General features: G+C 57.6%; 58 protein-coding genes, 1 tRNA gene and 1 pseudogene (1 of these 60 running past the window's edge). 44 read left to right on the top strand and 16 right to left on the bottom strand.

Features of this window, described 5'->3' with window-relative positions; translation table 11 throughout:
• The 14 genes from AB7M25_RS19885 to AB7M25_RS19820 form a co-directional block, all read left to right on the top strand.
• Positions 1 to 408: the 3' portion of a phage tail assembly chaperone family protein, TAC gene (locus tag AB7M25_RS19885; protein ID WP_454237890.1), read on the top strand. 33 nt of this gene lie to the left of the window's left edge; only the last 408 of its 441 coding nucleotides appear in the window; its start codon lies beyond the left edge, outside the window; the stop codon is at positions 406 to 408.
• On the top strand, positions 324 to 635 hold the full coding sequence (locus AB7M25_RS19880; RefSeq protein ID WP_454238371.1) for a phage tail assembly protein T: 312 nt from the start codon (positions 324 to 326) through the stop codon (positions 633 to 635). The genes AB7M25_RS19885 and AB7M25_RS19880 overlap by 85 nt, the downstream gene beginning before the upstream one ends.
• A 3-nt stretch (positions 636 to 638) precedes the next feature.
• Positions 639 to 3,524, top strand: a complete 2,886-nt coding sequence (locus tag AB7M25_RS19875) for a phage tail tape measure protein (protein ID WP_454237889.1) — start codon at positions 639 to 641, stop codon at positions 3,522 to 3,524.
• Positions 3,514 to 3,852 (top strand): phage tail protein, encoded by a 339-nt coding sequence (locus tag AB7M25_RS19870; RefSeq protein WP_454237888.1) that lies wholly within the window; start codon positions 3,514 to 3,516, stop codon positions 3,850 to 3,852. The genes AB7M25_RS19875 and AB7M25_RS19870 overlap by 11 nt, the downstream gene beginning before the upstream one ends.
• 9 nt (positions 3,853 to 3,861) lie before the next feature.
• Positions 3,862 to 4,611, top strand: coding sequence for a phage minor tail protein L (locus tag AB7M25_RS19865; protein WP_454237887.1), 750 nt, complete (start codon positions 3,862 to 3,864; stop codon positions 4,609 to 4,611).
• 2 nt (positions 4,612 to 4,613) lie between these two features.
• Positions 4,614 to 5,369, top strand: coding sequence for a C40 family peptidase (locus tag AB7M25_RS19860; protein ID WP_454237886.1), 756 nt, complete (start codon positions 4,614 to 4,616; stop codon positions 5,367 to 5,369).
• A 34-nt stretch (positions 5,370 to 5,403) separates the two neighbouring features.
• Positions 5,404 to 5,826 carry a hypothetical protein gene (locus AB7M25_RS19855; RefSeq protein WP_454237885.1) on the top strand — a complete coding sequence of 141 codons (423 nt, stop codon included), beginning with the start codon at positions 5,404 to 5,406 and terminating at the stop codon, positions 5,824 to 5,826.
• Positions 5,827 to 5,868: 42 nt separating this feature from the next.
• Positions 5,869 to 6,477 (top strand): tail assembly protein, encoded by a 609-nt coding sequence (locus AB7M25_RS19850; protein WP_454237884.1) that lies wholly within the window; start codon positions 5,869 to 5,871, stop codon positions 6,475 to 6,477.
• A gap of 57 nt (positions 6,478 to 6,534) precedes the next feature.
• Positions 6,535 to 10,488 carry a phage tail protein gene (locus AB7M25_RS19845; protein WP_454237883.1) on the top strand — a complete coding sequence of 1,318 codons (3,954 nt, stop codon included), beginning with the start codon at positions 6,535 to 6,537 and terminating at the stop codon, positions 10,486 to 10,488.
• A gap of 1,176 nt (positions 10,489 to 11,664) precedes the next feature.
• Positions 11,665 to 12,444, top strand: coding sequence for a phage tail protein (locus AB7M25_RS19840; RefSeq protein ID WP_454237882.1), 780 nt, complete (start codon positions 11,665 to 11,667; stop codon positions 12,442 to 12,444).
• Positions 12,444 to 12,734: a hypothetical protein gene (locus AB7M25_RS19835; protein WP_454237881.1), complete on the top strand. Its 291-nt coding sequence runs from the start codon at positions 12,444 to 12,446 to the stop codon at positions 12,732 to 12,734. The genes AB7M25_RS19840 and AB7M25_RS19835 overlap by 1 nt, the downstream gene beginning before the upstream one ends.
• On the top strand, positions 12,731 to 12,991 hold the full coding sequence (locus AB7M25_RS19830) for a hypothetical protein (protein WP_454237880.1): 261 nt from the start codon (positions 12,731 to 12,733) through the stop codon (positions 12,989 to 12,991). The genes AB7M25_RS19835 and AB7M25_RS19830 overlap by 4 nt, the downstream gene beginning before the upstream one ends.
• A gap of 60 nt (positions 12,992 to 13,051) precedes the next feature.
• Complete coding sequence (locus AB7M25_RS19825) at positions 13,052 to 13,477, top strand: cell wall hydrolase (RefSeq protein ID WP_454237879.1); 426 nt, start codon at positions 13,052 to 13,054, stop codon at positions 13,475 to 13,477.
• Positions 13,474 to 13,989 (top strand): lysis protein, encoded by a 516-nt coding sequence (locus tag AB7M25_RS19820; protein WP_454237878.1) that lies wholly within the window; start codon positions 13,474 to 13,476, stop codon positions 13,987 to 13,989. The genes AB7M25_RS19825 and AB7M25_RS19820 overlap by 4 nt, the downstream gene beginning before the upstream one ends.
• A gap of 70 nt (positions 13,990 to 14,059) precedes the next feature.
• On the opposite strand, the gene AB7M25_RS19815 is transcribed toward AB7M25_RS19820, so the two are convergent.
• The 3 genes from AB7M25_RS19815 to AB7M25_RS19805 form a co-directional block, all read right to left on the bottom strand.
• Positions 14,060 to 14,593 carry a hypothetical protein gene (locus AB7M25_RS19815; protein WP_454237877.1) on the bottom strand — a complete coding sequence of 178 codons (534 nt, stop codon included), beginning with the start codon at positions 14,591 to 14,593 and terminating at the stop codon, positions 14,060 to 14,062.
• A 216-nt stretch (positions 14,594 to 14,809) separates the two neighbouring features.
• Complete coding sequence (locus AB7M25_RS19810) at positions 14,810 to 15,019, bottom strand: hypothetical protein (RefSeq protein ID WP_454237876.1); 210 nt, start codon at positions 15,017 to 15,019, stop codon at positions 14,810 to 14,812.
• A gap of 575 nt (positions 15,020 to 15,594) precedes the next feature.
• On the bottom strand, positions 15,595 to 17,622 hold the full coding sequence (locus AB7M25_RS19805; RefSeq protein WP_429381698.1) for an acyltransferase family protein: 2,028 nt from the start codon (positions 17,620 to 17,622) through the stop codon (positions 15,595 to 15,597).
• Positions 17,623 to 17,730: 108 nt separating this feature from the next.
• Here AB7M25_RS19805 and AB7M25_RS19800 point away from each other — a divergent pair.
• Positions 17,731 to 17,995, top strand: a pseudogene (locus tag AB7M25_RS19800) (glycoside hydrolase family 19 protein); the annotation flags it as partial.
• 49 nt (positions 17,996 to 18,044) lie between these two features.
• Here the strand turns inward: AB7M25_RS19800 and AB7M25_RS19795 are convergent.
• Positions 18,045 to 18,251 (bottom strand): hypothetical protein, encoded by a 207-nt coding sequence (locus AB7M25_RS19795; RefSeq protein ID WP_429517952.1) that lies wholly within the window; start codon positions 18,249 to 18,251, stop codon positions 18,045 to 18,047.
• A 250-nt stretch (positions 18,252 to 18,501) separates the two neighbouring features.
• Here AB7M25_RS19795 and AB7M25_RS19790 point away from each other — a divergent pair, with 250 nt between their 5' ends.
• Positions 18,502 to 18,696 (top strand): hypothetical protein, encoded by a 195-nt coding sequence (locus tag AB7M25_RS19790; RefSeq protein WP_104449621.1) that lies wholly within the window; start codon positions 18,502 to 18,504, stop codon positions 18,694 to 18,696.
• A gap of 91 nt (positions 18,697 to 18,787) precedes the next feature.
• Here AB7M25_RS19790 and AB7M25_RS19785 read toward each other — a convergent pair whose 3' ends face one another.
• The gene (locus AB7M25_RS19785; protein WP_429381700.1) at positions 18,788 to 19,540 is read right to left on the bottom strand and encodes a carbonic anhydrase; all 753 of its coding nucleotides are present in this window, start codon (positions 19,538 to 19,540) and stop codon (positions 18,788 to 18,790) included.
• A 203-nt stretch (positions 19,541 to 19,743) separates the two neighbouring features.
• Between AB7M25_RS19785 and AB7M25_RS19780 the strand changes: the two genes are divergently transcribed.
• Entirely contained in the window at positions 19,744 to 20,199 is a 456-nt protein-coding gene (locus AB7M25_RS19780) for a DUF2214 family protein (protein WP_429381702.1), read from the top strand.
• Between the two features lie 170 nt (positions 20,200 to 20,369).
• Here AB7M25_RS19780 and csrA read toward each other — a convergent pair whose 3' ends face one another.
• The gene (gene csrA / locus AB7M25_RS19775; protein WP_007975691.1) at positions 20,370 to 20,561 is read right to left on the bottom strand and encodes a carbon storage regulator CsrA; all 192 of its coding nucleotides are present in this window, start codon (positions 20,559 to 20,561) and stop codon (positions 20,370 to 20,372) included.
• Between the two features lie 250 nt (positions 20,562 to 20,811).
• Here csrA and AB7M25_RS19770 point away from each other — a divergent pair, with 250 nt between their 5' ends.
• On the top strand, positions 20,812 to 21,177 hold the full coding sequence (locus AB7M25_RS19770; protein WP_104449618.1) for a penicillin-binding protein activator LpoB: 366 nt from the start codon (positions 20,812 to 20,814) through the stop codon (positions 21,175 to 21,177).
• Positions 21,178 to 21,262: 85 nt separating this feature from the next.
• Here AB7M25_RS19770 and AB7M25_RS19765 read toward each other — a convergent pair whose 3' ends face one another.
• From AB7M25_RS19765 to AB7M25_RS19755, 3 genes are all read right to left on the bottom strand, one after another.
• Positions 21,263 to 21,952 carry an endonuclease gene (locus AB7M25_RS19765; RefSeq protein ID WP_454237875.1) on the bottom strand — a complete coding sequence of 230 codons (690 nt, stop codon included), beginning with the start codon at positions 21,950 to 21,952 and terminating at the stop codon, positions 21,263 to 21,265.
• A gap of 4 nt (positions 21,953 to 21,956) precedes the next feature.
• Entirely contained in the window at positions 21,957 to 22,226 is a 270-nt protein-coding gene (locus tag AB7M25_RS19760) for a DUF1654 domain-containing protein (RefSeq protein ID WP_033047987.1), read from the bottom strand.
• A 180-nt stretch (positions 22,227 to 22,406) separates the two neighbouring features.
• Complete coding sequence (locus AB7M25_RS19755; protein ID WP_007975695.1) at positions 22,407 to 23,495, bottom strand: asparaginase; 1,089 nt, start codon at positions 23,493 to 23,495, stop codon at positions 22,407 to 22,409.
• Between the two features lie 365 nt (positions 23,496 to 23,860).
• Here AB7M25_RS19755 and AB7M25_RS19750 point away from each other — a divergent pair, with 365 nt between their 5' ends.
• The 8 genes from AB7M25_RS19750 (at position 23,861) to AB7M25_RS19715 (ending at position 31,552) form a co-directional block, all read left to right on the top strand.
• A complete protein-coding gene (locus tag AB7M25_RS19750; protein WP_429381710.1) occupies positions 23,861 to 24,322 on the top strand; it encodes a hypothetical protein in 462 nt (153 codons plus the stop codon).
• Between the two features lie 192 nt (positions 24,323 to 24,514).
• On the top strand, positions 24,515 to 25,471 hold the full coding sequence (locus tag AB7M25_RS19745) for a substrate-binding domain-containing protein (RefSeq protein WP_454237874.1): 957 nt from the start codon (positions 24,515 to 24,517) through the stop codon (positions 25,469 to 25,471).
• A 55-nt stretch (positions 25,472 to 25,526) separates the two neighbouring features.
• The gene (locus AB7M25_RS19740) at positions 25,527 to 27,080 is read left to right on the top strand and encodes a sugar ABC transporter ATP-binding protein (RefSeq protein ID WP_454237873.1); all 1,554 of its coding nucleotides are present in this window, start codon (positions 25,527 to 25,529) and stop codon (positions 27,078 to 27,080) included.
• Positions 27,077 to 28,054, top strand: a complete 978-nt coding sequence (locus AB7M25_RS19735; RefSeq protein WP_223547757.1) for an ABC transporter permease — start codon at positions 27,077 to 27,079, stop codon at positions 28,052 to 28,054. The genes AB7M25_RS19740 and AB7M25_RS19735 overlap by 4 nt, the downstream gene beginning before the upstream one ends.
• Positions 28,055 to 28,057: 3 nt before the next feature.
• Positions 28,058 to 29,077, top strand: a complete 1,020-nt coding sequence (locus tag AB7M25_RS19730; protein WP_104449611.1) for a LacI family DNA-binding transcriptional regulator — start codon at positions 28,058 to 28,060, stop codon at positions 29,075 to 29,077.
• A gap of 84 nt (positions 29,078 to 29,161) precedes the next feature.
• Positions 29,162 to 30,079 (top strand): ribokinase, encoded by a 918-nt coding sequence (rbsK, locus tag AB7M25_RS19725; RefSeq protein WP_454237872.1) that lies wholly within the window; start codon positions 29,162 to 29,164, stop codon positions 30,077 to 30,079.
• Entirely contained in the window at positions 30,076 to 30,480 is a 405-nt protein-coding gene (gene rbsD / locus AB7M25_RS19720; protein ID WP_454237871.1) for a D-ribose pyranase, read from the top strand. Before rbsK ends, rbsD begins: the two co-directional genes overlap by 4 nt.
• Positions 30,481 to 30,574: 94 nt before the next feature.
• Complete coding sequence (locus AB7M25_RS19715) at positions 30,575 to 31,552, top strand: nucleoside hydrolase (protein ID WP_454237870.1); 978 nt, start codon at positions 30,575 to 30,577, stop codon at positions 31,550 to 31,552.
• Positions 31,553 to 31,581: 29 nt separating this feature from the next.
• Here the strand turns inward: AB7M25_RS19715 and AB7M25_RS19710 are convergent, their stop codons facing one another.
• Positions 31,582 to 31,794, bottom strand: coding sequence for a hypothetical protein (locus AB7M25_RS19710; RefSeq protein WP_429381724.1), 213 nt, complete (start codon positions 31,792 to 31,794; stop codon positions 31,582 to 31,584).
• A gap of 134 nt (positions 31,795 to 31,928) precedes the next feature.
• Here AB7M25_RS19710 and AB7M25_RS19705 point away from each other — a divergent pair, with 134 nt between their 5' ends.
• Together AB7M25_RS19705 and AB7M25_RS19700 are read left to right on the top strand one after the other, a co-directional pair.
• The gene (locus AB7M25_RS19705) at positions 31,929 to 32,234 is read left to right on the top strand and encodes a hypothetical protein (protein WP_007975706.1); all 306 of its coding nucleotides are present in this window, start codon (positions 31,929 to 31,931) and stop codon (positions 32,232 to 32,234) included.
• Between the two features lie 169 nt (positions 32,235 to 32,403).
• On the top strand, positions 32,404 to 32,724 hold the full coding sequence (locus AB7M25_RS19700) for an I78 family peptidase inhibitor (RefSeq protein ID WP_104449607.1): 321 nt from the start codon (positions 32,404 to 32,406) through the stop codon (positions 32,722 to 32,724).
• 70 nt (positions 32,725 to 32,794) lie between these two features.
• Here the strand turns inward: AB7M25_RS19700 and AB7M25_RS19695 are convergent, their stop codons facing one another.
• Together AB7M25_RS19695 and AB7M25_RS19690 are read right to left on the bottom strand one after the other, a co-directional pair.
• The gene (locus tag AB7M25_RS19695) at positions 32,795 to 33,007 is read right to left on the bottom strand and encodes a cold-shock protein (RefSeq protein WP_003179963.1); all 213 of its coding nucleotides are present in this window, start codon (positions 33,005 to 33,007) and stop codon (positions 32,795 to 32,797) included.
• Positions 33,008 to 33,299: 292 nt separating this feature from the next.
• Entirely contained in the window at positions 33,300 to 33,599 is a 300-nt protein-coding gene (locus tag AB7M25_RS19690) for a hypothetical protein (protein ID WP_007975709.1), read from the bottom strand.
• Positions 33,600 to 33,982: 383 nt separating this feature from the next.
• Here AB7M25_RS19690 and thrS point away from each other — a divergent pair, with 383 nt between their 5' ends.
• From thrS to AB7M25_RS19640, 10 genes are all read left to right on the top strand, one after another.
• On the top strand, positions 33,983 to 35,905 hold the full coding sequence (thrS, locus tag AB7M25_RS19685) for a threonine--tRNA ligase (RefSeq protein ID WP_104449606.1): 1,923 nt from the start codon (positions 33,983 to 33,985) through the stop codon (positions 35,903 to 35,905).
• Positions 35,905 to 36,456, top strand: coding sequence for a translation initiation factor IF-3 (gene infC, locus AB7M25_RS19680; protein WP_172435703.1), 552 nt, complete (start codon positions 35,905 to 35,907; stop codon positions 36,454 to 36,456). The genes thrS and infC overlap by 1 nt, the downstream gene beginning before the upstream one ends.
• Before the next feature lie 60 nt (positions 36,457 to 36,516).
• The gene (gene rpmI, locus AB7M25_RS19675; RefSeq protein WP_002553160.1) at positions 36,517 to 36,711 is read left to right on the top strand and encodes a 50S ribosomal protein L35; all 195 of its coding nucleotides are present in this window, start codon (positions 36,517 to 36,519) and stop codon (positions 36,709 to 36,711) included.
• A gap of 28 nt (positions 36,712 to 36,739) precedes the next feature.
• Positions 36,740 to 37,096 carry a 50S ribosomal protein L20 gene (gene rplT / locus AB7M25_RS19670; protein ID WP_007905879.1) on the top strand — a complete coding sequence of 119 codons (357 nt, stop codon included), beginning with the start codon at positions 36,740 to 36,742 and terminating at the stop codon, positions 37,094 to 37,096.
• A 109-nt stretch (positions 37,097 to 37,205) separates the two neighbouring features.
• The gene (pheS, locus tag AB7M25_RS19665; protein ID WP_007975711.1) at positions 37,206 to 38,222 is read left to right on the top strand and encodes a phenylalanine--tRNA ligase subunit alpha; all 1,017 of its coding nucleotides are present in this window, start codon (positions 37,206 to 37,208) and stop codon (positions 38,220 to 38,222) included.
• 26 nt (positions 38,223 to 38,248) lie between these two features.
• Positions 38,249 to 40,627, top strand: a complete 2,379-nt coding sequence (pheT, locus tag AB7M25_RS19660; protein WP_454237869.1) for a phenylalanine--tRNA ligase subunit beta — start codon at positions 38,249 to 38,251, stop codon at positions 40,625 to 40,627.
• A gap of 3 nt (positions 40,628 to 40,630) precedes the next feature.
• Positions 40,631 to 40,933 carry an integration host factor subunit alpha gene (gene ihfA / locus AB7M25_RS19655; RefSeq protein ID WP_002553164.1) on the top strand — a complete coding sequence of 101 codons (303 nt, stop codon included), beginning with the start codon at positions 40,631 to 40,633 and terminating at the stop codon, positions 40,931 to 40,933.
• On the top strand, positions 40,914 to 41,270 hold the full coding sequence (locus tag AB7M25_RS19650) for a MerR family transcriptional regulator (protein WP_003179985.1): 357 nt from the start codon (positions 40,914 to 40,916) through the stop codon (positions 41,268 to 41,270). Before ihfA ends, AB7M25_RS19650 begins: the two co-directional genes overlap by 20 nt.
• A gap of 89 nt (positions 41,271 to 41,359) precedes the next feature.
• A tRNA-Pro gene (locus AB7M25_RS19645) sits at positions 41,360 to 41,436 on the top strand.
• A 673-nt stretch (positions 41,437 to 42,109) separates the two neighbouring features.
• On the top strand, positions 42,110 to 42,289 hold the full coding sequence (locus AB7M25_RS19640; RefSeq protein WP_218474664.1) for a hypothetical protein: 180 nt from the start codon (positions 42,110 to 42,112) through the stop codon (positions 42,287 to 42,289).
• 45 nt (positions 42,290 to 42,334) lie between these two features.
• Here the strand turns inward: AB7M25_RS19640 and AB7M25_RS19635 are convergent, their stop codons facing one another.
• The 3 genes from AB7M25_RS19635 to AB7M25_RS19625 all read right to left on the bottom strand — a co-directional run bounded on the left by AB7M25_RS19635 (position 42,335) and on the right by AB7M25_RS19625 (position 45,525).
• Positions 42,335 to 43,813, bottom strand: a complete 1,479-nt coding sequence (locus AB7M25_RS19635) for a DUF1254 domain-containing protein (protein WP_454237868.1) — start codon at positions 43,811 to 43,813, stop codon at positions 42,335 to 42,337.
• A 197-nt stretch (positions 43,814 to 44,010) separates the two neighbouring features.
• Positions 44,011 to 44,469, bottom strand: coding sequence for a DUF6130 family protein (locus tag AB7M25_RS19630; protein ID WP_454238370.1), 459 nt, complete (start codon positions 44,467 to 44,469; stop codon positions 44,011 to 44,013).
• 162 nt (positions 44,470 to 44,631) lie between these two features.
• Positions 44,632 to 45,525 (bottom strand): LysR family transcriptional regulator, encoded by an 894-nt coding sequence (locus tag AB7M25_RS19625; protein ID WP_454237867.1) that lies wholly within the window; start codon positions 45,523 to 45,525, stop codon positions 44,632 to 44,634.
• Between the two features lie 96 nt (positions 45,526 to 45,621).
• On the opposite strand from AB7M25_RS19625, the gene AB7M25_RS19620 reads away from it, so the two are divergent.
• From AB7M25_RS19620 to AB7M25_RS19605, 4 genes are all read left to right on the top strand, one after another.
• Positions 45,622 to 46,767 (top strand): alpha/beta hydrolase, encoded by a 1,146-nt coding sequence (locus AB7M25_RS19620; protein WP_429517915.1) that lies wholly within the window; start codon positions 45,622 to 45,624, stop codon positions 46,765 to 46,767.
• A gap of 44 nt (positions 46,768 to 46,811) precedes the next feature.
• Positions 46,812 to 48,023, top strand: coding sequence for an MFS transporter (locus AB7M25_RS19615; protein ID WP_429517913.1), 1,212 nt, complete (start codon positions 46,812 to 46,814; stop codon positions 48,021 to 48,023).
• Positions 48,024 to 48,686: 663 nt separating this feature from the next.
• The gene (locus tag AB7M25_RS19610; protein ID WP_454238369.1) at positions 48,687 to 49,208 is read left to right on the top strand and encodes a DUF3016 domain-containing protein; all 522 of its coding nucleotides are present in this window, start codon (positions 48,687 to 48,689) and stop codon (positions 49,206 to 49,208) included.
• A 349-nt stretch (positions 49,209 to 49,557) separates the two neighbouring features.
• Positions 49,558 to 49,746 (top strand): hypothetical protein, encoded by a 189-nt coding sequence (locus tag AB7M25_RS19605; RefSeq protein ID WP_429517908.1) that lies wholly within the window; start codon positions 49,558 to 49,560, stop codon positions 49,744 to 49,746.
• Between the two features lie 50 nt (positions 49,747 to 49,796).
• On the opposite strand, the gene AB7M25_RS19600 is transcribed toward AB7M25_RS19605, so the two are convergent.
• The gene (locus tag AB7M25_RS19600; RefSeq protein ID WP_429517907.1) at positions 49,797 to 51,188 is read right to left on the bottom strand and encodes an aldehyde dehydrogenase family protein; all 1,392 of its coding nucleotides are present in this window, start codon (positions 51,186 to 51,188) and stop codon (positions 49,797 to 49,799) included.
• Positions 51,189 to 51,288: 100 nt separating this feature from the next.
• On the opposite strand from AB7M25_RS19600, the gene ptrR reads away from it, so the two are divergent.
• Together ptrR and AB7M25_RS19590 are read left to right on the top strand one after the other, a co-directional pair.
• The gene (gene ptrR / locus AB7M25_RS19595) at positions 51,289 to 52,167 is read left to right on the top strand and encodes a putrescine utilization regulator PtrR (protein ID WP_007980886.1); all 879 of its coding nucleotides are present in this window, start codon (positions 51,289 to 51,291) and stop codon (positions 52,165 to 52,167) included.
• Between the two features lie 77 nt (positions 52,168 to 52,244).
• Complete coding sequence (locus AB7M25_RS19590) at positions 52,245 to 54,449, top strand: OsmC domain/YcaO domain-containing protein (protein WP_429389916.1); 2,205 nt, start codon at positions 52,245 to 52,247, stop codon at positions 54,447 to 54,449.
• Positions 54,450 to 54,559 lie beyond the last annotated feature (110 nt).

Below are 54,559 nucleotides of genomic sequence, written 5' to 3'. Positions count from 1 at the left end.
GGCGCGTTCGCCGCTCCGTCGGTGAAGAAGGAAATTCAATGGCACGCGGGCGGTGTCCTTCAGAAAGCCACGGTCTTCGTGGCTCATGAGTCGTACATCTCTGTAACCCAGCGCTGGGACGCGCAGAACCAAGGTGTGGATATTACCGCGCAGCGCATTGCGTCGTGCATCGTCGACAAGGATGGCAAGCCAGTGTTCACGGTGTCTGACGTTCTTGGCGGGCCTGAAACCGGGCATGGCCCGCTGTGTGCTGAGCTGGCAATCGTGCTGCTTTCGGCGATTGGCGAAGTCAACCAGATGTCGGAGGGCGCCCTGGAAAAAAAATCGACCCCGAGGAAGAGTTCTGGCACGAGCTCGTCCTCGCGGGGATCGGCGGCCGCACGATCGCGGAAGCCAAGCAAAACCTGAGCTATGTCGAAGCGATGGACTGGATGCGGTATGCCCGGAAAGCCGGTTCGCTGAATCTGGGAATTCGCCTCGAGCATGGTTTCGCAATGCTGGCGACGTTGCTCAACAACGTGCACGGCGGGAAAGCAACCTTTGATGATTTCCTTCCCGATTGGGGTCAAAAGCCCGAGCCAAAAGAAGCCACGCCGCAGGATCTGTTAGCGCTGCTGCAGTCGGTCAAGAGGTGATTTATGGCGGTTGATTCACTTGGCCAACTGACGGTCGATCTGGTGGCCAACACCGGCGGCTTCGAAAAGGGCATGGACCGCGCCCAGCGCGCGCTCAAAGCGGCGACCAAGGAAGCGGCCTATCAGGCTGGCCAGCTCGATAAGTTGGTGGGCCAGATCGACCCGGTGATTGGGGCTTACGGTCGCCTCGACAAAATGGAAGAGCAACTGCGCAAGCACCGCGCGGCCGGTCGGCTGGATAATGCCGACTTCACCATGTACCTCAACAAGCTGAAGGAGCAGCGGGACGCGGTCGAAAAAGTCGATCGGGTCATGGCCAAGAATGGCCAGACCGCTAAGCAGTACGCAGCCAACCTGCGCGGCGTTCCGGCACAGTTCACCGATATCGCCGTGTCCTTGCAGGCCGGCCAAAACCCGATGACGGTCTTCCTGCAGCAGGGCGGCCAGCTCAAGGACATGTTCGGCGGCGTCGGACCTGCGGCCAAGGCGTTGGGCGGTTACGTGCTGGGCCTGGTGAATCCGTTCACGGTAGCGGCAGCCGCCGCTGGTGTTCTGGCGCTTGCTTACAAACAGGGTTCAGACGAGGGAACTGCGTTCACCACCTCGCTGGCCATGACCGGTAATACCGCCGGCACCACGGCCAGCAGCTTGGCAACCATGGCCCGCCAGGTGTCGAGCGCTGGCGGTACCATCGGCAAAGCATCCGAAGTGCTGGCGCAATTGGCGGCTTCTACCAAGATCCCCGTGGCGGCGTTTGAGTCGATATCTGAGGCGGCGATCAAATACGAATCGGCGACCGGTATTGCGGCCAGCAAAACGGTCGAGAATTTCGAGAAAATTGCCAAGGATCCTGTCGGCGAAATTCTGAAACTCAACGAGTCGATGAACTTCCTCACGGCGACCACCTACGAAAACATCAAATCGTTGCAGGAACAGGGGAAAACGCAGGAGGCGGCGGCAGCGGCAACGGCGGCGTATGAGGATGGTCTGAACCGCACCTCCACGTCCATCAAGCAGAACCTTGGCTATCTTGAGGCGAGCTGGGGCGCGGTCAAGAGCGCTGCCAAGGGCGCATGGGACGCTGCACTCAACGTTGGGCGCGAGGAAACGCTCGACCAGCAGATCGCCAAGCTCGACGAGCAGCTCAACACGATCGCCGACAGTGCGACCTTGCGCAGCAAGCGCAACCCGAGAGGCAAGCCCGCAGACCCATTCAGCAACCTGGCGCCCGACGACAGCTTCCGCAAGGACGCGCTCGAGCGGGAGAAAACCGACAAGCTTTTGCTCAAGTCCGAGCAGGATCGCCGGGCGGCGGCAAAGGGTTTTGCACAGCAACAACAGCAGCAGGCGCTGGAAGACCAGGTACGTCTGGACAAGCTGCGCAAGGAAACCGAGGGCAACTCGGCCAAGCGTGAGCGCGAGCTGGCGGATTACCGGTTGCTCGTTGAACGGCGCGTCACTCAGTCGAAAGCCTCTGGCGATAAGTCACTGCTGATTTCCGCCGAGCAGCAGGCGAAAGACATCGCCGCGATCAACGACAAGTACAAGGATCCCAAAGCCGCCAAGACGCCGCAGTACCACGAGGACGCGGGTATCAAGGCGCTCGATCAGGCGAAACAGCAGTACGCCGTTCTGCAGCAGCAGGCGGCGCTCATCGGTGACCAGAACGCGGCCAGCCAGAACCTTGGCACGAATGCGAAAAAGCTGGTCGAGTGGGAGCAGCAACTCGCCGACATCAAGCGCAAGAAAACCCTCACCGCCGAACAGCAATCACTGCTGGCGAACCAGGAACTGATCACCGCTCAGCTCAAGCGCAACGCGGCGCTCGAAACCGAGAACACACTGCGCGAGAAAGGGCTGGAAACCCGCCGCAAGTTGGCGGCATTCGATGAGAACCTGAAAAGCCAGCTCGCCAGTGCACAGCAGGGCCTGGACAACAACCTGGCTGGGATTGGCCTTGGCGACGAGCAGCGCAAACGCTTGCAGGAGCAGCGCAGTATTCAGCAGTCGTATCAGTCGCAAATGGACAAGCTGACCTCCGACTACAACAAGAGCAACAAGGATCAGTTCAGTACCGAGCTCTACGACAAGGAAACCGCAGCACTGCGGGCCGCACTCGACAAGCGTCTGGCCATGCAAACCAAGTTCTATGAGGACGAGGATCAGGCCAGGAGCGACTGGACGCTGGGGGCATCCTCAGCTTTCCAAAACTACGTCGACCAGGCGAAGGATGTTGCCGGACAGGCCAAATCGGCCTTTACCTCGTTGTATGACGGACTGACCGACGCCGCAGTGGATTGGGCATTTGGTGCTGATAAGACATTCGGTGATGTGGCCAAGAGCTTTGCCCGTATGGTCGCCAAGATGGCCCTGCAGTCGGCGGCGTCGAATGTGTTCTCCAGCATCGCCGGCAGCGCCCTGGGCGCGGCGTTAGGTGGTGGGGCGCCGACGTCGGCTGGTAGCACTGCCGCGGGATACTCGGCCGACGTCCTGTCGAAATGGCCGGGCCTGTCTGATGGTGGTTACACCGGCGACGGCGGTAAGTACGAACCCAAGGGCATCGTGCACGGCGGCGAGGTAGTGATCCGCAAGGAAGTGGTTCAGCAGCCGGGTATGCGTGGGTACCTGGAACGCCTGAACAAGCACGGGTACGCGGACGGTGGTTATGTCGGGCTGTCCGGCGGTTCATCGGCCGCACCGGCAGCCACTGGGCAAGTCGTCATCAACCAGTCGTTCCAGGTACAGAACGCCGGGGCCGGCACCTCGCAACAAGACTCGCAGGCCCTTGGCCAAGCCTATGCGGATGTCGCAAGGCGCGGCGCCCAGCAGGAAATCGCCAAGGAAACTCAACCGGGCGGACAGATCTGGAGGCTTGTGAATGGCCGTTGAAATCTTTGACTGGTGCCCGATGATCGAAGCCACCAGCACGCCGGAATACCGGAATCGATCTTCGAAGTTCGGAAATGGCTACGAACAGGTGGTCGGGGACGGCCCGAACAATCGGGTCGATTCCTGGCCGCTGACGTTCGTTGTGAGGGAGGCGGTAGCGCTGGAAATCAAGGCGTTTCTGGATCGTCACGGCGGACATAAATCGTTCTTCTGGACGCCGCCGCTGGGCGAGCTCTCGTTCTACCGCGGCACTGCACCAGCGATCACTCCGAAGGGTGCTGGCTGGTACACCCTGACAACGACATTTACCCAATCGTTTCTTCCATAAGGGGCAATCATGCCGCTGATCAGTGACATCCAGGTTCTTGAGCCTGGCAGCGAAGTGCTGCTCTTTGAGTTGGACGGCACGGACTATGGGGCAGACGTTTTGCGTTTCCATGGGCACGCGATCCCGCACACGCCGGCCGAGCTGATCGCCGCGGGCGCCGATGCCGATCAACTGCCTGCGAAAGCTATCTGGTGGCAGGGGAACGAGTACGGTGCCTGGCCAATGCAGATCGACGGCATCGAGGCGAATGGCCACGGCACAGCCGTGCGGCCGACGTTGTCCGTCGGCAACGTCAACGGGCGCATCACCGCGCTTTGCCTGGCGTTCCAAGACCTTGCGGATTTTAAGCTGACGATGCGCCACACGCTGGGCACGTATCTGGATGCGCAGAACTTCCCGGCCGGTAACCCCACGGCAGACCCGACTCAGGAGACGATCGAAGTCTGGTACATCGACCAGAAGACCAACGAGGACGGCGAGACAGTCAGTTGGGAGTTGGCCAGCCCGGGCGATGTTGGAGGCGAGTCAGTTGGCAGGCCGGCGACAACCTTATGCCACTGGGCGCTGACGGGCGGCTATAGAGGTCCGAATTGCCAATACACCGGCCCTTATTTCGACATGGACGGAAATCCTACGGGTGACCCCGAAAAGGATCAGTGCAATGGGCTCCTTACGACTGGGTGCGAATGCCGGTTCGGGAAGGGGAACCCTCTCAGCCATGGTGGCTTCCCTGCTGTATCCCTGATTGCCCGGAGCTGACCATGCGAAAGTACATCTTGAGCGCGATCCAGGCGCATGCAGCTGCCGAGTACCCGAAAGAGTGCTGCGGCCTGCTGCTGGGCATCGGTCGCAAGCAGCAGTACTACCCGTGCCGCAACGTCTCCACCGAGCCGAACGAAGAGTTTCGGATCGATCCGGAGGAGTACGCCGCGGCCGAGGATATCGGCGAGGTGATCGGTGTGGTTCATTCGCACCCGGACGCCACCAGCCGCCCGTCAGCGCGCGACCTGGCCATGTGCGAGGCTACGGCGCTGCCTTGGCACATCCTGAGCTGGCCCGAGGGCGACCTGCGAACGGTGATGCCATCCGGAGAGGTACCGCTGCTCAAGCGTCCGTTCGTGCACGGGGCTTGGGATTGCTGGCAGGTCTGCGCTGACTGGTACAAGCGGGAGTGGGGGCTGGAGTTTGAAGCTTTCAAGCGTGCCGATGGCTGGTGGGAGAGCAAAGAAAACATCAGCCTGTATGAAGCCAATTACGAGGCTGCCGGCTTCTATCGGGTCGACCAGCCACAGCGCGGCGACATGATCGTGATGGAGGTGGGGCGGACTGTTTTCCCCAATCACGCCGGGATTTTCCTCGGGAGCGATCCGGCACTACCCGACGAAGATGCGGCGACCTTCGGCCCTGGTCCTTTTTTGTTGCACCACCTCTACGGCAGGCCGTCGGAGGTCATTGTGTTCGGCGGCCCTTGGCTCGACCGGACGCGCTTGGTGCTGCGTCATCGCGATGCTCAGTGATAAGGTTATGGCCTTTTCCACAGGAGTGACCTGCATGAAATTGATCGTAGGAGCGTTGGCGGTAGTGCTGTTGGCGGGATGTGCAACTTCACCGACGCCGTCCAGCGAGGCCCGTCCAGCGCCGGCAAGTCAGCTGTCGGCCTATCAGACAAAACCATCTGGAGCCTACGGCACTCTTCAAGTGATCCGCGACACTGGCCACACCGGCAGCCTTTGCTCGATGGCAGTTTTCATTGACGGCAAGCAGGCGGCCAAACTCGATCCAGGTCAAAAGGCATCTTTCTATCTGCCGCCTGACTCTGTGTCAGTTGGAGCTTCTTATACCGGCTCTGGCATCTGTTCGATGGGTGCCGAGCGCATAGAGCGCGAAGCGATCGTGAAGGACGGTGCGGTTAAAAAATATCGAGTATTTACCGGCGGCGATGGGCAGATAGACATACTTCCCACGACGCTTTGAATTGACCGCCTCCGGGCGGTTTTTTATTAGCCGGAGGCAAACATGGCTTCAACTGCGCACTACACGCCCGCTACGAAAGTGATGTTGTCCGGATCGCTAGCCAAGAAGTTTTTCCGAAGCAAGCCATTTTTACTTGATGGTGGATCGGGTGCTGAGGTCATTCGCGCGTTGAATGCCACAGTTGAAGGTTTTGCTGATGAGATAAAGAGGCTTGAGCGGCTCGGGATGACCTTCGCGATTTTTCGAAACCGTAAAAATATTGGCACGAATGGTCTGGACCTTGGCGGGACTCGAGAGGTCCGAATTGTTCCCGTGGTTTCAGGCAGCAAGCGCGCAGGCGGCCTGCAAACGATCATCGGATCAGTTCTTATCGCAACAGCTTTCGTGCTTTCCTTCACGCCATTCGCGGCAGCTTCGCCCTACCTTTATCAGGTCGGGGCGGCGATGGTGATAGGCGGCGTTATTCAAATGCTCAGCCCACAGGCTTCCGGCCTGAAGCAGAGCTCATCCCCAGAAAATGCCCCGTCCTATGCCTTCGGCAGCGCCAAGAACACTACGGCCAGCGGCAACCCGGTGCCGATCTGCATCGGCGAACGCCGGTGGGGCGGCATGATCATTTCTGCCTCGATCAACGCTGAAGACAAGACGTAATTAGCACGCAGCACACAGACCGCCCAAGAGGCGGTTTTTTTATGCCTGGAGGAACGCATGGGCGCAGCAGCACAGATCGAGATCCACGGCGAGAAGGGCGGCAGCAGCAAGCCAAAGTCGCCGACCGAAGCCAGCGACAGCCTGCGTTCGACCAACCTGGCCAAGCTGCTGATCGCCGTAGGCGAGGGTGAGTTCGACGGTACTCCGACCGATTACGACATCTACCTGGACAACACGCCAATCCGCGATGCCAGCGGCAACTACAACTTCCCCAACGTGAAGTGGGACTGGCGGCCGGGCTCGGTGGATCAGACCTATATCCCGGGCATTCCGTCCGTGGAGAACGAAACCTCGCTGAACGTTGAGCTGCGCAGCGATGCGCCGTGGGTGCGTTCGATTACCAACATTCAACTGTCGGCAGTGCGCTTGCGTTTTGCGTGGCCGGCCCTGCAGCGCCAGGATGACCAAGGCAACGTGGGCGGGTACCGCATCGAGTACGCCATCGACGTGGCCACCGACGGCGGCGCCTACCAGCAGGTGCTGGTGGATGCCGTGGACGGTAAGACCACCACCCGTTACGAACGCTCGCGCCGGATCGATCTGCCGCACGCCACCACCGGCTGGCAGATCCGCGTGCGCCGCCTGACTCCAAACCAGAACACCAACAAGATAGCCGACACCATGCTGGTGGCTGGTTACACCGAGGTGATCGACGCCAAGCTGCGCTACCCGAACACCGCGCTGCTCTACATCGAGTTCGATGCCGAGCAGTTCACCAACATTCCGGCCGTGACCGTGAAGTGCAAGGCGCGGCGCTGGATGGTGCCGAGCAACTACGACCCGGTCGCCCGCACCTACGCCGGCACTTGGGACGGCAGCATGAAGTCGGCCTGGACCAACAACCCGGCATGGATCACTTACGGCGTTTGCACCGAGGACCGCTTCAGCCTGGGCAAGCGCATCAAGCCGTTCATGGTCGATAAATGGGAGCTGTACCGGATCGCCCAGTACTGCGACCAGCTGGTGCCGAACGGCTTGGGTGGTACCGAGCCGCGTTTTCTGTGCGACATGAACCTGCAGGGTAAGGCCGATGCCTGGTCACTGCTGCGCGACATCGCCGGCATTTACCGGGGCATGACCTACTGGGCGCAGGGGCAACTGGTGATGCAGGCCGATATGCCGCGCGCGCAGGACTTCGACTACGTCTTCACCCGGGCCAACGTCATTGACGGCAAGTTTTCCTATGGTAGCGCGTCGGCGAAGACCCGCTACACCCGGGCGCTGGTCAGCTACGACAACCCGGCGAACAACTACGACACCGACGTAATTCCGTTCGCTGACCTGGATTTGCAACGGCGTTACGGCGACAGGCCAACCGAACTGAGTGCCATCGGTTGCACGCGTGCGTCTGAAGCCCAGCGCCGCGGCAAGTGGGCCATCCTCAGCAACAACCAGGACCGCACCGTGTCGTTCAAGACCGGCATGGAGGGCGTGCTCCCGTTGCCTGGCCACATCATCCCGGTGGCTGACTCGCTGTTGGCGGGGCGCGAAGTGGGCGGTCGCATCTCGGCCGTGGCCGGCCGCGTGGTGACGCTCGACCGCGACACCCAAGCCAAGGCCGGTGACCGACTGATCATCAACCTGCCCGGTGGCCGTGCCGAAGGCCGTACCGTACAAAGCGTTTCCGGCCGCGCGGTGACCGTGACCACCAGCTACAGCGAGCCACCGTTGCCGCAACTGCAATGGGCGCTGGACGCCGATGACCTGGCGATCCCGTTGTACCGTGTGCTACGGACAAAGCGAACGGCCGAGGGCGACTTCGAAATCAGCGCGCTGCAATACGACCCGAGCAAGTTCGCGCACATCGATACCGGCGCGCGCCTGGAAGAGCGGCCGATCAGTGTCATCCCGATCACCGTGGTACCGGCGCCGGCGAGCGTCACCCTGGCTGCAATTTCAGTAATCTCCCAGGGCATTGCCGTCGCCACCATGACGATCACCTGGCCGGCGGTGCCCGGCGCGGTCGGCTATGACGTGGAGTGGCGCAAGGACAGCGGCAACTGGATCAAAGTGCAACGCACCGGGCTGACCAGCGTCGACGTTTCCGGTATCTATGCTGGCGCGTATGTGGCGCGCGTTCGTGCTGTGAGCGCTTTCGACATCTCGTCGATCTGGCGCAACTCGATCCTGACCAACCTCAAGGGCAAAGCAGGTTTGCCACCGGCGGTGTCATCCTTGACCGCGACAGCGCTGCTATTTGGCATTCGCCTAAAGTGGGGCTTCCCGGCTGGCGCCGAAGACACCCAGCGCACGGAGCTCTGGTATGGGCCTGCCAATAACCTGGGAGCTGCAACCAAGCTGGCAGACTTGGCGTACCCGCAAAGCGATTACTCGATGCAGAGCTTGCTGGCGGGTTCCACATTCTTCTTCTGGGCGCGCCTGGTAGACCGGATCGGCAATATCGGCCCGTTCTATCCAGTGGTAAACGGCGTGATGGGGCAGGCCAGCGCTGAGGCCGGTCCGATCCTGGACATGCTCTCCGGCCAGATCACCGATTCCGAGCTTGGCGAGCATCTGCTGGGCGAAATCGACAAGATCTCCGGCGACGGACCCGAGTCTGTCAATGGTCGAATTGAAGCAGCCAAGGATGCGCTTAACGACCGGATCGACCAAATCACAGACGCCCTAGAGTACGTTCCGGCGAAAAGCTACCTGAAGAACGACAACGTGCGCAAAGGGCAGCGCCTGTACACCGCCATTCAGGCCGTGCCCGCTAACGCCGGCGGGGCCAATGCGCCGCCTAATCCGACCTACTGGCTCGACATCGGTGGCATCGTATCGACGGTCAACGCCCAGGCGGTGCAGATCAGCCAAAACACAACCGACATCACCACGGTAGACGGCAAGGTCACGGCTGCGTCGACTTCCCTGCAATCACTGCAGGCGTCGTACCGCGCTGATGATGGGGAAGGGGACTTGGCCGGAGCCCTGAATGAGTGGGATAGCGCCGCGAAGTTTGCGGAGGAAGTGCGAACCCGCGCTACGGAAAGCGAGGCATCGGCCATCCGCCTGACCACACTCGATGCGCAGGTTGCGGGCAACCAAGCCGGAATCCGCACCCTGGAGACGGTGCTGGCCACCGACCGCTCTGCAACAGCGAGCCGCCTGGATTTGTTGAGCGCATCTGTCGGCAAGAATACCGCAGACATCGGCACTGAATCCGAGGCCCGCGTTGGAGCGGATGACGCGCTGGGGCGAAGGATCAACACGATTGAATTAGAGGTCGATGACAGCACGGCGAAGATTCAGGACGTACAGGACGCTCAGGTGAATACCGATGCGGCGGTGGCTTCGATGCGGACAACCGTCGAGGCCGTATACACGGCCGGGCGGGATGACGACGCGGAGGGCGATCTGGCTGGAGCATTGGAGGCGTGGGGATCTACGGCGAAGTTTGCTGAGGAAACCCGCGTCAGGGCTGACGGTGACACAGCCCAGGCACGGCGCTCGGAACAGTTGGAAGTGTCTATCGGCAGCACGAACGCAGCCGTGCAGACAGTCAGTCAAGCGGTGGTAGCGCTCGACGGCAAGGCCAGCACGATGTGGTCGGTCAAAATGCAGCTGAACAGCCAGGGTCAATACGTTGCAGCGGGCATCGGCCTGGGCATTGAGAACGGCCCGGCGGGATTGCAGAGCAAGTTCCTGGTGAACGCTGATCTTTTTGCCGTGGTTAACGGCATCGACGGCACGTTGTCCTCTCCGTTTGCTGTTACCGGCGGGCAAGTGTTCATGCGGTCGGCATTCCTTCAGGACGGCTCCATCACCAACGCCAAGATTGGTTCTTACATTCAATCTGATGACTACCAGATTGGTGTGAAGGGTTGGGCGATCAACAAGAGTGGTGGCTTTGAAATGAACGGTGCAAACGCTAACGGCAGGATGCAACTTATACCAACTGCCTTGAAGTTCTACCACTCAAATGGTGTTCTCGGTATTGACTTGAGTTTATGAAATGACAGGACTTGTAGTAAGAAATGCAGCAGGTCAAGTAACTGTTGATATGACTATGAATATCAGCCAGACAATGGGGTATGTGGATACGGGGTCTGTGAATGGCGGAATAACCATTCCATCCCCGCCGGCTGGTAAAACTATGTATTACATTATTGTCCCGCTTGTTACTACAAACGTTACGGGGAAGCTGCCGGGGGTAACTCTCTCCGGTAACACTCTCACGTGGGCATATTCCTATCCAACGAATGGGTGGGGATATTTTTCAGCCAATTCACGAATCTACTATGGGTATTACTGATGCCGCAACTAGTTGTCAGGAAGCCAGATGGTAGTCTCTTGTTTGACACCAACAACATTACTTACGGGTTGGTCAAAAGTGGATACCTAGCGTACACCTCATCTTGGACACGTCGAACGTTAAAGTCTCTAGGTCTTGACCCTAATGATGGAGCTAACTGGACCCCATCAGTTCAAGTTAATGATCCGAACAGATACGACCAGATGTGGAGTTTCACTGTCACCAACGCTAAGTCACCCATTGTGTTTTTGGTTGGTTCTGGTGTTTTGAATGGGACGACTACTTCTGGAACAAGTATCACTTACCACTACTCTAATGCTAGCGCTAGTACAAAGTTCTACTGCTTTGATCTGATGGCAGATAATCTCGTCGGATCACCATTTCTGAAGACTTTCAACTCTTCAGGTGTTCTTACATTCAACTCTCTACAAGTACCATTGAATGTTATAGGTACAGCTACGCCACCCGGACCAACAGCACCGTCTGGTTCATATGGTGTTCAAAATGCATACAACGGTGGTGTATCTGTACCGAGGTATTCAGGAGATGACCCTTACACGCAGAAGACCGATTGTGTATTCAATATTGCTTTGACAGCAGGTGTTGAATATGCGGCGCATCTTCCTTGGAACCGAGGATGTGGCTTGTGTGACGGTAATAGTATAGGTGGAGCACCCTTGTACTCAGTTGCTGAAGGTGTATACGGGCGTACGGGTGGCATCAGCTTCATGTTTGGTGCTTTTGGCGGTACAACACTCGTTACAGCAACTGCACCTCGCCCATATGGGTACTACCAAGTGCCTACTGACAGAATACCTACGGCACTAATTATCACTACTGCCAACTTGCCATTCCCATTCGGATAAGGAACAACTATGCCCTGGTACAGATCAGGAACAGTCGCCGTCACCAGCGGCGGCACTACAGTGACCGGCACCGGTACAGCCTTTGCCGCCAACGCTCGCGTGGGCGATGCCTTTCAAGGCCCGGATGGGCGCTGGTACGAAGTCTCGAACATTGCCAGCACGACGGTGCTTTCGATTCTTCCCGCGTATCAAGGGGCTACCGCCTCTGGCGGGGCGTATGCCCTGGTGCCGGTTCAGGGTTACGTGAAAGAGTCCGCCGACCGCCTGCGGCAATTGGTCGACCAATGGGGCGCCACATTGGCCGGGCTCGGATCGGTCTCTGTCGAAAACGTGGTGCCCGTTTCAAAAGGCGGGACGGGTGGCAACACCCCGGCTTTGGCCCGTGCCGGCTTAGGCCTTGGCGCCGCTGCTGTCGCGGCCATTCTCGGAACCGTCTCGCAAGGCGGCGGTGTGCCTTCCGGCGCCATTTTTGAAAAGGTGGTGAACGCGAACGGTGAGGCCACGAAATTTGCAGACGGCCGGCTTATTTGCATTGGGCCGATTGCGGACTTCTCGGTTGCGGCCGGCGCCATTGCAACTGTTTCGCCGCTGGGCGTGTTCCCGGTGCTGTTTATCGACACTGCGTACACCTTTCAGGCCTTTGGCACACCTCAAGCAAGTCTAGATGTGTATGGCTACACCACAGATAACTCAAAGGCCAACTGGTCTGCCAAGGCGGTTTACCGCAATGGTCCGACCGCTCAAACAATCGCCAATGGCCGGTATTTAGCAATCGGGAGGTGGTTCTGATGATCATCAAGCTTTCACCGCAGGGCGGCCGGCTGCCGCTTTCAGTTCAAAAATCCGGCGATGTGCTGATCATCAACGGCGAGTCGTTCGACTTTCGGCAGCTGCCGGAGGGGGCGGTTCTGCCCTGGTCGGCGGTTCACTGTCAGCATGTGGTGGGTGATGTGACCCGGCGCAATGGTGACCTCATTATCGCCCTGGGGATTCCCTGCGACGCGGATTCCAGTGTCGCGGTTCGCTTCCCCAGCGACATTGTTAATCCACCCGATGGTGATGTGAGGCTTCCAGAATGAACATCGACTTTAGCCAAATGATCACTGCCGAGCAGCAGCTGGAGGAGCGCAAGAATGCAGAGCTGGAAGCTGCGCTCAATGCGCGCCGGACCGCCTACCTTTCCGAGTCAGATCCCCTGCGGTTGGAGGCTGACTATGACGCCCTTTCTCAAGGCCTGGAGCCTGACTACACCGAGTGGCTTGCCTCAGTGGCTGCCATCAAAGCCCGCTACCCGTTGCCGGTGAATGCCGAAGCGTCTGAGATCAACGACGCCTAAGCGCTTAGCGAAGACCAAGGCCCGCCATCGAGCGGGATTTTTTTTGCCCGGAGAAAAGTGATGACCGTATCCGAGAAAGACCGCGACATCTTCGCCCGTACGTTGTGGGGCGAGGCCCGCGGCGAATCCCTGGCCGGCCAGATCGCCGTGGCCTGGACCATCCGCAACCGAGTGCACGACGGCAAGGACAAGTCCTGGTGGGGGGAGGGCTATGCCGGTGTGTGCCAGAAGCCCTACCAGTTCAGCTGCTGGAACCGGACCGACCCGAACTTCGCCTACCTGAGTGGCGCGAAGCCAATTCCTTTCCGTGAGCTGGCGCAAGCACGGATCGCCGCTGACCGGGTGATCGATGGAAAGGTGTCGGATCCCACCGGCGGTGCCACGCACTATTACGCGATCGCCATGAAGACGCCACCGGCCTGGGCGGCGAAGGCAAAGCAGACCCTCAAGCTTGGCGGGCACGTCTTCTTCAAGGATGTGCCATGAACCCGGCCTCGCTGAAACTGGCGCTGGCAGGTGCCTTGCTGCTGGTGCTGGCCACTGCGGGTGGCACCTGGAAGGTTCAGGACTGGCGCTACGGCAAGCAATTGGCCGAGCAGGCCGGGCTGCATCAGGACGACCTCACCTCTATCAGCAACGCGGCGGCTGCCCGGGTTCGCGCCGATCAGGACAGGCGTCTGGCGCTCGAGCAGCGACTGTCGGCCAGTGAACAAACCCATTACAAGGAATTGAGCGATGCTCAAACCAACCAAGCTCGCCTGCGCGATCGCCTTGCCACTGCTGATCTGCGGCTGTCAGTCCTCCTCGACGCCACGGATTCAGCCAGTTCCTGTTCAGTGTCAGCCGGTACCGGCGCCGGCAGCGTGGTTCATGCAGCCGTACGCGGCCGACTTGACCCAGCGCATGCTCAACGAATTGTCGCCATCACCGATGAAGGTGACCGGGGATTGATTGCGTTGCAGGCTTGCCAGGCTTACGTCAGAGAACTGGTGCGATGACCCTACATTCTTTGCCGCGAAAATTAGCATGCAGGGCGTGATTGCTTGATTCAAGATAGCCAAAATATGCTTAAACGACCTTAACTTCGATTCTCTGAAGTTTCCGCATTTTTTCTCGAATGAATTCAAGCACAGGCTTTTCAGGTTTGAATTTTAGACTCTGCCCATTAGAGCAGTGGATTGTTAACCGAATAGTAGAAATGTCTAGATCTGTTCGACAGTCTCTAGCCATTGCGGAAACCCAATTGTGTTCATCTTCTAGTGGAAAACCAAAATGGGCTTGGTCACCATCATTCAGAAGTCTGAACAAGCTTTCACAATGCTGGGTTGCTGCACCTATCTTAATAAAACCATGTTGTTTTTTAAATACCCCATGTTGAACTGTGATACTTGAGATTTTGAAAGGCCTCTCACCGGCGTTTGTGACAATCATCGAAACAAGATTTTCAGGAGGGATACCGCCACCGACGATAGTTCTTATTCCGCACATTACGGACAGCTTCACTCTTTGTGATGACCGTGCCAGATACAGCGCAACGATCGCAGCAGATACTGATCCGAATGCTGACGCCCAATCAGCTACTGAACCCCAATTAATTACCATTTATTTGAAAGCTCCAAAAATGTGGAGCTTGAAGATAACTCGGAGTTGGTGTTCGCGAAATAGTTTGTGGAGGTTGCCCATAAATTCTGTACCACTTTTTGTACCATTCCTCCGTTTTTTGGGGGGATTTAGGGGGATGAATACCCCCCTGAAGCCCTTAAACCCCCCTGACCAAAAACGCCAGCAAGTCCGCACAACGCCCAAGGATGTCCATGGTCACTCTGGCGTCATGAGCACCGCGAGCGTCATCTTGATGAATTCCTCATTTTTGTCGATGGCCTCCAGGGCGCCGCGCACGTTGTCGGCAACGTCGGCTGACCCGCGCAGCTCAACCCAATTCGAAAGCTCCATGATGGCGGCTTCCAGGGCAAGCTGGTTTTCGTTGAGCTTGAACAGCAGGGAAGGGAGCAGATCAGAGTTTGGCATCGCGAATCCTCCGTGGAGTTTCCAGCGTAGCAGGGGCGAGCTATTGGCTTGGGGTTCAGGTCGGCAGAACGCCGGGGAGGGATGACACTACTGTAGGAATATACAACGCTAAGTTATTGATTTTTATAGGGTGAAATGCTGATTTTGTACGTCGTCAAAACCACCTATTTTTCCTTTTTGATCAATAGCTTGCACTGGTTTCGGGGTCACCTTGACATGGTGGGGGTCGTTGGTTCGAGTCCAATCGCGCCTACCAAACAAAATCCGCTCTGCTGGGCGGTCTAAAGGGGTCACCGGAAACGGTGACCCCTTTTTGCTTTCTGCGATTTGCAAAACTCCCACCTCAGAACGCCAATTCGGCACCCACCTCCAGGTACTCGATCTTCTTTTCGACGTGCCCTTTCTGGTAGTGCTGCATGACTCATCAGCGCCTGGATGTATTCCTGTGGGAAGTTTTGCTGCTCGTACAGCTATGCCCCTAAAGCGCGAATCCGGCCGTTATAAACTGGCCGGAAAGTCCGTGAATTATTTTATTGTGCGCTGGAAGATTCGTAAAAGCAGTCGCTGCTAGAGCTCTAGTTTTGATCGGTATTTGAATGCTCGTTCGTTACAAGGTCTACAAGCAATTTTTTTGCCAGGTATTCAGACGCCATTGGCGTAAGGTGTCCATAATCCCAGCTTGTGATGCCTGCTTTAATGTCATTTCCCAAGTAGGTCATGCAGCCATCTTTGTTGCAGAATGCGCTTATTATATCGGCATAAATTGCTCCCGAGTTGGCCAGGCTTTTTTTCAACTCGGTGTTTTGATCCATGACTAACTTGTTTAGCCCTAAAAAAGTGCGCCTTGGCGTGTTAATCCACAGGGTTTTCATGATCGTTTTAGGAAGATCAACTGACCAGTGTGGTGTGGGTCCTGTAAAAATAACGCGCTTAACGCCAGCGTCTTTCAATACCAGGAAAATACGGCGAAGAGCCGCCGGGTCGTGGTTTTCATTTTGGCCAACAATTACTACGTCTGGAATTACCTGCTTTATTTGCTTGAGAGCAAACCAGTTCGACTGCGTACAGAAATCTGTGGTTGAAGGCTCCTTGACGTCGGGAGACGCCACGCATCCTGAACTGGCGACTTGTAGGATATCCCAGTTTTCAGGCATTTCTTTTCTTAACCCTGAGAAAAGTTGTTGGGCGTGAGAGTCTCCCCAAATAAATAGTGTCTTGCCTTCTGGGAATTGCTTTGTGTAACAACTGCTGTCTATTTCGGCGACCGGTACATTTGTGGAGTTCCCTTTGACGTACTGGGCTGTATTTTGAAAATTGCACTCGCCACGATAATTCTTAAATAGTTCAAGTTTTGCAAAATATTTTCGCTCTGGTAAAGAGTTTTCAAAATACTCCGCGAATTCCTCTCTGTCTTTTAAACGAGATTTGAAGCCGCCATTCGCGTATGTAGCGTATCCAGTTATCCCGAAAAATAACATAAGAACGATCAGTGCTGTTGTTTTTGTGTTGTTGTAACCGCTAAGGCGCAATGGTCGCTCGACAAATTTATATGTCAGCCAAGACAGTAGTACGGAGGTCGCAACAGCCAGGATCAATGTTGTTGGTGAAGCTGTGCTCCCTTCCAGGATATGAGCGAATGATAGAAGAGGCCAATGCCAAAGATACAATGGGAAACTGATAAGTCCGAACCAAACGAATATTCGATTGGATAGTATTGTTTTATTGAACCATGCATATGGACCTCCCGCGATAATGAGAGATGCGCCCACAGTTGGCAATAGTGCCCACCAGCCGGGAAACTGGTTGTTCTTGGTGGTTAGAGAAAACGCCAATGCAAGGCATGTAAGCCCAACAAAGGATTGAGTGTTTCGAATAACTGGGCCGCCGACCCCTCTCCATTTCGGAAATGTCCGGCTTTTATACAGGGTCACATAGGCCAGATATGATCCAATTAGGAGCTCCCAAAATCTGGTTTGCGGTGAGTAGAAAGTGCCAACTGGATCTGACTGCACGCTCATCAAGTTTAAGGCGAACGATGTGCCGCCAATCAAGGTGAGTAGTATCAGAGCGTTCAGTCTTATTTTAAATGCGGCCCAGAGTATCAATGGCCAAGCCAGATAAAATTGCTCTTCAATACCCAAGGACCATAGATGTAGGAGCGGTTTTGTATCTGCGCTATTTTCGAAGTAACCGGATTCTGCACGTAGCACGAAATTTGATATGAAAGCAGAGCCTCCGGCAATGTGTTTTCCAAGTTGCATATATTCATCAGCAAGGAGAACGAACCAGCCGAATGCCCAAGTGGCGGCAAGCATGAGCAAGAGCGCGGGGAAAATCCGACTTACCCGACGGCTGTAGAATTCCACGAAACTAAAACTGTTTTTCTCGAGGCTTCCGAAAATGATGCTGGAAATCAGGAAGCCGGAAATAACGAAAAAGACATCGACACCAACGAACCCACCCGGAATCAGGGATGGAAAGGCATGGAACGCGACGACAGACAGGACTGCGATCGCGCGCAGCCCATCAATATCTGGCCGATATTTAGGGTGACTCAGGTGCTTATCGACCGCTGATTGCGGCGATTCAGATAAGGAGGTCATTGTTTTCGTAGATCCGATTTAATTGAACGCCATACTTGGGCGCCGAGCAGCATACCAGCACCACAAACCTTTCCCGCCATTGAGCGGTTTTTTCGCCTGGAGAAAGCCATGGGCATCACCGCGCAGCAGCTGCTGCAGATCCCCGAGCGCCCGCCGCCAAGCGGGCGTTTTTGCACCTGCGCTCAACGCGGCCATGGACCGCTACCCAATCATCGGCGCAAAACGTGTTGCCGCGTTCGTTGCGCAGATCGGCCATGAGTCTGGACAACTGAACTACGTGCGGGAAATTTGAGGGCCAACTTCGGCCCAGATCAAATACGAGGATAGGGCAGACCTGGGCAACACCGTAGCAGGCGACGGCTCCAGGTATCGCAGCCTGTTACTGGGTAAATCAATCAGTGTGTCGCTTGCCTCATAAAAGCTCAGAGCGCGAAACCCGTCGCATGAACCAGATGCGCCTCCTGCGCTCCAGCGATCAGGTGCATTGGGACGTTCTGTTGTACGTCAATGGACAGGACCTCGAAGCTCCCTACAATCTGGAGGTGTCGCTCGCTCAGTTCGGTCGACTCTGCTGCCTTTTCCTTAGCCATTCTCGCGTGGTTCATTGCGATTTCGTTGAGCGTTGACACGTTACATCTCCCGGTGACTGACCAAGCGTATCGCTGGAGTCCTTAAGCATTGTTGAATGGCTGCTGCGTCAGAATCATGTCGTTCCCGCGCTGCTACGCGCGATCTCTGCAATCCTCAAGCCACGGATGCGGTTGAACTCATCGTCGTGTTTTCGCAGGCGACGAATGGCGGACAACGGTGGATGATGATCCGGATTCTTCGCCATTCAGGCGTAAACTAGTGGGGCTGCCTCATTCAAAGGAGCCGCCTATGAACGTCGATCAAATCAGCAAACAGGCACCCGTAGACAAAGCCGTTTGGGATCAATACTTCTGCGCTGCATTGATTGCCGAAAGCAATCTGACAGCCCCGGTTGTGGGCGGGGCTACGCACGAAGACAGGCAGAACCTGTTGATCGAGAGGGCCAGAACCCTGGCCGACAAAATGATGGAAAACAGGAAGTAACCAGAGCCCAGCCATCGCGCTGGGCTCTTTGCATGCGGCGCTCTTTGCATCCGGGGCTATGCGCCGATACTGGCGATGTGCGCGTTGTGGCTCAGGCGATCAACTCTACCTTGCCGCTCGCCAGGCGATAGACACCTCCCACGATCTTCAGCATGCCTTTGCTCTGCGCATCGGTCAGTAACGGCGAGGCCTGTTTCAGGCTGTTGACCGAATTTTTGACGTTCTGCGCGGTGGCGTTTTCCATCAGGCTCCCGGGTTGCTTGAGCACGGTCTCGATGGCCGACTTGAGTGCGTCGGTCAGTTTCGGGATATGGCCGGGGAAAACCGTCTGGTCCTTGACGGCCTTGATACCGGCCTCGATGGCGCCGCAGCTCTCATGGCCGAGTACCAGAATCAGCGGGGCGCCCAGTACGGCGACCCCGTATTCAAGACTGGCCAGGCCTTCCGGGGTGACAAAGTTGCCCGCGACACGGATGGAGAAAAGATCGCCGCGCGCAGTGTCAAACGCATACTCCGGGGCGATGCGCGAGTCAGAGCAGCTCAGCACGGCCACGAACGGATTTTGACCCGACACCAGGGCCTCTCGCTCAGCCTTGAAATCATGAGTCTTGGATGTACCGCTTACATATCGGTCATTGCCCTCCATCAGTCTTTTCAGTGCCATGTCGGGACTGATCACGTTTTGTGGTTTGGGTGGGGCTGACGCTTTTTCGGCTGCCTGGATGATCCTGCCGGGCAGTGTGCCGGTCAGCAGCAGGGCACCTGCGCTCAATCCGGCAAATTGAAGAAAACGACGACGGCCTGTTGTGTTTGAAGCAGAGCTTGAATCACATGATTCACACATGATTGTGTTTACTCAGTTCAATGCGGTGAGAGTGAGTTGCTGTTGGGGCTGGGACTGCCACGGTAGCTCAATGCCAGCGCAGTGGAGTCTAGTTGGTCCGTCATATTGTGTTCCGCGCATTGTCCAGGGATGCCGTGCACGCAGCCATTTCATGGGCTACTACTGACAGGCTCATACAACTTCGACCTGGCAGGAGTTTCTCGATGCTGACTCATTGGTTACTGGCGGCGGTTCATCTTTTGGCGGTTGCCTTGGGATTCTGGGCAGTGCTGACTCGAGGCACGGCTTTTCGGCGTCTGGCCGATGGGACTGCAGAAGCTCGCAGTGTCCTGATGGCGGACAATATCTGGGGTATTTCAGCTGTCGTGTTACTGGTCAGCGGGGGGATGCGAGCCTTTGGCGGGTACGAGAAAGGCACGGACTATTATCTGCATCAGCCGCTGTTTCATCTGAAGATGACGCTGTTCGTGCTGATCTTGCTGCTGGAGATTGCGCCCATGGTGACGTTGATCAAATGGCGGATAGCGCTGAGCCGTAAAGTCGCCTTCGATACCGGCCGTGCGAAGCTGTTTGCACGGATCAGTCATGTCGAGGCGCTGCTGGTGCTGTTGATGGTGGTGGCGGCGACTGGCATGGCGCGCGGGGTGATGTTCGGTTAGCTACGGTGCGAATGCGTCCTTCCCCAGGATAAACAAGAAACGTCCGACAGCCAGGGCCTTGAGCTTGTCGCTAGTATCGACCCCTGGAAGCTTGCGTGGCGATGCGATGCTGAATCTTTAGCCAGCCGTGGTTGCGCACTGAACGGGCTGGCTACTGACTGCAACAGAATTCAGGACTGCGGCTTTTCCGGGGCGGTCAGGCCGGCCTGAATGCGCTGATAAATTTCTTCACGGTGCACTGCAACGTCCTTCGGGGCGTTGATGCCGATCCTGACTTGCTGGCCGCTTACGCCCAGGATGGTGATCGTAATGTCATCACCGATATTAATGCTTTCACCGACTTTGCGGGTGAGTATCAGCATGGTCTTCTCCTTGATTGCTTTGTGGGGCACCTGATTCGGACAGTGCAGAGGTCGGTGGTATGTATAGATTAGTGCGAAGTCTCACAGTTTGGGTGCCTCTTTCTGACGCGCAGATGTGGCATTAATTCCCAAGGCGTAACTATACAGAGGCCGTCACCATGATTCTCGTTGTTTTGAGCCCATTTTACGGCACTCGTGAAGTATTCATGGATGTTAAAATCCCCGCTTTAAGCATTTAGAGGGAAACGCCGTGCGCAAAATGGTCTTGGTACTCGCGATGTTGGCACTGGCGGGATGTGGAGAGGGCGGCAGTGTGGAGGCGCCGAAGCCAAAACCGGCGATGGCTGCCGTACCCGCGGCAGTGTCCGGCCCGCAATGGGATCTTGAAGTGCGAGGTGAAACCCCTCAGGCGGTCAGTGATTTGAGTGGCTGGCTGATCGAGCACAGTTTCATGTCCAGCATCGTCAAGGAAAATGGCAATACGCGAATCCTGATGGGGCCGTTCAATTCGAAAGCCGAGGCCGAAGCCAAGCAGGATGAAGTCCGTGCGGCGCTCACTCGCTCGAAGAAGCAAAACATCGAATTGCTGGTGCTTGAGCGTCCGGCCGCTCAATAACATTCGGCAGCGAAGATGTTGGGCAAACAAAAAAGGCCTCGGGGTTTAGCCTCGAGGCCTTTTTGGTTTCAGGTGTCGCCTGGATTCAGCCGCAGGCCTTCATGTCCACCGGGCCGACGAACTCGTTGCCGCGTCCCATGACGCATCCCACGCTCTGGTTGCGTTGACGCTCCCAGGCCTGTACGGGATAGGTTTTGTCCCAGGCTTCGTACAGTTGCCGGTCCTGTTTCGACAGGCGCAAGCCGTACTGCTTGCTCATGTAGAAGTAGGTCCGGGCGATCATGCCGCGGATGGAAGGGCGGGGCATGACTTTCTTGGCCTTGAAGTCGATCTGGGTCAGGCACGAACCATACTGTCCCGACTGTTCGGGCAGCCAACCGAAACTGAAGTTGCTGCGATCGCCATTGACCTCGCCAATGCTGGGCACCAGGTTGTGCAAATCAGCTTCAGCCTTCTGGTAAACCGGATCGTAGCGGGTGCAGTTCTTGCGACCGCCTTCTTGCCAGCACTGGCGTTGATGGCCGATCTGCCAGGCCGGAACGATATGCTCCCACTCGATGCGGGATGCGCGCTTGGCATTTTTGCGCGGCACATAACCGCAGCCGGCAAGGTTCACCCGGTTGCCGGTGTACTTGCAGCCACAGTAAAACTCGGTGGATTGGGGGGCGTAGAGCTTCCACGCGACCTTTTTCGCTTCGGTGAAGGTGCGCGGCGCGTCGGCTTGCGCCGTCATGGCAAAAAACACAAACAACAAAACAAACCAGCGGCCACTCATCGACTCAATCTTCCTTCGGCACAACCCAGAAAATCTGCACGCCGCCATCGTCGCGATAGGCGAGGGTGACGTTGTCGTTCTCGTCGATTTCTTCCAGCAAGCGTTCCCATTCATCCACCGGCTCGTCAGGCAGGCGGAAGATCAGTGCTGCCCTGGCCTTTTGTGCGGTGGGGGAGTTGATGATTTTCTGAACGCGCAGGCCCATGCGTACATAGGTGTCAGGAGAGGCAGAGGTAGTGTCCACGGGATTATCCTTATTAAGCTGTACGTGCATACAGTATTTAACTGTAGGCAATTTCGCAACTGCTTAAAAATCAAGAAAATCCTCTGACAGCGGTTTGTTCTATTTGGTGTAAGGCGCAGGGAGTTTTTTTGTCAGATCGAGCGGCGCCAATCGCCAGGGCTGGAGAATGGCGCACAGGGTGCCCGACCGGATTGGTCGGGCGAGGGCGAATCAGTATTCCCAGAACATCCGCTGCAGCTCTTTGCTGTCATTGGTCTTGGTCAGCGCGACCATCGCCAGGATCCGGGCCTTTTGCGGGTTCAGGTCGTGGGCCACGACCCAGTCGTATTTGTCGTCAGGCTGTTCGGCGTTGCGCAATACGAAGCCGCCGGCGTTGACATGGGAGGAGCGAATGATCTGCACGCCATCCTTGCGCAGGGCTTGCAGGGCAGGGACGACCCGCGACGATACCGAGCCATTGCCGGTGCCGGCGTGGATGATGGCTTTGGCGCCTGATTGGGCGAGGGCCTTGTAGGCGGTGTCGCTGACATTGCCGTAGGAATAGGCGATCTCGACGTCAGGCAGGCTCTTGATGGTCTTGATGTCGAATTCGGAATCCATGGTGTGGCGCTTGGCTGGCAAACGGAACCAGTAGGATTTGCCTTCTACCACCATGCCCAGCGGACCCCAGGGGCTTTTGAACGCTTCGGTCTTGATGTTGATCATTTTGCTGACGTCGCGACCCGACTGGATTTCATCGTTCATGGTCACCAGCACGCCTTTGCCTCGCGCATCCTTGCTGCTGGCCACGGCCACCGCGTTGTACAGGTTGAGCATGCCATCGGCGGACATCGCGGTGCCCGGGCGCATGGAACCCACGACAATGATCGGCTTGTCGGTTTTTTCCACCAGGTTCAGGAAGTACGCGGTTTCTTCCAGGGTGTCGGTGCCGTGGGTGATCACGATGCCATCGACGTCTTTGCTGTCGGCCAGTTCGGCTACGCGGCGGCCCAGTTGCAGCAGGTTTTCGTTGGTGATGCTTTCGGAAGCGATTTGCATGACCTGTTCGCCACGAACGTTAGCCACCTGGCTCAGTTCTGGAACACCGGCGATCAATTGTTCAATGCCGACTTTCGCCGCTTGGTAGGTCGCGCTGTTGGCGGCGCTGGCGCCGGCGCCGGCAATGGTGCCGCCGGTGGCCAGGATCACCACGTTTGCCAGTTTCTGTTGGGTTTCGGCTTCTTTGGCCTGAAGGGCGGTCGGCAAAAGCAGCAGCAGGGCCAAGGCGCCCGGAACAAAGGTCTTGAGTGCAGATGTCATTATTTTTCTCTTCTAGTTGTGAGACGGTGCAGATGCAGGTTCATCTAGATACGCCCCGGGCGAATCTGAACGCCGCAGGTGCATGGAGAAGAGCAGGATCTGTACCAGTAACACCCTGAATCGAAAAAAACGCGTAACTTAATGATTTGTAACGGTATTGCAGTTTGTGTCCGGAGGCGGTTCCGGGGGCGGGCGTCCGGATTGCCGAACATGTTTAACTTTTGTGTTCGGCTCTCCGAAACGGAGGGCGGTCTTGTTCAAGATTTCTGTTTAAAATTTAAGGGCGTCAAATCGTCGTTAGCGGTTAAAGAAAAACGCGCGTCGGTCGATGCTCCTTCAAAGGATCTGTTTCTGCAGGAGTTCACATGTCGTTATCCATTGGCTTCCCGAATGCCGCAGGCATCACCATCGGGGGGAAGCCTGCGGCGACCATGCCCGTCTTGGGCGATGCAACAGAGGATGCGGGTGCCAAAGCGCCGGGTGTAAAGGAAGGCGACGGCACCCGGGTTAAAACCGGTCCGGCAGGCCTGGGACAAAGTGCCGGCGCACAGGCCGAATCGGGAACCAGCGATAACACCCGTGTTGCGGTGAAGGTCCTGCTCAAGCGGCTGAAGGAGTTGCAGCAGCAATTGCGTGAGCAACAGCAACAATTGGCCCGGGCCCAGTCGGCGTCCTACCCGACCCCGGAAGCCAAGACCACCGCGGTAGCGGCCATTCAGGCGCAGGTTGCCGAAACCACCGGCGCCATCCTGCAGGTGAGTGCGAGTCTGATCAAAGAGTTGACCAAGGGTTCCGGCACGGGATCGGTGGTCAACACCACGGCATGAACGGAATGCCGTTTTTCGCCAATCCGCTCTGAAAGCACTTTTCAGGTCGTTGACAAATACCGGCAGGATTCGCATAGTCTGGGTCACGCAAACGTTTGCGCGGCCCCTGTAATGGCTTTCCATCACAGTGGGTCGTGAAGCTTACGCCGGCGCAAGCGTTGCTCACAATAATCATAAGATCGGAGTGAACCCATGAAGCTGCCATTTGCTGGACGTCTTCTCGCTGTCGCTGTGCTGGCTGCCGCATCCGCTGCACTGCCTGTCTCCTCTGCCTTCGCTGAAACCACAGAAAAACCGAAAGTCGCACTGGTCATGAAGTCCCTGGCCAATGAGTTTTTCCTGACCATGGAAGACGGCGCCAAGGCCTATCAGAAAGATCACTCCGGCGAATTCGACCTGATCTCCAACGGCATCAAGGATGAAACCGACACCGCCGGCCAGACGCGCATCGTCGAGCAGATGATCCTGGCCAAGGTCAATGCACTGGTGATTGCGCCGGCAGATTCCAAGGCCATGGTTCCAGTGATCAAGAAAGCCATCGATGCCGGTATCACCGTGATCAACATCGACAACCAGTTGGACCCCGCCGTCGTCAAAAGCAAAAACATCAATGTTCCGTTCGTAGGCCCGGACAACCGCAAGGGCGCACGCCTGGTCGGCGATTACCTGGCCAAACAGCTGAAGGCCGGTGACGAAGTCGGCATCATCGAAGGTGTGTCCACCACCACCAATGCCCAGCAGCGCACGGCAGGTTTCAAGGATGCGATGGAGGCGGCGCAGATCAAGGTCGTGTCGTTGCAATCCGGTGACTGGGAGATCGACAAAGGTAACAAGGTAGCCGCCTCGATTCTCAGCGAATACCCGCAAACCAAGGCCCTGTTGGCCGGCAACGACAGCATGGCGGTCGGCGCAGTGTCTGCGGTGCGCGCCGCGGGCAAGGCCGGCAAGGTGCAAGTGGTCGGCTACGACAATATCAACGCCATCCAGCCGATGCTCAAGGATGGTCGGGTGCTCGCCACTGCCGACCAGTTTGCAGCGAGGCAGGCGGTGTTCGGCATCGAGACGGCATTGAAGATTCTCAAGGGCGAGAAGGTGGACGGTGGCGCCAATGGCGTGATTGAAACGCCGGTAGAACTGGTCACCAAGTAACTTTCTGGCGACGCAACGGCGCTCGTCCAGCCGGATGGGCGCGTGGAGATTTTTTATGTCCGCTTGCGCTACGAACGCTGTCCTCTCGGTCAGCGGTATCGGCAAGACCTACGCCCAACCGGTCCTGGCCGGCATCGACCTGACGCTCATGCGCGGTGAAGTGCTGGCGCTGACCGGCGAGAACGGCGCAGGCAAAAGCACGCTGTCGAAAATCATTGGCGGGCTGGTCGCGCCGACCACCGGCCAGATGCAGTTTCAGGGGCAGGTCTATCGTCCGGGCAGTCGGAGTCAGGCAGAAGACCTCGGCATCCGCATGGTCATGCAGGAACTCAATCTGCTGCCGACCCTGTCGGTGGCGGAAAACCTGTTTCTTCACAATCTGCCCAACAGCGGTGGCTGGATCAGTCGCAAGCAATTGCGCAAGGCTGCCCTCGAGGCCATGGCTCAGGTCGGGCTCGACGCCATTGACCCGGATACCCTGGTCGGCGAACTGGGCATCGGTCATCAGCAAATGGTAGAGATCGCCCGCAACCTGATCGGCGATTGCCATGTGCTGATTCTCGATGAGCCCACCGCGATGCTCACGGCACGTGAAGTCGAAATGCTGTTCGAGCAGATCACCCGCCTGCAGGCTCGCGGCGTATCGATCATCTATATCTCTCATCGCCTCGAAGAGCTGGCGCGGGTCGCGCAGCGCATTGCCGTGCTGCGCGACGGCAATCTGGTCTGTGTCGCGCCGATGGCCAACTACAACAGCGAGCAACTGGTCACCCTGATGGTCGGTCGCGAGCTCGGCGAACACATCGATATGGGGGCGCGCAAGATCGGCGCTCCGGTGTTGACGGTCAAGGGTTTGACCCGTGCCGACAAGGTTCGCGACGTGTCGTTCGAAGTGCGTGCCGGAGAGATTTTCGGCATTTCCGGCTTGATCGGCGCGGGGCGCACCGAGTTGTTGCGCCTGATCTTCGGTGCCGATATCGCCGACAGCGGCACGATTGCCCTGGGCTCGCCGGCGCAGGTCATCACTGTGCGTTCGCCCGTGGATGCGGTCGGGCATGGCATCGCGCTGATCACTGAAGATCGCAAGGGCGAAGGCCTTTTGTTGACGCAGTCGATCGGCGCCAATATCGCCTTGGGCAACATGCCCGGCATCTCCAGCGCCGGCTTTGTCGACAGCGATGAGGAGGGCGCCCTGGCCCAGCGGCAGATCGATGCCATGCGTATTCGCAGCTCCGGTCCGGCACAGTTGGTGTCCGAGCTGTCCGGCGGTAACCAGCAGAAAGTGGTCATCGGTCGCTGGCTGGAGCGCGATTGCTCGGTACTGCTGTTCGACGAGCCGACCCGTGGCATCGACGTCGGTGCCAAGTTCGATATCTACAACCTGCTCGGTGAATTGACCCGCAAGGGCAAGGCGCTGGTGGTGGTTTCCAGCGACTTGCGCGAACTGATGCTGATCTGCGACCGGATCGCTGTGCTGTCGGCAGGAAGCCTGATCGATACGTTCGAGCGCGACCGCTGGACCCAGGATGAGTTGCTCGCCGCTGCTTTTGCCGGCTACCAAAAACGTGATGCGCAGCGCTTCGATGCCGCGCCTAGGGATCTTCCATGAAAACCGCTTCTTTCGCCGGCACACGCAGTGGCAACTTCTATGGCCTGGGCACCTATCTGGGACTGGCGGGTGCCTTGTTGGCGATGATCGTGCTGTTCTCGGTGCTGAGCAGTCACTTCCTGTCCTACGATACGTTCAGCACCCTGGCCAACCAGATTCCGGATCTGATGGTGCTGGCGGTCGGCATGACCTTTGTGTTGATCATCGGGGGTATCGACCTGTCGGTGGGTTCGGTTCTGGCACTGGCGGCCTCGACCGTGAGCGTGGCGATACTGGGCTGGGGCTGGAGCGTTCTGCCCGCAGCGTTGCTCGGCATGGCCGTCGCGGCGCTCGCAGGCACCATCACCGGCTCGATCACGGTGGCGTGGCGGATACCGTCGTTCATCGTGTCCCTGGGCGTGCTGGAAATGGCGCGTGGAGTGGCGTACCAGATGACCGGGTCGCGTACGGCCTACATCGGCGATGCGTTTGCCTGGTTGTCCAATCCGATCGCCTTCGGCATTTCACCCTCGTTCATCATTGCGTTGCTGATCATATTCATCGCCCAGGCCGTGTTGACCCGCACAGTGTTCGGTCGCTACCTGATCGGTATCGGCACCAACGAAGAGGCCGTGCGGCTGGCGGGGATCAATCCGAAGCCCTACAAAATCCTGGTTTTCAGCCTGATGGGGTTGCTGGCCGGCATTGCCGCGCTGTTCCAGATTTCTCGCCTGGAAGCCGCCGACCCGAATGCCGGCTCCGGTCTTGAGTTGCAGGTGATCGCCGCCGTGGTGATCGGCGGGACCAGCCTGATGGGCGGGCGCGGCTCGGTGATCAGCACGTTTTTTGGCGTCCTGATCATTTCCGTGCTGGCCGCGGGGCTGGCGCAGATCGGGGCAACCGAGCCGACCAAACGCATCATTACCGGCGCGGTGATCGTGGTGGCGGTGGTGCTGGACACTTATCGCAGTCAACGCGCAAGCCGGCGGACCTGAGTCATGGCGACTATCAAAGATGTGGCAGCCCTTGCCGGCATTTCCTACACCACGGTTTCCCATGTGGTGAACAAGACCCGCCCGGTCAGTGAGGAAGTCCGGATCAAGGTCGAGGCCGCGATCCAGACCCTCGACTACGTCCCCAGCGCCGTGGCCCGTTCACTCAAGGCCAAGACCACGGCGACCATCGGCCTGTTGGTTCCCAACAGTCTCAACCCGTACTTCGCCGAGCTGGCCAGGGGGATCGAGGATTACTGCGAGCGAAACGGTTACTGCGTGATCCTGTGCAACTCCGACGACAATCCGGACAAGCAGCGCAGCTACCTGCGTGTGTTGCTGGAAAAACGCATCGACGGGCTGATCGTCGCCTCGGCCGGCGGCGACAGTGGCCTGGTACAGGGTCTGAAAGGCGTGCGCACGCCCATGGTGATCGTCGACCGCGGACTGGACGGTGTCGATGCCGACCTGGTGCGCATCGACCATGAATACGGCGCGTACCTGGCGACCCGGCACCTGTTGGAGTTGGGCCACCGGGATATCGCCACGATCAGCGGACCGGAAAACACCAGTGTGGCGCAGATGCGTCTGGCGGGTTATCGCAGGGCCTTGAAAGAGGCGGGCGTCGAAGTCTCTCCCGAGCGCATGCTGGCAAGCGATTTCACCAGCACCGGCGGTTACAGCGCTGCCGCGATTTTGCTGGAAAGCCATCCGCCTACCGCCATTTTTGCCGCCAACGACATGATCGGCATCGGTGTGCTGCGAGCCGCCGCCGAGCGCAATATTCGCGTACCGAGCGAGTTGTCGGTGATCGGCTTCGACGATATCCAGATGAGTCGGTATGTCTACCCGTCGTTGACCACGGTCGGGCAATCGATCCTGCAACTGGGTGAAATGGCTGCCGAAGTGCTTTTACGGCGAATCGCCACGCCGGGCCTGGCGACCGATCAGCGGATCGTGACGCCGAGTATTGTCATCCGTGAATCGACGGCGCCATTGGCCGGCGTGTTTGCCCAGTTCCGTTGAGAGTCGTTGAAACAGAGAGCCGTTGAAAACAGAAAGCCGCTGACCCAACAGCGCCGCCGAAACAGAATCGATGAGTAGCAATGTATGCCAGCAAAAGTAGTGGTAATAGGCAGTTTGAACATGGACCTGGTGACCCGGGCGCCGCGCTTGCCCAAGGGCGGTGAAACGCTGATTGGTCAGTCGTTTGCCACCGTCTCCGGCGGCAAGGGCGCCAATCAGGCCGTGGCTGCGGCGCGGCTCGGAGCCCAGGTGTCGATGATCGGCTGCGTGGGCAATGACGCCTATGGTGAGGCGCTGCGCGGGGCGCTGTTGGCCGAGCAGATCGATTGCCAGGCGGTGAGCACCATTGACGGTTCCAGCGGCGTGGCGTTGATCGTGGTCGACGACAGCAGTCAGAACGCCATCGTGATCGTTCCCGGTGCCAACGGTGCATTGACCGCTGAAGCCATTGACCGTTTTGATTCGGTGATACAAGCGGCGGACGTGCTCATCTGTCAGCTGGAAGTGCCCGATGCCTCCGTTGGCCATGCGCTCAAGCGCGGTCGCGAGCTGGGCAAGACGGTCATCCTCAACCCGGCGCCGGCCAGCCGTCCGTTGCCATCGCACTGGTACGGGTCTATCGATTACCTGATTCCCAACGAGAGCGAAGCGTCGGCCTTGAGCGGAGTGTCTGTGGACTCCCTAGAGACCGCCCAGGCCGCGGCGACCCGGCTGATTGCCCTGGGCGCCGGCAAGGTGATCATCACCCTCGGCGCGCAAGGTTCGCTGTTTGCCGATGGCCAGCGCTTCGAGCATTTCCCCGCGCCGGTCGTAAAGGCTGTCGATACCACGGCGGCGGGCGATACGTTCGTCGGTGGTTTCGCTGCGGCGTTGGCTGCGGGGCAGGATGAAGTGCAGGCGATCCGCTTCGGTCAGGTGGCTGCGGCGCTGTCGGTCACCCGTGCCGGCGCGCAACCGTCGATTCCCGCCTTGAGCGATGTACAGGCGTTTAAAACTCCATGAAAAAGACTCCCTTGCTCAACATCGCTTTGTCACGGCTGATCGCCTCATTGGGGCATGGCGACATGGTCGTCATCGGTGACGCCGGTCTGCCGGTTCCACCGGGCGTCGAATTGATCGACCTGGCCTTGACCCAGGGCATTCCGGATTTTGTCAGCACCCTGAAGGTGGTGCTCAGTGAGATGCAGGTCGAAAGCCATGTGCTGGCTCAGGAGATTTTCGATAAGAAACCGTCGGCCCTGATCGTGCTGGATGAACTGAGCGGCGAAGGCGCACTGGGGCGGCGTGAGGTGCTCAGCCATGAACAATTCAAGGTCCTGAGCCGGCAGGCGAGGGCGATTGTTCGTACAGGCGAGTGCCAACCGTACTGCAATATTGTGCTGGTCGCTGGCGTAACGTTTTAACTGGCTGTCCGTGCTTTGATTTCCCCGGCGCAAGGAGCGCGCCACGTATCGCTATGCTCAGAAACTGCACCCACTGCTCCGGAGTCTGCTGCTTTTGTCCCTGATTACCGCAACAAACGCCCAGGCGGCACAAAAAATCGACTTGATCATCGACACCGACCCTGGCGCTGACGATGTCGTTGCCTTGTTGTTCGCCCTGGCGTCGCCGGACGAGCTGAATGTTCGGGCGCTGACCACCGTTGCGGGCAACGTCCGCCTGGACAAGACCTCGCGCAATGCGCGACTGGCCCGCGAGTGGGCAGGGCGCGAAGAGGTGCCGGTCTATGCGGGCGCGCCGAAGCCCCTGATGCGCACACCCATCTATGCCGAGGACATTCATGGCACGGAAGGGTTGTCCGGCATTGCTGTGCATGAACCCAAACAAGGCCTGGCCAAGGGCAGTGCCATCGCTTATCTGATCGACACCCTGAAATCCGCCGAGCCCCACAGCATTACCATCGCCATGCTTGGTCCGCAGACCAACCTGGCCCTGGCGCTGATCCAGGAACCGGGTATCGTCCAGGGCATCAAGGAAGTGGTGGTCATGGGCGGTGCGCACTTCAACGGCGGCAACATCACGCCGGTGGCTGAATTCAACCTGTTCGCCGATCCGCAAGCCGCCGAAGTGGTGCTCAAGAGTGGCGTGAAACTGACCTACCTGCCGCTGGATGTGACCCACAAGATCCTGACCAGCGACGCGCGTCTGCAACAGATTGCGGCGCTGAACAACAATGCGAGCCGTTTGGTGGGCGACATTCTCAATGAATACATCAAAGGCGACATGGAGCACTACGGCATTTCGGGTGGCCCGGTGCATGACGCCACGGTGGTCGCCTACCTGCTCAAGCCGCAATTGTTCAGCGGCCGCTCGGTCAACGTGGTGGTCGACAGCCGCGAGGGACCGACGTTCGGGCAAACCATCGTTGACTGGTATGACGGCCTGAAAGCGCCAAAGAATGCGTTCTGGGTTGAAAGCGGCGATGCCCAGGGCTTCTTCGATCTGCTGACCGAGCGTCTGGCCCGTCTGAAGTAAGTGTCATGGCCCGCAGGTGCCTGCGGGGGTCACTCCCGCCCGCTGATAGTTTCGGACTTCTGGTCCGACAGATGCTTCTCGAAAATCTGTTCGATGAACGATTGGGCGGCTTCGGTTCCCAGGTCCCTGACCAGCAGGTCGATACCGATAATGGCAAGCTCTTCCGTGCTGCTTGGACTGTAGGAGCTGTGGCCGTCTTGCCACTTGGCCTTGATGTCAGCGTCGATGCTTACGGTGGTCATGATGGCACTCGTGAAGTCGGGGGAAAGTCTGAGTGCCGAGTTAACCATTTTGCGGGGCTTTTGACACGTCGACTTAGGCACGAAAGAAGGGCTATGCGACACTTGGTCCTTGACGAATATTCAAGGAATGCGCCGTGCAAATCGATTTGAACTCTCCAGATGGCCTGACCCTTGAGGCCGTGCGTCAGTTGCTGGCCGGCGCCAGTGACGATGAGCACACCCAGTTGCGGGTCACCAAGGGAGGTATTGCGTACATCTCCTCGGGTGTCGTGGGCGGTACCGATATCGACGGGTTGTTGTTCCGGCTCGAAACCTGGGCCAAGGGCTCCGGTTATGTCGGGCGAGTCGCGGCCAGCGATGAAGTCTGGGTCATGCAAATCTTCAATGCCTTGAAGGAGAACTGGCCCAATCCTCCTTACGACTACATCGACGTCTATTGAGCGTCGTTCATATTCAGTCACGATTCAGTGATTAAGGGGAGTGCGGTGCTCAGGCAGAATCGCGGCTCGTCCGGATTGCGGGCAGGGTGCTGGCACTGCCTGCCTGTGAAACCAAACCCCGGTCTGGTTGTCGCACGATCTCAGCTTAATCATTGAATAAGGAGGCTTCATGCCTTGGAAGCTCGCGTCATTGGGTACTTTGCTGGCCGTTGCCACGTTGGCCGGTTGCAGCACAGCCTCTACGGAGTCGGCAAACGCGGATGTGGCGACGACTGACACGGGTCACAGCCGCTGTGAAGCGAAGGCTGCGGAGTTCACCATCGGCAAACAGGCATCGCCGCAGTTGCTTGAGCAGGCGCGTACCCGCGCAGGGGCACAAAGCGCGCGGTTCCTGCTGCCGACCGATATGGTGACGCTGGAGTACCGTTCCGATCGCCTGAACCTGAATACCGATGCCGGCAGGGTGGTCACCCGGGTCAACTGCGGCTGATCCCCAGGCTTTTGTTTCACCCATAAAAAACCCCGTCACATGGACGGGGTTTTTTTAGTGCGCCTGGAAATTACTCTGGGCGAACTTGAGCAGCTTGCATACCCTTTTGGCCTTTCTCAGCCACGAAGGAAACAGTCTGGCCTTCTTTCAGGCTTTTGAAACCGTCGCTTTCGATAGCTTTGAAGTGTACGAACAGGTCGTCACCGCCACCTTGAGGAGTGATGAAGCCGAAGCCTTTTTCATCGTTGAACCATTTAACGGTGCCGGTTTGGCGATTAGACATGGTGTATCTCCAAGAAACATATATTTTCAGTAGTACTGTGCTGCTCAGGCCAACTGGGCACACCCGAGTATCATAGTCGAAATGTTCGGTTTGGGACCCCCCCAGACGCGCTGTTTGCTTTCATATTGCACGTCTTTCACCGCAATGAATGGCTGTGAGCCCCGGTTTCAGGGGGTTTGCGCTGCAAAACAGGGGATTAAAAAAACCCGTAAAAGCTGCGTAAATTATGTGAATCAGCCGATATTTGGTTGTTTTAGGGCCCCGGATCACTCAAAAAACGTCCTGCGCAGCGCTATTTCTGGACTCTGCACACCGAGATTTCTTTCAGTGCGCGCTGGCTCAATTCAGGGCCAGCTGGATTGTTTTTGTCCATCAACTGCGCGATCTCCTGGGTGGTGAATTTCTTCTCCAGAACGTCGGCGCCGCATGAACAGTGCTTCTTCGCTTCGGCCGGGTTGACAGTTTGGCTGGCAGCTTTTGTGCAATCGCTCATGTACTGGGCTTTCACACCATTTGGCCAGGCCGCGTGTGCGCTCAGTGGCAGCAACAGGGCAAGCGGGGCGGCAAAGGCAAAAAGACGGATAAGGCGCATGACAGGAACTCCTTGGGGTCGATATCTGTGGCGATTCTCAGTCAGTTTGAGGCATCTCGTATATCTCAAGTTCACTCTGCGCCATAAAAGGGAGGAAATTTTCACCGTCTGATTGCGTGCAGGCCGATAACCGTTCATCTGTGCTAGCATGCCCCGCTCGGGCGTTTGCAGGCTCCGACGGACCTTCAGTCCCGGTGGCGGCAGATGCACGATTAACCCTGATTTGAATCCCAGTCACTCTGGTTCGGTTTTCCGGTTGGCCGCAAGGCTCCTGCCGCTGTAAGGCAGGCGTTCGTCATTGAATGGCCTGGACCGGATCTTGTACTGGCTCATCCCAACCCACGTGACCTTTGGTAGGGGTCACCACTAGGAGAGGAGGCGCCATGCCAACTATTACTCTTCCCGACGGCAGTCAACGTTCATTCGATCACCCGGTTTCCGTAGCCGAGGTCGCCGCATCCATCGGTGCAGGCCTGGCCAAGGCCACTGTTGCCGGCAAGGTCAATGGCAAGCTGGTCGACGCCAGCGACATCATCGACAGCGACGCGTCGCTGCAAATCATCACGCCAAAGGATGAAGAGGGGCTGGAGATCATTCGCCACTCTTGCGCCCACCTGGTTGGCCACGCGGTCAAGCAGTTGTACCCGACCGCCAGAATGGTCATCGGTCCGGTCATCGACGAAGGCTTCTATTACGACATCGCCTTCGAGCGTCCTTTCACTCCGGACGACCTGGCGGCCATCGAACAGCGCATGCAGCAGCTGATCGAGAAAGATTACGACGTGATCAAGAAGGTCACTCCGCGCGCCGAAGTGATCGAAGTGTTCAAGGCCCGTGGCGAAGACTACAAGTTGCGCCTGGTCGAAGACATGCCGAATGAACAGGCCATGGGCCTGTACTACCACGAAGAATACGTCGACATGTGCCGCGGTCCGCACGTGCCGAACACGCGCTTCCTGAAATCCTTCAAGCTGACCAAGCTGTCCGGCGCCTACTGGCGTGGCGATGCCAAGAACGAGCAATTGCAGCGCGTCTACGGCACCGCATGGGCGGACAAGAAGCAACTGGCGGCTTACATCCAGCGCATCGAAGAAGCCGAAAAACGCGATCACCGCAAGATCGGCAAGCGCCTGGGCCTGTTCCACACCCAGGAAGAGTCGCCGGGCATGGTGTTCTGGCACCCGAACGGCTGGACTTTGTACCAGGTGCTCGAGCAATACATGCGCAAGGTTCAGCGCGACAACGGCTATCTTGAAATCAAGACGCCGCAAGTGGTTGACCGCAGCCTGTGGGAGAAATCCGGGCACTGGGCCAACTACGCCGACAACATGTTCACCACCCAGTCGGAAAACCGCGACTACGCGATCAAGCCAATGAACTGCCCGTGCCACGTGCAGGTGTTCAACCAGGGCCTGAAGAGCTACCGCGAGCTGCCGATGCGCCTGGCCGAGTTCGGTGCATGCCACCGTAACGAGCCATCGGGTGCCTTGCACGGCATCATGCGTGTGCGCGCATTCACCCAGGACGACGCCCACATCTTCTGCACCGAAGAGCAGATGCAGGCCGAGTCCGCCGCGTTCATCAAGTTGACCATGGACGTCTACGCCGATTTCGGCTTTAAAGATGTCGAGATGAAACTGTCCACTCGTCCGGAAAAACGCGTCGGTTCCGACGAGCTTTGGGATCGCGCCGAAGCGGCACTGGCCGCAGCCCTTGACAGCGCGGGCCTGCCGTACGATCTGCAGCCGGGCGAAGGTGCGTTCTACGGTCCGAAGATCGAGTTCTCGCTGAAAGATTGCCTCGGTCGCGTCTGGCAATGTGGTACCCTGCAGCTCGATTTTAACCTGCCTGTGCGTCTGGGAGCCGAATACGTCTCCGAAGACAACAGCCGCAAGCACCCGGTGATGTTGCACCGGGCGATCCTGGGGTCCTTCGAACGGTTCGTCGGAATCCTGATCGAGCACTACGAGGGGGCGTTCCCTGCGTGGCTGGCTCCGACCCAGGCAGTGGTGATGAATATCACTGATAAACAGGCTGATTTTGCCGCCGAAGTGGAAAAAACTCTCAACGAAAGCGGGTTTCGTGCCAAGTCTGACTTGAGAAATGAAAAGATCGGCTTTAAAATCCGCGAGCATACTTTGCTCAAGGTTCCCTATCTCTTGGTTATCGGAGATCGGGAGGTCGAGATGCAGACTGTCGCTGTGCGTACTCGTGAAGGTGCTGACCTGGGCTCGATGCCCGTCGCCCAGTTCGCTGAGTTCCTCGCCCAAGCGGTTTCCCGGCGTGGTCGCCAAGATTCGGAGTAATTATTATTAAGCGTGAAATGAGACAAGATAAACGAACTGCACCGAAAGCCCCGATCAACGAGAATATCTCGGCACGCGAGGTTCGGTTAATTGGGGCTGAAGGTGAACAGCTCGGGATTGTGTCAATCGAAGACGCGCTTCTTAAGGCTGAAGAGGCCAAGCTGGATCTGGTGGAGATTTCCGCCGATGCAGTACCACCTGTTTGCAAACTGATGGACTACGGCAAATCGATCTTCGAAAAGAAGAAGCAGATTGCTGCGGCCAAGAAAAACCAGAAGCAGATTCAAGTTAAAGAAATCAAGTTTCGTCCAGGGACGGAGGAAGGGGATTACCAGGTAAAACTGCGCAACCTGGTACGTTTCCTGAGTGACGGGGACAGGGCCAAGGTATCCTTGCGATTCCGCGGCCGTGAGATGGCCCACCAGGAGCTGGGGATGGAACTCCTCAAGCGAGTTGAAGGTGACTTGCTCGAGTACGGTTCGGTCGAACAGCATCCTAAGATGGAAGGACGCCAGCTGATCATGGTCATCGCCCCGAAAAAGAAGAAGTAATCAACAGGGCACGGCAGGCCTTCTGATTATGTTTATCAACTGAATGCGGAGTATCCGAACATGCCAAAAATGAAGACCAAAAGTGGTGCTGCTAAGCGGTTTCTGAAAACTGCTAACGGTATCAAGCACAAGCACGCTTTCAAGAGCCACATCCTGACCAAAATGTCGACCAAGCGTAAGCGTCAACTGCGCGGTAGCAGCTTGCTGCATCCGTCTGACGTGGCAAAAGTCGAGCGCATGCTGCGCCTTCGTTAATTTTAGTCAAGAATAGAGGAAGTAACTCATGGCTCGTGTAAAGCGTGGCGTCATTGCCCGTAAGCGTCACAAAAAAATTCTGAAACTTGCTAAAGGCTACTACGGCGCACGCTCCCGCGTATTCCGTGTTGCCAAGCAAGCGGTAATCAAGGCAGGCCAATACGCCTACCGTGACCGTCGTCAGAAAAAACGTCAGTTCCGCGCTCTGTGGATCGCTCGTATCAACGCTGGTGCTCGTATCAACGGTCTGTCCTACAGCCGTTTCATCGCCGGCCTGAAAAAAGCGTCCATCGAGATCGACCGTAAGGTTCTGGCTGATCTGGCAGTGAACGAAAAAGCGGCGTTTGCTGCGATTGTCGAGAAAGCTAAAGCCACCTTGGCTTAAGTACCCCCGACAGTCACCCGGCTTCGCATCTGTGGGGCCAGGTGTTAAACGTCATAAATAGGGGAAGAGCCTTCAAGCTCTTCCCCTATTTTGTATCTGGAGTCTGTACATGGAAAACCTGGATGCGCTCGTCTCTCAAGCACTAGAGGCTGTGCAAAGCGCTGAAGATATCAATGCCCTGGAGCAAATCCGGGTTCACTACCTTGGCAAGAAGGGTGAATTGACTCAGGTGATGAAGACACTGGGGAATTTGCCGGCAGAAGAGCGTCCGCAGGTCGGTGCGCTGATCAACGTTGCCAAGGAGCGTGTCACAGAGGTCCTTAATGCGCGCAAGGCATTGTTTGAAGAAGCCGATCTGGCTGCCAAACTCTCTGCCGAGTCCATTGACGTGACCCTGCCTGGCCGTGGTCAGACCTCCGGTGGTCTGCATCCGGTTACCCGCACTCTGGAACGCGTCGAACAGTTCTTCACCCGTATCGGCTACGGCATCGCCGAAGGCCCCGAGGTCGAAGACGATTATCACAACTTCGAAGCGCTCAACATCCCAGGCCATCACCCGGCCCGGTCGATGCATGACACCTTCTATTTCAATGCGAACATGCTGTTGCGCACCCATACCTCGCCGGTACAGGTCCGCACCATGGAGTCCAAGCAGCCGCCGATCCGCATCGTCTGCCCAGGCCGCGTCTACCGCAGCGACTCCGATATCACCCACTCGCCGATGTTCCACCAGGTCGAAGGCCTGCTGATCGATCGCGACATCAATTTCGCCGACCTCAAAGGCACCATCGAAGAGTTCCTGCGGGTGTTCTTCGAAAAAGAACTGGCCGTGCGTTTCCGTCCTTCGTACTTCCCGTTCACCGAGCCATCCGCTGAAGTCGACATGGAATGCGTGATGTGCAGCGGTAAAGGCTGCCGCGTCTGCAAGCAGACCGGCTGGCTGGAAGTGATGGGCTGCGGCATGGTTCACCCGAACGTGCTGCGCATGTCCGGTATCGACCCGGAAGAGTTCTCGGGCTTTGCCTTCGGCATGGGCGTTGAGCGTCTGGCCATGCTGCGTTACGGCGTGAACGACTTGCGTCTGTTCTTCGACAACGACTTGCGGTTCCTCGCGCAATTTCGCTAGTCGTAACGAATTCTTAGGAGAGCAGGATGAAATTCAGTGAACAATGGCTGCGTGGCTGGGTTAGCCCGCAGGTAAGTCGCGCCGAGCTGGTTGCTCGTCTGTCGATGGCCGGTCTTGAGGTCGATAGCGTTACGCCGGCCGCCGGTGTTTTCAGTGGCGTGGTGGTTGGCGAGGTGCTGAGCACCGAGCAGCACCCGGACGCCGACAAGCTGCGCGTATGCCAGGTCAGCAACGGTTCGGAAACCTTCCAGGTGGTTTGCGGTGCGCCCAACGTGCGCCCGGGCCTGAAGATTCCTTTCGCCATGATCGGCGCCGAGTTGCCAGGTGACTTCAAGATCAAGAAGGCCAAGCTGCGTGGCGTTGAGTCCAACGGCATGCTGTGCTCGCAATCCGAGCTGCAGGTCGGTGAAGGTAACGACGGTCTGATGGAGCTGCCGGCCGATGCGCCGGTGGGCAAGGATTTCCGCGTTTACCTGGACCTGGAAGACGCCAGCATCGAGGTCGACCTGACCCCGAACCGTGGCGACTGCCTGTCCCTGGCCGGCCTGGCCCGTGAAGTGGGTGCTTTGTACGCCGCTCCGGTCAGCCGTCCGGTAGTGGCTTCGGTGCCTGCCGCGCATGACGAAGTGCGTTCGGTAGAAGTGTTGGCACCCGCCGCGTGCCCGCGTTATCTGGGTCGTGTAATCCGTAACGTCGACCTGTCCAGGCCTACGCCGCTGTGGATGGTAGAGCGTCTGCGTCGTGCCGACGTGCGCAGCATCGATGCTGCCGTCGACATCACCAACTACGTGATGCTGGAACTGGGTCAGCCGCTGCACGCCTTCGATCTCGCCGAAATCAACGGCGGCATCCGTGTGCGCATGGCCGAAGACGGCGAGAAGCTGGTGTTGCTCGACGGTCAGGAAGTCAGCCTGCGTAGCGATACGCTGGTGATTGCCGACCACTCCCGCGCACTGGCAATCGCTGGTGTCATGGGTGGCGAGCACAGCGGTGTGTCCGCGACCACACGTGATGTGTTCCTGGAAAGTGCCTTCTTCGACCAGATCGCCGTGGCAGGCAAGGCCCGTTCCTATGGCCTGCACACCGATGCATCCCATCGCTATGAGCGTGGCGTGGACTGGCAACTGGCCCGCGAGGCCATGGAGCGCGCGACTGGCCTGCTGCTGGAAATCACCGGCGGTGAAGCGGGTCCGATCATCGAGACTGTCAGCGAGCAGCACCTGCCGAACATTGCTCCGGTCACCCTGCGTGCCCAGCGCATTACCCAGATGCTGGGTATGGAAATGGATTCGGCTGAAGTGGAGCGCCTGCTCAATGCCTTGGGCCTGACTATTACGGCCGACGGGGCAGGGCAGTGGCGCGTAGAAGTGCCAAGCCATCGCTTCGATATCAGTCTGGAAGTCGACCTGATCGAAGAACTGGCACGCCTGTACGGCTACAACCGTCTGCCGGTTCGTTATCCACAAGCGCGTCTGGCGCCGCAAGCCAAGGCCGAAGCCCGTAGCGACCTGCCTGAACTGCGCCGCCTGCTGGTTGCCCGTGGATATCAGGAAGCAATTACCTACAGCTTCATCGATCCGAAACAGTTCGAACTGTTTAATCCGGGTGTTGAGCCGTTGCTGCTCGCCAATCCGATCTCCAATGACATGGCCGCCATGCGTTCGTCCTTGTGGCCGGGTCTGGTCAAGGCGCTTCAGCACAACCTGAACCGTCAGCAGGATCGCGTACGCCTGTTCGAAAGCGGCCTGCGTTTCGTTGGTCAGCTTGAAGGCTTGAAGCAAGAGCCGATGCTCGCCGGTGTGGTTTGCGGCAGTCGCTTGCCGGAAGGCTGGGCGCAGGGTCGCGATACCGTCGACTTCTTTGACGTCAAGGCTGACGTGGAAGCGGTACTGGGCTTCGCCGGTGCCCTGGATGCGTTCACTTTCGTGCCAGGCAAGCACCCGGCATTGCACCCGGGCCAAACCGCACGCATCGAACGCGATGGTCGTCTGGTCGGCTTCATTGGCGCGATCCACCCCGAGTTGTCGAAAACGCTCGGTCTCGACCGTCCGGTCTTCGTCTTCGAGTTGGTTCTGGCGGAAGTCGCATCGGGCAAAATGCCTAAATTCCACGAGTTATCGCGCTTTCCTGAAGTGCGTCGTGACCTTGCACTGATTGCGCACAAAGATGTTGCAGCCACGGCTGTACTGGACGTAATCCGTGAAAATGCAGGCGAATGGCTGACAGACCTCAGGCTATTTGACGTGTATCAAGGTAAAGGCATTGATCCTGATAGAAAAAGCCTCGCAGTCGGCTTGACCTGGCAGCATCCATCGCGCACTCTTAATGACGATGAGGTGAATACCGCAACGCAAAACATCCTCACCTCGCTCGAACAAAGGTTGAACGCCACGTTAAGGAAGTGACGTATGGGGGCTCTGACGAAAGCTGAGATGGCGGAACGTCTGTATGAAGAGCTGGGCCTGAATAAACGGGAGGCCAAGGAATTGGTCGAACTGTTTTTTGAAGAAATCAGGCACGCTCTCGAAGACAACGAACAAGTCAAATTGTCCGGTTTCGGCAATTTCGACCTTCGGGACAAACGCCAGCGGCCTGGCCGCAATCCGAAAACGGGGGAAGAAATCCCGATCACGGCTCGCCGTGTGGTCACCTTTCGTCCAGGGCAGAAGTTGAAGGCCCGAGTTGAGGCTTATGCTGGAACCAAGTCATAACGACGAGCTCCCCGTCATCCCGGGCAAACGCTACTTCACCATTGGTGAAGTCAGCGAGCTGTGTGCGGTAAAACCACACGTGCTGCGCTACTGGGAGCAGGAGTTTCCTCAGCTCAACCCGGTCAAACGCCGCGGAAACCGCCGGTATTATCAGCGCCAGGACGTGCTGATGATCCGGCAGATCCGCGCGCTTCTTTATGACCAGGGGTTCACCATCGGCGGAGCGCGTTTGCGTTTGTCCGGTGATGAAGCCAAAGACGACACCACCCAATACAAGCAAATGATCCGCCAGATGATCGCCGAGCTCGAAGATGTTCTGGTTGTACTCAAGAAATAAATTCTCGCTTTTAAATACTTCCAGTTTTCAAAAGCTTGCGATATATTCTTGAGCGTTCCTCGAGATGAGGAACGGGTAACACGCCTAGTCGGGGCGTAGCGCAGTCCGGTAGCGCACTAGCATGGGGTGCTAGGGGTCGAGTGTTCGAATCACTCCGTCCCGACCATATTTTTCAATGAAAAGCCCAACTCTAATCGGTTGGGCTTTTTCATTGGTGAGCGGGGCGAAGGTTTTCCTCCCGCCAGAGATTCGTCGTTCTCACCCGCGCTTTCTTCCAAGCTGAATCATACATTCGGTGCATCGCGTTGCCGTTGTACGGTAAAACCCAGTCCTTGCTCTGACCGTGCTGTAGGCGTCCGCCCATTCATCCAACTCGATACGATCAAACGCCACGCTCTGTTTTCCGACAAGCGCTTGCGTGATCGCCTTGTCACTGCCGATTTACGGCCTGCCAGGCCTGCACCAACAAAATCCCTACACCGAAGCGAAAAAAACAGCCTGATCGGATGCGTCAACATCCAGGCTGACCACCATCCCCGCAGATTGTCCCGGCAAGTCCCGCCAAGCCTCCTATAGATACATTTTTGATGATTATTGATTTTCTAATCCCCCCTCCATCCGCTTTAAATGCGCCTCGAGGAAGGTAAGCAAAGACAGGTCCTGCAGTTCGCTTTGACGCAAGCTTCTGATGCCGCCAAATCCGCATCTGCTCCTCCTCATCTTGTGGGCTGTTCTCCCCACACCTTCAACCGGGACACGCAGACGAAAGTTCACACGCCGCATTTCGGTTTTTCCCCGGTTCGAGACTGGGTTAAACCGCACAAAGGAGGGATGCCAGGATGCTGATAAAAATCGAAAAAGCGCGGACACCGCAAGACTGGAATGTCTGGATGAACGCGTGGTGCGTCACGTTTCGCAGCTATGCCGAAGCTCTGGCGTTCGTGAACAGACTGGAAGGCAGGATAAATGCACCACACCTGTTGCCTGTCAGCGAAGACAGGCTTGTATTGGAACGGTAAACCCCCCGACAAATGCCGGGGGATCTGCGCGAGTTGGCGCGGGTTCTATTTCGATACCACGATGCCTGCTGGCTTCCAGGTGCCTTCGCCAGCCGGCAGGACTGAAGGTGGCGTCTCCTTGGGCCAGTAGAGGCGCATCACCAGGTAAATCGGGCCGTCGGGGGCGGGCAGCCAGTTGCCTTCCAGCGCCTTGCCGGGCGAGGTCCGTTGGATGTAGAGGGTCAGTGACCCGTCGGCATTCTTTTTCATGCCGGGCAGCATGGGCGAGTTCAGTAGATAGCGGTCGATCGGGTTCTTGATAAGGAGCTGTGTTTTGCCGTCGTACATCGTCACCGACCAGAAGGCGTTCACTGGCGGCAGTTGCCCCGCCGGGAAGGTGAGTGTGTAGTTATGCTTGCTGCCATCGAGTGGTTCGCCGGTCGCGGTTGTGCGGGTGATGGGGTAAGTGGCTTCCACGGCATCGTTGCCGTAAATACCGCCTTTGGCCGCGCCCGCGCGCTTCAACCAGTCGCCATTGTAGAAATGGCGGTCGCCAAAGTACGAGCCGATGCCCCAGCCATTGACGTTCTTGAGTCCGCCGGACAACCACTTGTCCACCTTCTCGTCACCTTCCTTCATGCCCAGCAGGACAGCGGCCTTGTGCTCGAGCGAGAGGTCCTGGAGCTTGAAGCTCTTGCCCGGTCCAATGCCGATTTTCGCGATTCGAGCCCGAATGTCCCGGTCTTCCGGTGTTGGCGGTACATACTGGAGCGCGGCATCAAGATATTCGAAGAAGTTCTCCTTGATCCCCGCAGTGGTGGTTGGAGGGAAATTGATAACCGGCGATGCAGGCGCCGCCGGTTGCTTCAAAAACGCCGATAGCGGCTGGGCTTTGTAGCCGGACTGCACCTTGACCACATTCGGCATGTCCTTGGGATTGAAGAGCTGGGTTCGGTAGCCGGCCACCGTGAAGGGCGTTGTCGAATGGAAAACTTTGCTGATGCCGGGTGGCATGGAGCCCTTCCAGTCAGGCCCGACCACCATGTAGTTACCTGGGCCGTTCCCCGTGGTGCGGCTGCCGATGTAGCCGTAGTTGTAGGTGTTGCCGTCGATCAGTTGCACCGAGTAATACCGTTTCTTTTCCACGGCGGGTACCGTGAGCACCATGGGCTCAGCGCGCAGATCCAGCCAGAGGAAGGAGTAGGGGGTATCGCTGTTGGGCGTGACGATGGCCGTATCCTGGTAAGTGAAGACACGGGGTTCGTTCTTGATCTGGTTGAAGGGGGCCTTGAACTGCGGGCCGCTTTTGTCCACGGCGTACTCATACATGACCGCATAGTTCATTACGATCGGCAGTCCGTAGATGAAGGCTTCCTCGGCGATGGCCTTCGTTTCCGTGAGGCTGGGCGCGGCGATGCCCTTGGCTGCATCGGCTTTTTCGGCCTGGGCCACGGGGTCGTTCTTGCTGGCACAGCCTGATATAAGCGCCACCGAAGCGGCAGCGATGGCGATCCATTTCATGCAAGTTGAATATTCCGGTTTCATCCTTTGTCGCTCCTGACCAAATCATCTCTGCCCTGGATGTCTTGATCAGCGTTTGAACACGTCGAGACTCCAGCTGGTTTACTGCCGTATCTGAGCGTAGGTCATGAAGCAAACCCCCGCTATTGACTGGGGGGCAGCCAATGTTGGGGGCAAACTTCTTGGATTGCGGCAAGCAGTCAACTGAAGTGAAGTGGCGACTAATGAGGGGCGTCAGCTGGTTTCTTTTCCGGAACGATGAAACGCACTGTCGTACTGGTAAGGATCTTGTGAGTCGGGTCGGCCACTTCAAGAAGAACCTGGTGAGTGCCAGGGGGCAGTCCGACCAGGATAATCGGGTCTTCACTGGTGTGTGCCCATGTACCTTTCCAGTCGTCGACGGTCACGTGAAGATGCCCGAGGCGGGGTGATACATCAGCCGCCGCCTTACCAAACACCGGCATGATCCTCGCGTGCTCTGCGCGGTATTGGATAATGACGACTCCGCGGGCAAGAGGCTCGGCAAGCGGCGGCTCGGCAATGAGTCTGGGCGCCGTCTCAGATTCAAGGGGAAGTATTGCCGGTGGGTGATAGGCGTCTGCTATTTCTTCACCGCGCGCGGCTGCGCAAAAGAACACCGCCAAAGCAAAGGCCAATGGATTTCTGAGAGAGAGGGACATGGTGTTTTTCTCCCGGGTGATCTCATTCAAGCCTAGATCAAACCGAGTATTGCCCCCGTGTGTATTTGAAATCTGAATCGGCTGCTTGTTTCATCGACCGGTTGAGCCCACAGGTGGCTGCAGCCCTTCGCGACAGATAGCAGCGCGTCGAATGCAGAGCGCTCAGCTTCTATATTTCAGCGCCTCCACAAACGCAGAAAAGGCGGGAGATGCCTGGCGTCTGTTGGGGTAATACAAATGGTAGCCCTGAAACTCAGGGCACCAGTCGGCCAAGACTTCTTTGAGTCGGCCGTCGGTTAGATACGGTGCTACCAATTCCTCTGGTACATAGGCCAGGCCAACGCCATCAACGGCGGCATTGAGAACATGCATGATGCTGTTGAACACAAGTTGTCCATCTGCCTTGACTGTAAAAGCCTGGCCATTTCTTTCAAATTCCCATGCGTAGATCACACCTGATGGTCTATGTCGGATATTCACGCAGTCATGCCCGGTCAACTCATGGGGGGTTGTGGGTGCCGGGTTGCGTTCGAAGTATTCTGGAGAACCCACTACTGCCAACCGCCAATCCGGCCCTATGCGAACGGCGATCATGTCCTTGCTGATCGATTCGCCCAGGCGAATACCCGCATCAAATCGCTCCTCGACCACGTTGGTGAACCCATAGTCGACGTAGAACTCCAGTGTGATATCCGGGTAGCTCTTCAGGAAGCTCGCAAGCATCGGCCGAATGCACAACTCAATCTGATCGTCAGTACAGGAAATACGAATCGTGCCCCTGGGCTTGTCCCGCAGCTCGCCCAGCGCTTCAAGCTCGGCGGTGATCTGGTCAAAAAGCGGGGCGATCGAACGCATCAACCTTTCTCCCGCCTCTGTGGGCGACACATTGCGCGTCGTGCGGGCCAGCAGCCGTATCCCCAGTCTTTGTTCAAGTGCCCGGATCGTATGACTCAGCGCAGAAGGCGTAACGCCCAGTTTGGCGGCGGCCTTGGTAAAGCTTTGGTCGCGCGCCACCGCCAGAAAAGCCTGGAGATCGTTGACTTTGGTATTGGCCATTGCTGAATTTTTCTCAAAACCACATGAAGATTATCCTTACTAATCAAGATATCTCGATTCCGTCAAGCTCTGTCACCTATCTGGAACGGAGTACTGATGATGAGCGAGACACCTGCAACCTTCCTTGAAGCTACAGAAGCCTTGCCCCCTCGAGGGCTTGATCGGCGTGAGTTCGTGAAGGCCACCGGCGTCAGCATTGCGGCTCTTGGCGTCCTTTCGGGCGCAGTCGGCCCCGCCTTCGCAGCTGACTCAAAAAGTGCAGGCAGCCCGCCGGAAGGTGCCGACAACTTTTACAAAAGCGACAAGGTCACCGTGCAAAAGGTGACCTTCAAGAACTCATACAATCTTCAAATTGTGGGCAATCTTGTAACGCCCAAGAATCTGGCTGCAAACGCTAAAGCGCCTGCCATTATCGTCGGGCATCCCATGGGAGCAGTCAAAGAGCAAAGCTCCATGCTCTATGCACAAAAGCTGGCGGAACAAGGCTTCGTCACGCTCGCGATTGACTTGCCTTTCTGGGGAGAGAGTGAGGGCCTGCCTCGAAACCAGGTCGCCCCCGAAATGTACGCCGATGCGTTCAGCGCTGCAGTTGACTACCTGGGTACGCGGGATTTCATTGATCGCAAGCGTATCGGCGTACTGGGTATCTGTGGCAGCGGTGGCTTTGCCATCAGTGCGGCCAAGATGGATTCTCGTTTGAAAGCCGTGGCCACTGTCAGCATGTACGACATGGGCGCTGTCACCCGTCATGGTCTGGGGCACTCAGTGACTGCCGAGCAACGCCAGGCCATGCTCGTCAAAGCCGCCGAGCAACGCTACGGCGAGTTCTCTACCGGGCAAATGCATTTCCTCAACTATTTGCCAGTGCAGCTTGGTAAAGATGCTGACCCGGTCATACGTGAATTCTGGGACTTCTACCGTACGCCACGCGGTATCCATATCCCTCATGGCAGAACGTTGGAGCTGACGCAAAACCGCGCCTTGACCAGTGAAGTCCGGTTCGTGAATTTCTATCCATTCAACGATATCGAGACGATTTCCCCGCGGCCGCTGCTGTTCATCGCTGGCGATCAGGCGCACTCCAGAGAGTTCAGCGAGGAGGCCTACCAACGTGCCGCCGAACCTAAGGAACTGGCCTGGGTTCCCGGCGCGGGGCACGTGGATCTGTACGACCGTGTGAACTTGATTCCCTGGACCAGACTCACCGCCTTTTTTACCCGGCATCTGACGGTGGTCGGCTAAAAGACCTGTGTTTCAGCCAACCACTATTTGATGAGAGGTTTTTAATGACGACTCAAGTATTCGACTCCCCGGCTGGTGATGCCCTCGGCACGCCGGGGGCTGGGGAACTGCAGGCTTACTGGAGTGGCATCTTTGCGATGACACTGTGCGTATTCGCACTCATCGCCTCGGAGTTCATGCCTGTCAGTTTGCTCACACCGATTGCATCGGATCTGCAAATCAGTGAAGGACTGGCCGGGTATGGGATCGCCATCTCCGGCGCCTTCGCGGTGCTGACAAGCCTTTCGATTTCCAGGCTTGCTGGCTCAATGGACCGCAAGACGCTGTTGCTGCTACTGACCGGGATTATGTGTGTGTCGGGGTTGGTGGTCGGTCTGGCGCCAAACTATACGGTGTACATGATGGGGCGTGCGCTGATCGGCGTGGTGATCGGCGGATTCTGGTCGATGTCGGCGGCAATGGCCATGCGCCTGGTACCGTCCCATAGCGTGCCCAAGGCTCTGGCAATCTTCAACGGCGGCAATGCTTTGGCAACCGTAGTGGCCGCACCACTGGGAAGCTATCTGGGCAGCGTCATGGGTTGGCGGGGGGCTTTTTTCTGCCTTGTTCCGGTAGCGATCATCGCGTTGATCTGGCAGTGGATCAGCCTGCCAGCCATGACGGCGGCGCCGCGCAAAGCGGGCGCGGGCAATGTCTTTCGATTGTTCAAGAGCCCATTGGTCAGTTTTGGCATGTTGAGTGTGGGCACTTTCTTCATGGGGCAGTTTGTATTGTTCACCTATCTGCGCCCGTTCCTGGAGACCGTCACCGGTGTAGATGTCTCCATGTTGTCGATGATCCTGCTGGTCATCGGTGTGGCGGGTGTCATCGGAACCATTCTGATCGGCACTTTCCTGAAAGTCGGCATGTACCGCGTCCTGGTCTGCATTCCACTGTTGATGGCCGCCATTGCACTTTCCTTGATTGTCCTTGGCGGCGGAGTCGTGGCAGCTTTTGTATTGCTGGGGCTGTGGGGCCTGGCCGCGACAGCGGCACCTGTGGGGTGGTGGTCGTGGTTGGCCAAGGCGTTGCCCGGGGATGCTGAAGCGGGTGGCGGCCTGATGGTGGCAGTCATTCAGCTATCCATTGCGCTGGGCTCTACCCTCGGCGGGCTGCTGTTCGATGGGAGCGGTTATCGCATGACATTTCTTGCAAGCGCTATCTTGCTGGTACTTGCGGCAGTGACGACGTTTTTCACATCGCGAAACCAGGGTTAACAGAAAGCAGATGCCAAGAAGCTGTTTCGTAGCTCAAGCCTTGATAGCGAAGTTATGTAGCACCCAGGTTTTGATGCCGCAATGACTTGCTGCGAGGGCATGAAGGGAGTCATCGAATGTGGGTGGTTCAGCCCCAAATATAGGGTGAGCGAACCCCGTGATGGGGAATTTTTCACCACCCGAATAGACCGTTTCAGTGCAATCGCTGGGCCCGGCTTTACCCATGCCAAATGGCTTGGATTTTGCTCCGGTGCTCATACTGAAGCATTCATTGAATGCGGTATCCGGAGATTCGAGCCATGTGGGCAAAAACTCTGCTTCTCGGCGTCGTGTTTGGAATCGGGATCGTTACCAGCGGCTTGGCTACGAGTATGATCCTGTTTTGGTGCGAGTTGTGTTAACCGATATCCCTTGCGCTTCAGGCACCGGCGATCACGGCCCGGTGACCCTCAATACGGCTGGACACTTCCGTTGAGCCGCTCTGATTGACGCAATACCGCTCTCTTCAAGGATACAGCGGGAGTGAGGTCGTCTGGCATGTTGTTCCTCCAGTTCTTGAGGAACGCCTGGCAGGTGGAAACACACGCAGCGGGCATGCGCTTCAGGCGTAAACTGAACAGGGTGCAGCCTGCATTGAAAAGCGTTGCACCCGGAGGTGATGCCATGCGCTCAATATCCGTTTGCACCTCGATCGCACTGCTGGCGCTGTTCATGGTGCCACTTGCCACCGCTGCGCCTTCGGTCGACGTCGTCTTCAATAACCCCGAAAAATTCAGCGATGCCAGCCTGGACAGTCCGGGCTATGAACGTGGGGCCGATCCTTATGTCATGAAAGAGCTGCGCAGCTACATCCAGAAGCTTGGCGAGCGGTACCTGCCAGCCGACCAGCAACTGCAAATTGAAATACGCAACATCGACCTGGCCGGTCGTTACGAACCCTGGAGGATAAATGCCTATGAGGTGCGCTTCATGCGCGACATTACCTGGCCGAGCATCGATCTACATTATGTACTCAAACAAAATGGCCAGATCGTGAACCAGGCCGATGCCAGAGTCATGGATCAGTTCTACCTCCAGCGGCCGGGGCGTGCGAACAGAAGTGACAGGCTCTACTCCGAGAAGGCGATGCTCTCGGACTGGTTCCAGAGACAATTCGCCGGGCAACATCAGAGCGGGTTGAATTGAACCACCCTGCGCTCTGAATCCGTGTTCGGCTTGAAGAAACAAGGGCCAGAAAGTAAAAAGCCCGGCGCTGGGCCGGGCTCTCTGTAGATGGGCCAAATCCCTTTGGCTGACCGTATTGTGCTAGATAGGTGTGACGAAAGTGTGACATCAGAATACGAAATGCCGTGGCGTAACCGTTGGGCCAAGTGCTGCTGGAGTACGACACGACATCAAAACTTTCGATACGCTCTGCTCAGTACTCCACAATGGTTTTGGGGCAATCGAATGGCGGTCAGTGACGCGCCACTGAATGACTTGAGCATTCGCCCAAGTGGGATTTGTCTTTAATCTGCTCCGAGGATTGATCGAGATGGCGCATTCACTTCGATACCAAATAGGCGAATCCGTCCGCACTATCGAGGCCGAGGTGGGGAAGCTGCTCGATCTGGCTGCAACGCTCAGAGAAGCAGGGGATGAAGAAATGGCCGTAGCTGTCTCGACCCAGGCGAACAAGCTGCTTGAAGCAGCAGTGGCGCTGAGGATTGCGATGTCAGGCTGACTGTTCGCGCTGCGCTCCAGGCTGACCCAGCTCGAAGCACTGCATTGCCCTTAACGCCGATCCAGCCAAACCGTCTGTGCATTACAGAATTCGCGCACTCCGAAGTGCGAGAGCTCCCGGCCAAAGCCACTCTTCTTCACGCCACCAAAACTGACACGCGGATCGCTGGCGCTATAGCCGTTGATGAACACGCCACCGGTTTCAAGTTCGCCAGCCATCTGCCGGGCGAGTTCGCCATTGCGCGTGTAAATAGTGGCGGTGAGGCCGAACTCGCTGTCATTGGCCAGCGCCAGCGCATGGGCGGCGTCTCGGGCCGTGATGATTGAAGCCACGGGACCAAACAGTTCCTGTCGGAAGGATGTCATCTGATCGGTCACGTCGCCCAGTACAGTGGGTTCGTAGTAGTTGCCGGTGCCTTCGGCCTTCTTTCCACCCAGCAGCAAGGTCGCGCCTTCTTCCAGTGTGTCGCGCACCTGTTGGTCCAGTTCGTCGCGCAGGTCAAAGCGCGCCATTGGGCCGATGTAAGTGGTGGAGGCGAGTGGATCACCGATAACCAGTCGTTGGGTGGCCTCGACGAACTTGCGGGTAAATTCCTCTGCAATGCCTTGCTCGACAATCAGGCGTTTGGCAGCGGCGCAGACTTGTCCGGTGTTTTGATAGCGCCCGATCACGGCGGCTTTGACCGCCTCATCGAGGTCCGCGTCGTCGAGCACGATAAACGGGTCGGAGCCGCCCAGTTCCAATACGCATTTCTTCAGTGCAGCTCCGGCCTGAGCGCCGATGGCCATGCCCGCACGCACACTACCGGTGAGGGTGACAGCCGCGATGCGTGGATCGGCGATCGCCTTGGATACACCGTCCGGGGTGACGTTGATGACCTCGAAGACACCTTCAGGAAAATCCGCCTGCTTGACGGCTTCCAGCAGCAGGTAGGCGCTGCCCATGACGTTTGGCGCGTGCTTGAGCACGTAGGTATTGCCGGCGAGCAGGGTAGGGACCGCGCCGCGCAGCACTTGCCAGATGGGGAAGTTCCACGGCATCACGGCGAGAATCGGGCCGAGCGGGCGATATTCAATGTGTGCTTTGCCGCCTTCGACCAGGGTCGATTCTGCGCTGAGCATGGCGGGACCGTGTTCGGCGTACCACTCGCAGAGCTGTGCGCATTTTTCAATTTCGCCACGGGCCTGAGCAATCGGCTTGCCCATTTCCAGGGTGATCATGTTGGCCATGGCCTCTGCATTGTTGCGCAAGGCCTGGCCGAGGTTGATCAACCGCTGCGCGCGTTGCTCTACCGGCTTGCCGCGCCAGGCCCGAAACCCGCTAGTGGCCCGCGTCAGCGCGGCCTGTAATGCCGAATCGGATTCGAAAGGGTACTGGCCGATCTGCTCACCCGTGGTCGGGTTGATCGAAATGGCATGGGTAAGGCTGGATACGTGGGTCATGGCACCGTCCTGCTAGGTAGGAATGTGCTCAGGTTATGGGGGTATATGTTTTATGAAAACTGAATAATACTGAGCATAACGTTCACGTTTGGAGAATGACTTGGATCTGGTCCAGCTCGAAATTTTCAAGGCTGTCGCCGAGCACGGCAGCATCAGCGTGGCCGCCCAGCATATCCACCGGGTGCCATCGAATCTCACCACCCGAATCAAGCAGCTTGAGCAGGACCTGGGTGTGGATCTGTTTATCCGCGAGAAGAGCCGCCTGCGCTTGTCGCCAGCCGGTTGGAGCTTCCTGGATTACGCTCGACGTATTCTCGACCTGGTTCAGGAGGCGCGGGCCACCGTAGCGGGCGAGGAGCCGCAAGGCGCCTTCGCCCTGGGTTCGCTGGAAAGCACTGCAGCGGTACGAATTCCAGAGCTATTGGCTGCCTATAACCAGAAGCACGCGAAGGTCGAACTGGACCTGTCCACCGGCCCCTCCGGGACCATGATCGACGGGGTGCTGTCGGGGCGGCTGGCCGCGGCATTTGTCGATGGGCCGGTGTTGCATCCGGCGCTGGAAGGCGTACCGGCATTCGAGGAGGAGATGGTCCTGATCGCGCCACTCAATCATGAGCCGATTCATCGGGCCAAGGATGTGAATGGCGAAAACATCTATGCCTTCCGTTCCAACTGCTCCTATCGCCATCATTTCGAAAGCTGGTTTGCCAATGGCGCGGCGGTGCCCGGCAAGATTTTCGAAATGGAGTCCTATCACGGCATGCTGGCCTGCGTCAGCGCCGGGGCCGGCCTGGCGCTGATGCCACGCAGCATGCTCGAAAGCATGCCGGGGTGTACGACGGTCAGCGTCTGGCCGTTGTCGGAGTCGTTCCGCTATCTGCGCACCTGGTTGGTGTGGCGCCGGGGGACGGTGTCGCAGAGCCTCACGATGTTTGTGCGCTTGCTGGAGGAGCGTGGTGTCGCGTTGATCGATAAATAGTGGAAAGTTAACGGTCAGCGCTGAAAAACCGGATAATGGCGGCCAAATCGTTTAGCTCGTTATTCTGGTAATCGCACATGGAAATCAAGGTCAACTTTCTCGACAACCTTCGACTTGAGGCCAAGTTCGACGACTTCACGGTGATCGCCGATCAACCCATTCGCTACAAGGGTGATGGCTCGGCGCCGGGGCCGTTCGATTATTTCCTGGCTTCGTCGGCGTTGTGTGCGGCGTACTTCGTGAAGTTGTATTGCGAGACTCGCAATATCCCCACCGAAAATATCCGCCTGTCGCAGAACAACATCGTTGACCCGGAAAACCGCTACAACCAGATTTTCAAGATTCAGGTCGAATTACCGGCGGACATCTCCGCCAAGGACCGCCAGGGGATCTTGCGCTCCATTGACCGTTGCACGGTAAAGAAGGTGGTGCAAACCGGGCCTGAGTTCGTGATTGAAGAGGTCGAAAACCTCGACGCCGATGCCCAGGCGCTGCTGATGCCGCACTCGACCTCCGAGGCGGGCACCTACATTGCGGGCAAGGACCTGCCGCTGGAGCAAACCATCGCCAACATGTCGGGCCTCCTGGCCGACCTGGGCATGAAGATTGAAATCGCTTCGTGGCGCAACATCGTTCCCAATGTGTGGTCGCTGCACATCCGCGATGCGCACTCGCCGATGTGTTTTACCAATGGCAAAGGCGCGACCAAGGAAGGCGCGCTGGCATCGGCGTTGGGCGAGTTTATCGAGCGGCTCAACTGCAACTTTTTCTATAACGATCAGTTCTGGGGGGAGGACATCGCCAATGCGGCGTTTGTGCATTACCCGGACGAGCGCTGGTTCAAGCCGGGCCCGAAGGACGAACTGCCGACTGAAATCCTCGACGAGTACTGCCTGAAGGTTTACGACCGGGATGGCGAGTTGCGTGGTTCGCATCTGTACGACACCAACTCCGGCAACACCCAGCGCGGCATTTGTTCGCTACCGTTTGTGCGCCAGTCGGACAATGAGGTGGTGTACTTCCCGTCCAACCTGATCGAAAACCTGTTCCTGAGCAATGGCATGAGCGCCGGCAACACCCTGGCCGAAGCGCAGGTGCAGTGCCTGTCGGAAATCTTCGAACGCGCGGTCAAGCGCGAAATCCTCGAAGGTGAAATGGCCCTGCCGGACGTGCCGCAGGAAGTACTGGCGAAATACCCGGGCATTCTGGCCGGTATCCAGGCCCTGGAAGAGCAGGGCTTCCCGGTGCTGGTCAAGGATGCGTCGCTGGGCGGGGAGTTCCCGGTGATGTGCGTCACCTTGATGAACCCGCGTACCGGTGGCGTATTTGCCTCGTTCGGCGCGCACCCAAGCCTGGAAGTGGCGCTGGAACGCAGCCTGACGGAACTGCTGCAGGGTCGCAGTTTTGAAGGCTTGAATGATCTGCCGCAGCCGACCTTCGAAGGGCAGGCGGTGACTGAGCCGAACAATTTCGTGGAGCACTTTATCGATTCCAGCGGTGTGGTGTCGTGGCGCTTCTTCAGTGCCAAGCCGGACTTCGAATTCGTTGAGTGGGATTTCTCCGGTCAAGGCGAAAACTCCAATGCCGAAGAAGCCGCGACCTTGTTCGGCATTCTCGAAGACATGGGCAAAGAAGTGTACATGGCGGTCTATGAGCATATCGGCGCCAAGGCCTGCCGCATTCTGGTGCCGGATTACTCGGAAATTTATCCGGTCGAAGATTTGATCTGGGATAACACCAACAAGGCGCTGCAGTTCCGCGCCGACATCCTGAATCTGCACAGCCTGAGCAAAGTCGGCCTGCGATCGCTGGCCCAGGGGCTGGAAAGCAGCGAGCTGGATGATTACACCGACATCACCACCTTGATCGGCATCGAATTCGACGACAACACGCCTTGGGGCAAGTTGACGATCCTGGAGCTGAGGCTGCTGATTTATCTCGCCTTGCAGAAGTTTGATCAGGCCAAGGATCTGGTGGAAGCCTTCTTGCAATACAACGACAACACCGTCGAGCGCGGCCTGTTTTATCAAGCGGTGAACGTCGTGCTGGAAATGCAGCTGGACGATGATCTGGAACTGAGCGACTACGAGGTCAACTTCCGCCGGATGTTCGGTGACGAGCGGATGGACGCGGCGATAGGGTCGGTCGATGGCAGCGTACGTTTCTATGGTCTGACACCGACGAGCATGAAACTGGAAGGCCTCGACAGGCACCTTCGTCTGATCGACAGCTATAAGAAGCTACATACGGCGCGGGCCGGGGTGGCGACGTTATTCAGCTGAAAGCGCTGACAAAAAAGCACCTTGGGTGCTTTTTTGTTTTTTGGCGGCCAGCACAATCTTCCCTGTGCGGTGGACTCGCTTTTTGGCCATGACCTGGGCAGTGGCTGGCA

It is taken from the genome of Pseudomonas sp. AP3_22 TE3818 (genome assembly GCF_053628995.1).
The sequence above is the reverse complement of the archived record's forward strand: the minus strand, read 5'-3'. Positions and strand labels throughout refer to the sequence as shown.

What these genes read in the sequence shown, in the direction of transcription:
- AB7M25_RS19815 (WP_454237877.1), bottom strand. Translation starts at nt 14,593, where the DNA reads ATGGTAATTAATTGGGGTTCAGTAGCTGATTGGGCGTCAGCATTCGGA.
- AB7M25_RS19825 (WP_454237879.1), top strand. Translation starts at nt 13,052, where the DNA reads ATGACCGTATCCGAGAAAGACCGCGACATCTTCGCCCGTACGTTGTGG.
- AB7M25_RS19875 (WP_454237889.1), top strand. Translation starts at nt 639, where the DNA reads ATGGCGGTTGATTCACTTGGCCAACTGACGGTCGATCTGGTGGCCAAC.
- AB7M25_RS19830 (WP_454237880.1), top strand. Translation starts at nt 12,731, where the DNA reads ATGAACATCGACTTTAGCCAAATGATCACTGCCGAGCAGCAGCTGGAG.
- AB7M25_RS19750 (WP_429381710.1), top strand. Translation starts at nt 23,861, where the DNA reads ATGTCGTTATCCATTGGCTTCCCGAATGCCGCAGGCATCACCATCGGG.
- AB7M25_RS19785 (WP_429381700.1), bottom strand. Translation starts at nt 19,540, where the DNA reads ATGTGTGAATCATGTGATTCAAGCTCTGCTTCAAACACAACAGGCCGT.
- AB7M25_RS19735 (WP_223547757.1), top strand. Translation starts at nt 27,077, where the DNA reads ATGAAAACCGCTTCTTTCGCCGGCACACGCAGTGGCAACTTCTATGGC.
- AB7M25_RS19710 (WP_429381724.1), bottom strand. Translation starts at nt 31,794, where the DNA reads ATGACCACCGTAAGCATCGACGCTGACATCAAGGCCAAGTGGCAAGAC.
- rbsD (WP_454237871.1), top strand. Translation starts at nt 30,076, where the DNA reads ATGAAAAAGACTCCCTTGCTCAACATCGCTTTGTCACGGCTGATCGCC.
- rbsK (WP_454237872.1), top strand. Translation starts at nt 29,162, where the DNA reads ATGCCAGCAAAAGTAGTGGTAATAGGCAGTTTGAACATGGACCTGGTG.
- rpmI (WP_002553160.1), top strand. Translation starts at nt 36,517, where the DNA reads ATGCCAAAAATGAAGACCAAAAGTGGTGCTGCTAAGCGGTTTCTGAAA.
- AB7M25_RS19760 (WP_033047987.1), bottom strand. Translation starts at nt 22,226, where the DNA reads ATGCACGTACAGCTTAATAAGGATAATCCCGTGGACACTACCTCTGCC.
- AB7M25_RS19690 (WP_007975709.1), bottom strand. Translation starts at nt 33,599, where the DNA reads ATGCGCCTTATCCGTCTTTTTGCCTTTGCCGCCCCGCTTGCCCTGTTG.
- AB7M25_RS19790 (WP_104449621.1), top strand. Translation starts at nt 18,502, where the DNA reads ATGAACGTCGATCAAATCAGCAAACAGGCACCCGTAGACAAAGCCGTT.
- AB7M25_RS19755 (WP_007975695.1), bottom strand. Translation starts at nt 23,495, where the DNA reads ATGACATCTGCACTCAAGACCTTTGTTCCGGGCGCCTTGGCCCTGCTG.
- AB7M25_RS19780 (WP_429381702.1), top strand. Translation starts at nt 19,744, where the DNA reads ATGCTGACTCATTGGTTACTGGCGGCGGTTCATCTTTTGGCGGTTGCC.
- AB7M25_RS19765 (WP_454237875.1), bottom strand. Translation starts at nt 21,952, where the DNA reads ATGAGTGGCCGCTGGTTTGTTTTGTTGTTTGTGTTTTTTGCCATGACG.
- AB7M25_RS19610 (WP_454238369.1), top strand. Translation starts at nt 48,687, where the DNA reads ATGCGCTCAATATCCGTTTGCACCTCGATCGCACTGCTGGCGCTGTTC.
- AB7M25_RS19805 (WP_429381698.1), bottom strand. Translation starts at nt 17,622, where the DNA reads ATGACCTCCTTATCTGAATCGCCGCAATCAGCGGTCGATAAGCACCTG.
- AB7M25_RS19590 (WP_429389916.1), top strand. Translation starts at nt 52,245, where the DNA reads ATGGAAATCAAGGTCAACTTTCTCGACAACCTTCGACTTGAGGCCAAG.
- AB7M25_RS19615 (WP_429517913.1), top strand. Translation starts at nt 46,812, where the DNA reads ATGACGACTCAAGTATTCGACTCCCCGGCTGGTGATGCCCTCGGCACG.
- AB7M25_RS19840 (WP_454237882.1), top strand. Translation starts at nt 11,665, where the DNA reads ATGCCCTGGTACAGATCAGGAACAGTCGCCGTCACCAGCGGCGGCACT.
- AB7M25_RS19845 (WP_454237883.1), top strand. Translation starts at nt 6,535, where the DNA reads ATGGGCGCAGCAGCACAGATCGAGATCCACGGCGAGAAGGGCGGCAGC.
- AB7M25_RS19695 (WP_003179963.1), bottom strand. Translation starts at nt 33,007, where the DNA reads ATGTCTAATCGCCAAACCGGCACCGTTAAATGGTTCAACGATGAAAAA.
- AB7M25_RS19635 (WP_454237868.1), bottom strand. Translation starts at nt 43,813, where the DNA reads ATGAAACCGGAATATTCAACTTGCATGAAATGGATCGCCATCGCTGCC.
- AB7M25_RS19640 (WP_218474664.1), top strand. Translation starts at nt 42,110, where the DNA reads ATGCTGATAAAAATCGAAAAAGCGCGGACACCGCAAGACTGGAATGTC.
- AB7M25_RS19740 (WP_454237873.1), top strand. Translation starts at nt 25,527, where the DNA reads ATGTCCGCTTGCGCTACGAACGCTGTCCTCTCGGTCAGCGGTATCGGC.
- AB7M25_RS19605 (WP_429517908.1), top strand. Translation starts at nt 49,558, where the DNA reads ATGGCGCATTCACTTCGATACCAAATAGGCGAATCCGTCCGCACTATC.
- AB7M25_RS19865 (WP_454237887.1), top strand. Translation starts at nt 3,862, where the DNA reads ATGCCGCTGATCAGTGACATCCAGGTTCTTGAGCCTGGCAGCGAAGTG.
- AB7M25_RS19810 (WP_454237876.1), bottom strand. Translation starts at nt 15,019, where the DNA reads ATGCCAAACTCTGATCTGCTCCCTTCCCTGCTGTTCAAGCTCAACGAA.
- AB7M25_RS19850 (WP_454237884.1), top strand. Translation starts at nt 5,869, where the DNA reads ATGGCTTCAACTGCGCACTACACGCCCGCTACGAAAGTGATGTTGTCC.
- AB7M25_RS19870 (WP_454237888.1), top strand. Translation starts at nt 3,514, where the DNA reads ATGGCCGTTGAAATCTTTGACTGGTGCCCGATGATCGAAGCCACCAGC.
- AB7M25_RS19855 (WP_454237885.1), top strand. Translation starts at nt 5,404, where the DNA reads ATGAAATTGATCGTAGGAGCGTTGGCGGTAGTGCTGTTGGCGGGATGT.
- thrS (WP_104449606.1), top strand. Translation starts at nt 33,983, where the DNA reads ATGCCAACTATTACTCTTCCCGACGGCAGTCAACGTTCATTCGATCAC.
- AB7M25_RS19600 (WP_429517907.1), bottom strand. Translation starts at nt 51,188, where the DNA reads ATGACCCACGTATCCAGCCTTACCCATGCCATTTCGATCAACCCGACC.
- AB7M25_RS19700 (WP_104449607.1), top strand. Translation starts at nt 32,404, where the DNA reads ATGCCTTGGAAGCTCGCGTCATTGGGTACTTTGCTGGCCGTTGCCACG.
- ihfA (WP_002553164.1), top strand. Translation starts at nt 40,631, where the DNA reads ATGGGGGCTCTGACGAAAGCTGAGATGGCGGAACGTCTGTATGAAGAG.
- AB7M25_RS19860 (WP_454237886.1), top strand. Translation starts at nt 4,614, where the DNA reads ATGCGAAAGTACATCTTGAGCGCGATCCAGGCGCATGCAGCTGCCGAG.
- pheT (WP_454237869.1), top strand. Translation starts at nt 38,249, where the DNA reads ATGAAATTCAGTGAACAATGGCTGCGTGGCTGGGTTAGCCCGCAGGTA.
- AB7M25_RS19650 (WP_003179985.1), top strand. Translation starts at nt 40,914, where the DNA reads ATGCTGGAACCAAGTCATAACGACGAGCTCCCCGTCATCCCGGGCAAA.
- pheS (WP_007975711.1), top strand. Translation starts at nt 37,206, where the DNA reads ATGGAAAACCTGGATGCGCTCGTCTCTCAAGCACTAGAGGCTGTGCAA.
- csrA (WP_007975691.1), bottom strand. Translation starts at nt 20,561, where the DNA reads ATGCTGATACTCACCCGCAAAGTCGGTGAAAGCATTAATATCGGTGAT.
- AB7M25_RS19835 (WP_454237881.1), top strand. Translation starts at nt 12,444, where the DNA reads ATGATCATCAAGCTTTCACCGCAGGGCGGCCGGCTGCCGCTTTCAGTT.
- AB7M25_RS19745 (WP_454237874.1), top strand. Translation starts at nt 24,515, where the DNA reads ATGAAGCTGCCATTTGCTGGACGTCTTCTCGCTGTCGCTGTGCTGGCT.
- AB7M25_RS19630 (WP_454238370.1), bottom strand. Translation starts at nt 44,469, where the DNA reads ATGTCCCTCTCTCTCAGAAATCCATTGGCCTTTGCTTTGGCGGTGTTC.
- rplT (WP_007905879.1), top strand. Translation starts at nt 36,740, where the DNA reads ATGGCTCGTGTAAAGCGTGGCGTCATTGCCCGTAAGCGTCACAAAAAA.
- AB7M25_RS19620 (WP_429517915.1), top strand. Translation starts at nt 45,622, where the DNA reads ATGATGAGCGAGACACCTGCAACCTTCCTTGAAGCTACAGAAGCCTTG.
- AB7M25_RS19625 (WP_454237867.1), bottom strand. Translation starts at nt 45,525, where the DNA reads ATGGCCAATACCAAAGTCAACGATCTCCAGGCTTTTCTGGCGGTGGCG.
- AB7M25_RS19730 (WP_104449611.1), top strand. Translation starts at nt 28,058, where the DNA reads ATGGCGACTATCAAAGATGTGGCAGCCCTTGCCGGCATTTCCTACACC.
- AB7M25_RS19820 (WP_454237878.1), top strand. Translation starts at nt 13,474, where the DNA reads ATGAACCCGGCCTCGCTGAAACTGGCGCTGGCAGGTGCCTTGCTGCTG.